56 protein-coding genes and 1 tRNA gene (2 of these 57 running past the window's edge) are annotated in these 57,671 nt (G+C 34.1%); 33 read left to right on the forward strand and 24 right to left on the reverse strand.

Annotation, left to right across the window (positions count from 1 at the left end; genetic code table 11):
- A protein-coding gene (purB, locus tag AAYQ19_RS08660) for an adenylosuccinate lyase (protein WP_343535840.1) crosses the window boundary here: on the forward strand, positions 1–380 show its final stretch. 967 nt of this gene lie to the left of the window's left edge; the window shows 380 of its 1,347 coding nt (coding positions 968–1,347); its start codon lies off the left edge, out of view; it ends in the stop codon at positions 378–380.
- 183 nt (positions 381–563) lie between these two features.
- The gene (locus AAYQ19_RS08665; RefSeq protein WP_343535841.1) at positions 564–2,798 is read left to right on the forward strand and encodes a cation:proton antiporter domain-containing protein; all 2,235 of its coding nucleotides are present in this window, start codon (positions 564–566) and stop codon (positions 2,796–2,798) included.
- A gap of 155 nt (positions 2,799–2,953) precedes the next feature.
- Here AAYQ19_RS08665 and AAYQ19_RS08670 read toward each other — a convergent pair whose 3' ends face one another.
- The gene (locus AAYQ19_RS08670) at positions 2,954–3,592 is read right to left on the reverse strand and encodes a peroxiredoxin (protein WP_343535842.1); all 639 of its coding nucleotides are present in this window, start codon (positions 3,590–3,592) and stop codon (positions 2,954–2,956) included.
- Positions 3,593–3,704: 112 nt separating this feature from the next.
- Positions 3,705–4,616 carry an AEC family transporter gene (locus AAYQ19_RS08675; protein ID WP_343535843.1) on the reverse strand — a complete coding sequence of 304 codons (912 nt, stop codon included), beginning with the start codon at positions 4,614–4,616 and terminating at the stop codon, positions 3,705–3,707.
- Positions 4,617–4,842: 226 nt separating this feature from the next.
- Here AAYQ19_RS08675 and AAYQ19_RS08680 point away from each other — a divergent pair, with 226 nt between their 5' ends.
- The 3 genes from AAYQ19_RS08680 (at position 4,843) to meaB (ending at position 7,244) form a co-directional block, all read left to right on the forward strand.
- Complete coding sequence (locus tag AAYQ19_RS08680) at positions 4,843–5,250, forward strand: Rrf2 family transcriptional regulator (RefSeq protein WP_343535844.1); 408 nt, start codon at positions 4,843–4,845, stop codon at positions 5,248–5,250.
- Positions 5,251–5,307: 57 nt separating this feature from the next.
- Positions 5,308–5,949: an NAD(P)-dependent oxidoreductase gene (locus AAYQ19_RS08685; protein ID WP_343535845.1), complete on the forward strand. Its 642-nt coding sequence runs from the start codon at positions 5,308–5,310 to the stop codon at positions 5,947–5,949.
- 197 nt (positions 5,950–6,146) lie between these two features.
- The gene (gene meaB / locus AAYQ19_RS08690) at positions 6,147–7,244 is read left to right on the forward strand and encodes a methylmalonyl Co-A mutase-associated GTPase MeaB (RefSeq protein WP_343535846.1); all 1,098 of its coding nucleotides are present in this window, start codon (positions 6,147–6,149) and stop codon (positions 7,242–7,244) included.
- 244 nt (positions 7,245–7,488) lie between these two features.
- Here the strand turns inward: meaB and AAYQ19_RS08695 are convergent, their stop codons facing one another.
- From AAYQ19_RS08695 to AAYQ19_RS08705, 3 genes are all read right to left on the reverse strand, one after another.
- A complete protein-coding gene (locus AAYQ19_RS08695) occupies positions 7,489–9,270 on the reverse strand; it encodes an LTA synthase family protein (protein ID WP_343535847.1) in 1,782 nt (593 codons plus the stop codon).
- A 216-nt stretch (positions 9,271–9,486) separates the two neighbouring features.
- Positions 9,487–9,714 carry a DUF8828 family protein gene (locus tag AAYQ19_RS08700; protein ID WP_026727980.1) on the reverse strand — a complete coding sequence of 76 codons (228 nt, stop codon included), beginning with the start codon at positions 9,712–9,714 and terminating at the stop codon, positions 9,487–9,489.
- A gap of 93 nt (positions 9,715–9,807) precedes the next feature.
- Complete coding sequence (locus tag AAYQ19_RS08705; protein WP_343535848.1) at positions 9,808–11,193, reverse strand: MATE family efflux transporter; 1,386 nt, start codon at positions 11,191–11,193, stop codon at positions 9,808–9,810.
- A gap of 189 nt (positions 11,194–11,382) precedes the next feature.
- Here AAYQ19_RS08705 and AAYQ19_RS08710 point away from each other — a divergent pair, with 189 nt between their 5' ends.
- Entirely contained in the window at positions 11,383–11,901 is a 519-nt protein-coding gene (locus tag AAYQ19_RS08710) for a hypothetical protein (RefSeq protein ID WP_343535849.1), read from the forward strand.
- A gap of 127 nt (positions 11,902–12,028) precedes the next feature.
- Here the strand turns inward: AAYQ19_RS08710 and AAYQ19_RS08715 are convergent, their stop codons facing one another.
- Together AAYQ19_RS08715 and AAYQ19_RS08720 are read right to left on the reverse strand one after the other, a co-directional pair.
- The gene (locus AAYQ19_RS08715) at positions 12,029–13,804 is read right to left on the reverse strand and encodes a cytochrome-c peroxidase (protein WP_343535850.1); all 1,776 of its coding nucleotides are present in this window, start codon (positions 13,802–13,804) and stop codon (positions 12,029–12,031) included.
- A 97-nt stretch (positions 13,805–13,901) separates the two neighbouring features.
- A complete protein-coding gene (locus AAYQ19_RS08720) occupies positions 13,902–15,353 on the reverse strand; it encodes a PhoX family protein (protein ID WP_343535851.1) in 1,452 nt (483 codons plus the stop codon).
- Positions 15,354–15,806: 453 nt separating this feature from the next.
- On the opposite strand from AAYQ19_RS08720, the gene AAYQ19_RS08725 reads away from it, so the two are divergent.
- From AAYQ19_RS08725 to AAYQ19_RS08780, 12 genes are all read left to right on the forward strand, one after another.
- Positions 15,807–16,466, forward strand: a complete 660-nt coding sequence (locus AAYQ19_RS08725) for a hypothetical protein (RefSeq protein WP_343535852.1) — start codon at positions 15,807–15,809, stop codon at positions 16,464–16,466.
- A 25-nt stretch (positions 16,467–16,491) separates the two neighbouring features.
- Positions 16,492–17,328, forward strand: coding sequence for a DUF6929 family protein (locus AAYQ19_RS08730; protein ID WP_343535853.1), 837 nt, complete (start codon positions 16,492–16,494; stop codon positions 17,326–17,328).
- 209 nt (positions 17,329–17,537) lie between these two features.
- A complete protein-coding gene (locus AAYQ19_RS08735; protein WP_343535854.1) occupies positions 17,538–17,810 on the forward strand; it encodes a hypothetical protein in 273 nt (90 codons plus the stop codon).
- Positions 17,811–17,877: 67 nt separating this feature from the next.
- The gene (locus AAYQ19_RS08740) at positions 17,878–20,034 is read left to right on the forward strand and encodes a prolyl oligopeptidase family serine peptidase (protein WP_343535855.1); all 2,157 of its coding nucleotides are present in this window, start codon (positions 17,878–17,880) and stop codon (positions 20,032–20,034) included.
- Positions 20,035–20,088: 54 nt separating this feature from the next.
- Positions 20,089–20,769, forward strand: a complete 681-nt coding sequence (locus tag AAYQ19_RS08745; RefSeq protein ID WP_343535856.1) for a CPBP family intramembrane glutamic endopeptidase — start codon at positions 20,089–20,091, stop codon at positions 20,767–20,769.
- Between the two features lie 157 nt (positions 20,770–20,926).
- Complete coding sequence (locus AAYQ19_RS08750) at positions 20,927–21,427, forward strand: RNA polymerase sigma factor (protein WP_132989634.1); 501 nt, start codon at positions 20,927–20,929, stop codon at positions 21,425–21,427.
- A 2-nt stretch (positions 21,428–21,429) separates the two neighbouring features.
- On the forward strand, positions 21,430–22,386 hold the full coding sequence (locus tag AAYQ19_RS08755; RefSeq protein ID WP_343535857.1) for a hypothetical protein: 957 nt from the start codon (positions 21,430–21,432) through the stop codon (positions 22,384–22,386).
- Between the two features lie 79 nt (positions 22,387–22,465).
- A complete protein-coding gene (locus tag AAYQ19_RS08760; RefSeq protein ID WP_343535858.1) occupies positions 22,466–24,649 on the forward strand; it encodes a YfbK domain-containing protein in 2,184 nt (727 codons plus the stop codon).
- An 8-nt stretch (positions 24,650–24,657) separates the two neighbouring features.
- Entirely contained in the window at positions 24,658–25,014 is a 357-nt protein-coding gene (locus AAYQ19_RS08765; RefSeq protein WP_343535859.1) for a hypothetical protein, read from the forward strand.
- A gap of 86 nt (positions 25,015–25,100) precedes the next feature.
- Positions 25,101–25,568 carry an LURP-one-related family protein gene (locus AAYQ19_RS08770; protein ID WP_343535860.1) on the forward strand — a complete coding sequence of 156 codons (468 nt, stop codon included), beginning with the start codon at positions 25,101–25,103 and terminating at the stop codon, positions 25,566–25,568.
- Between the two features lie 234 nt (positions 25,569–25,802).
- Positions 25,803–26,519, forward strand: coding sequence for a 3-ketoacyl-ACP reductase (locus AAYQ19_RS08775; protein ID WP_343535861.1), 717 nt, complete (start codon positions 25,803–25,805; stop codon positions 26,517–26,519).
- 120 nt (positions 26,520–26,639) lie between these two features.
- Positions 26,640–27,149, forward strand: coding sequence for a hypothetical protein (locus tag AAYQ19_RS08780; protein WP_343535862.1), 510 nt, complete (start codon positions 26,640–26,642; stop codon positions 27,147–27,149).
- A 94-nt stretch (positions 27,150–27,243) separates the two neighbouring features.
- Here the strand turns inward: AAYQ19_RS08780 and mtaB are convergent, their stop codons facing one another.
- Positions 27,244–28,578: a tRNA (N(6)-L-threonylcarbamoyladenosine(37)-C(2))-methylthiotransferase MtaB gene (gene mtaB / locus AAYQ19_RS08785; RefSeq protein WP_343535863.1), complete on the reverse strand. Its 1,335-nt coding sequence runs from the start codon at positions 28,576–28,578 to the stop codon at positions 27,244–27,246.
- Between the two features lie 485 nt (positions 28,579–29,063).
- Between mtaB and AAYQ19_RS08790 the strand changes: the two genes are divergently transcribed.
- On the forward strand, positions 29,064–29,582 hold the full coding sequence (locus tag AAYQ19_RS08790; protein WP_320568488.1) for a hypothetical protein: 519 nt from the start codon (positions 29,064–29,066) through the stop codon (positions 29,580–29,582).
- Between the two features lie 76 nt (positions 29,583–29,658).
- Here AAYQ19_RS08790 and AAYQ19_RS08795 read toward each other — a convergent pair whose 3' ends face one another.
- From AAYQ19_RS08795 to hisS, 12 genes are all read right to left on the reverse strand, one after another.
- Complete coding sequence (locus tag AAYQ19_RS08795; protein WP_343535864.1) at positions 29,659–30,186, reverse strand: GNAT family N-acetyltransferase; 528 nt, start codon at positions 30,184–30,186, stop codon at positions 29,659–29,661.
- Between the two features lie 5 nt (positions 30,187–30,191).
- A complete protein-coding gene (locus AAYQ19_RS08800; protein WP_343535865.1) occupies positions 30,192–30,983 on the reverse strand; it encodes a Cof-type HAD-IIB family hydrolase in 792 nt (263 codons plus the stop codon).
- A gap of 79 nt (positions 30,984–31,062) precedes the next feature.
- Positions 31,063–31,878 carry an alpha/beta hydrolase gene (locus AAYQ19_RS08805; RefSeq protein WP_343535866.1) on the reverse strand — a complete coding sequence of 272 codons (816 nt, stop codon included), beginning with the start codon at positions 31,876–31,878 and terminating at the stop codon, positions 31,063–31,065.
- Between the two features lie 63 nt (positions 31,879–31,941).
- Positions 31,942–32,160 carry a putative signal transducing protein gene (locus AAYQ19_RS08810; protein ID WP_343535867.1) on the reverse strand — a complete coding sequence of 73 codons (219 nt, stop codon included), beginning with the start codon at positions 32,158–32,160 and terminating at the stop codon, positions 31,942–31,944.
- Positions 32,161–32,293: 133 nt separating this feature from the next.
- Positions 32,294–32,980 carry a DEAD/DEAH box helicase gene (locus AAYQ19_RS08815; protein ID WP_343535868.1) on the reverse strand — a complete coding sequence of 229 codons (687 nt, stop codon included), beginning with the start codon at positions 32,978–32,980 and terminating at the stop codon, positions 32,294–32,296.
- Between the two features lie 102 nt (positions 32,981–33,082).
- Positions 33,083–34,246, reverse strand: coding sequence for a sigma-54-dependent transcriptional regulator (locus AAYQ19_RS08820; RefSeq protein ID WP_343535869.1), 1,164 nt, complete (start codon positions 34,244–34,246; stop codon positions 33,083–33,085).
- Positions 34,247–34,348: 102 nt separating this feature from the next.
- Positions 34,349–35,665, reverse strand: a complete 1,317-nt coding sequence (locus AAYQ19_RS08825; protein ID WP_343535870.1) for an ABC transporter permease — start codon at positions 35,663–35,665, stop codon at positions 34,349–34,351.
- A gap of 70 nt (positions 35,666–35,735) precedes the next feature.
- Complete coding sequence (locus AAYQ19_RS08830) at positions 35,736–36,680, reverse strand: ABC transporter ATP-binding protein (protein ID WP_343535871.1); 945 nt, start codon at positions 36,678–36,680, stop codon at positions 35,736–35,738.
- 162 nt (positions 36,681–36,842) lie between these two features.
- Positions 36,843–37,949 carry a molecular chaperone DnaJ gene (gene dnaJ, locus AAYQ19_RS08835; RefSeq protein WP_343535872.1) on the reverse strand — a complete coding sequence of 369 codons (1,107 nt, stop codon included), beginning with the start codon at positions 37,947–37,949 and terminating at the stop codon, positions 36,843–36,845.
- 71 nt (positions 37,950–38,020) lie between these two features.
- Positions 38,021–38,599 carry a nucleotide exchange factor GrpE gene (locus AAYQ19_RS08840; protein WP_343535873.1) on the reverse strand — a complete coding sequence of 193 codons (579 nt, stop codon included), beginning with the start codon at positions 38,597–38,599 and terminating at the stop codon, positions 38,021–38,023.
- Between the two features lie 308 nt (positions 38,600–38,907).
- Positions 38,908–38,978, reverse strand: a tRNA-Trp gene (locus tag AAYQ19_RS08845).
- 324 nt (positions 38,979–39,302) lie between these two features.
- Entirely contained in the window at positions 39,303–40,727 is a 1,425-nt protein-coding gene (gene hisS / locus AAYQ19_RS08850; RefSeq protein ID WP_343535874.1) for a histidine--tRNA ligase, read from the reverse strand.
- Between the two features lie 245 nt (positions 40,728–40,972).
- Here hisS and AAYQ19_RS08855 point away from each other — a divergent pair, with 245 nt between their 5' ends.
- Positions 40,973–42,217: an ABC transporter permease gene (locus AAYQ19_RS08855; RefSeq protein ID WP_343535875.1), complete on the forward strand. Its 1,245-nt coding sequence runs from the start codon at positions 40,973–40,975 to the stop codon at positions 42,215–42,217.
- A 244-nt stretch (positions 42,218–42,461) separates the two neighbouring features.
- Here AAYQ19_RS08855 and prmC read toward each other — a convergent pair whose 3' ends face one another.
- Complete coding sequence (gene prmC / locus AAYQ19_RS08860) at positions 42,462–43,322, reverse strand: peptide chain release factor N(5)-glutamine methyltransferase (protein ID WP_343535876.1); 861 nt, start codon at positions 43,320–43,322, stop codon at positions 42,462–42,464.
- A gap of 78 nt (positions 43,323–43,400) precedes the next feature.
- The gene (locus tag AAYQ19_RS08865) at positions 43,401–43,886 is read right to left on the reverse strand and encodes a GNAT family N-acetyltransferase (protein WP_343535877.1); all 486 of its coding nucleotides are present in this window, start codon (positions 43,884–43,886) and stop codon (positions 43,401–43,403) included.
- Between the two features lie 110 nt (positions 43,887–43,996).
- Between AAYQ19_RS08865 and ribD the strand changes: the two genes are divergently transcribed.
- The 3 genes from ribD (at position 43,997) to AAYQ19_RS08880 (ending at position 46,377) form a co-directional block, all read left to right on the forward strand.
- Positions 43,997–45,046 carry a bifunctional diaminohydroxyphosphoribosylaminopyrimidine deaminase/5-amino-6-(5-phosphoribosylamino)uracil reductase RibD gene (ribD, locus tag AAYQ19_RS08870; RefSeq protein ID WP_343535878.1) on the forward strand — a complete coding sequence of 350 codons (1,050 nt, stop codon included), beginning with the start codon at positions 43,997–43,999 and terminating at the stop codon, positions 45,044–45,046.
- Positions 45,039–45,641, forward strand: coding sequence for an HAD family hydrolase (locus AAYQ19_RS08875; RefSeq protein ID WP_343535879.1), 603 nt, complete (start codon positions 45,039–45,041; stop codon positions 45,639–45,641). Before ribD ends, AAYQ19_RS08875 begins: the two co-directional genes overlap by 8 nt.
- A 103-nt stretch (positions 45,642–45,744) precedes the next feature.
- The gene (locus tag AAYQ19_RS08880; RefSeq protein WP_343535880.1) at positions 45,745–46,377 is read left to right on the forward strand and encodes an IMPACT family protein; all 633 of its coding nucleotides are present in this window, start codon (positions 45,745–45,747) and stop codon (positions 46,375–46,377) included.
- A gap of 31 nt (positions 46,378–46,408) precedes the next feature.
- Here AAYQ19_RS08880 and AAYQ19_RS08885 read toward each other — a convergent pair whose 3' ends face one another.
- Positions 46,409–46,813, reverse strand: a complete 405-nt coding sequence (locus tag AAYQ19_RS08885) for an acyl-CoA thioesterase (RefSeq protein ID WP_026727949.1) — start codon at positions 46,811–46,813, stop codon at positions 46,409–46,411.
- A 186-nt stretch (positions 46,814–46,999) separates the two neighbouring features.
- Between AAYQ19_RS08885 and dnaA the strand changes: the two genes are divergently transcribed.
- The 10 genes from dnaA (at position 47,000) to scpA (ending at position 57,333) form a co-directional block, all read left to right on the forward strand.
- Positions 47,000–48,427, forward strand: a complete 1,428-nt coding sequence (gene dnaA, locus AAYQ19_RS08890; protein WP_026727948.1) for a chromosomal replication initiator protein DnaA — start codon at positions 47,000–47,002, stop codon at positions 48,425–48,427.
- Between the two features lie 8 nt (positions 48,428–48,435).
- Entirely contained in the window at positions 48,436–48,903 is a 468-nt protein-coding gene (locus AAYQ19_RS08895) for a low molecular weight protein-tyrosine-phosphatase (RefSeq protein ID WP_343535881.1), read from the forward strand.
- A gap of 55 nt (positions 48,904–48,958) precedes the next feature.
- Entirely contained in the window at positions 48,959–49,672 is a 714-nt protein-coding gene (locus tag AAYQ19_RS08900) for an SAM-dependent methyltransferase (RefSeq protein ID WP_343535882.1), read from the forward strand.
- A gap of 19 nt (positions 49,673–49,691) precedes the next feature.
- Positions 49,692–50,189 (forward strand): energy transducer TonB, encoded by a 498-nt coding sequence (locus AAYQ19_RS08905; protein WP_343535883.1) that lies wholly within the window; start codon positions 49,692–49,694, stop codon positions 50,187–50,189.
- 54 nt (positions 50,190–50,243) lie between these two features.
- Entirely contained in the window at positions 50,244–51,371 is a 1,128-nt protein-coding gene (locus tag AAYQ19_RS08910; RefSeq protein ID WP_343535884.1) for a methionine aminotransferase, read from the forward strand.
- Positions 51,372–51,445: 74 nt separating this feature from the next.
- Positions 51,446–52,327 (forward strand): SDR family oxidoreductase, encoded by an 882-nt coding sequence (locus AAYQ19_RS08915; RefSeq protein WP_026727944.1) that lies wholly within the window; start codon positions 51,446–51,448, stop codon positions 52,325–52,327.
- A 374-nt stretch (positions 52,328–52,701) separates the two neighbouring features.
- Positions 52,702–53,310: a uridine kinase gene (udk, locus tag AAYQ19_RS08920; protein ID WP_343535885.1), complete on the forward strand. Its 609-nt coding sequence runs from the start codon at positions 52,702–52,704 to the stop codon at positions 53,308–53,310.
- Between the two features lie 149 nt (positions 53,311–53,459).
- Positions 53,460–53,792, forward strand: coding sequence for an FtsB family cell division protein (locus AAYQ19_RS08925; RefSeq protein WP_343535886.1), 333 nt, complete (start codon positions 53,460–53,462; stop codon positions 53,790–53,792).
- A gap of 11 nt (positions 53,793–53,803) precedes the next feature.
- Positions 53,804–55,168: a methylmalonyl-CoA mutase subunit beta gene (locus AAYQ19_RS08930; RefSeq protein WP_343535887.1), complete on the forward strand. Its 1,365-nt coding sequence runs from the start codon at positions 53,804–53,806 to the stop codon at positions 55,166–55,168.
- A gap of 38 nt (positions 55,169–55,206) precedes the next feature.
- Entirely contained in the window at positions 55,207–57,333 is a 2,127-nt protein-coding gene (gene scpA, locus AAYQ19_RS08935; RefSeq protein ID WP_343535888.1) for a methylmalonyl-CoA mutase, read from the forward strand.
- A 49-nt stretch (positions 57,334–57,382) separates the two neighbouring features.
- Here scpA and AAYQ19_RS08940 read toward each other — a convergent pair whose 3' ends face one another.
- On the reverse strand, positions 57,383–57,671 hold the 3' end of the coding sequence (locus AAYQ19_RS08940) for a peptidoglycan-binding protein LysM (RefSeq protein ID WP_343535889.1). 353 nt of this gene lie beyond the right edge of the window; only the last 289 of its 642 coding nucleotides appear in the window; its start codon lies beyond the right edge, outside the window — the gene reads right to left on this strand; it ends in the stop codon at positions 57,383–57,385.

A 57,671-nucleotide genomic window follows, 5' to 3' on the forward strand; every position in this document is an offset into this window, starting at 1 on the left:
ATTTGGCAGCTAAATTGCCAATTTCAAGATTACAGCGTGATTTGACTGACAGTACCGTTTTAAGAAATGTTGGAGTTCCTGTTGGACATACTATTATTGCATTTGAAGCTACTTTGAAAGGTTTAAACAAATTGCTTTTGAACGAAAGCAAATTTGCTGAAGATTTAGAGAAAAACTGGGCAGTTGTTGCTGAAGCAATTCAGACGATTTTACGTCGTGAGGCATATCCAAATCCGTATGAAGCTTTGAAAGGTTTGACAAGAACTAATGAAGCAATTGACAAAAACGCAATTCATAATTTTATTGCGACTTTAGAGGTTTCTGATTCAGTTAGAGCAGAATTATTAGCGATAACTCCTAGTAATTACACAGGTATTTAAGAAAAACCTAAAATATTTTCCCAAAAAAAGCTATCTTTATCGAGATAGCTTTTTTTATTTAACTCGGAGTTCATAGCCCAGATTGAAATGGAAAGCCTTTTGCTCAAAAAACTATATTTTTTTGAGCAAAAGCTTGAAATGGAAAGCTGGAAATAGCTCCTGAAAAAAAATACCACACTTTATATGATCGCCTTAAACGCCGCTGCAGAAACTACACACCACTTACAACCTTTAATCAGCGACTTGGGATTAATCTTAATGACCGCCGGAATTGCTGTGCTTTTATTTAAAAAAATGAAACAGCCATTGGTTTTAGGATATTTGATTGCGGGTTTTTTGGCGGGAAATCATTTTGACTTTTTCCCATCTATTACTGATATGAAAAGCGTTGAAGTTTGGGCCGAAATTGGGGTCATCTTTTTGCTTTTTAGTCTAGGTCTCGAATTTAGCTTTAAAAAACTAATGAAAGTTGGAGGTACTTCTTCCATAACCGCCATAACCCAGATTATATTCATGACTTTGATTGGCTATTTAGTTGGTCAATGGATGGGTTGGGGAAAAATGGATAGTATTTTTCTTGGCGCAACACTCTCGATTTCTTCCACAACTATCATTATTCGGGCATTTGACGAATTAGGAGTCAAAGGAAAAAAGTTCGTTGGGATTGTATTTGGTGCCTTGATAGTCGAGGATATCGTCGCGATTTTAATGCTCGTTTTACTGTCGACAATTGCAGTGAGTGATCAAGTTTCTGGAACCGCATTATTGCAATCGGTTTTAAAATTGATTTTCTTTTTAATTATTTGGTTTCTAGGCGGTATTTTCATTATTCCGACTATCTTGAAAAAGGCAAAACATTTGTTAAGCGACGAAATGCTTTTGATCATTTCACTTGCCTTGTGTTTAATGATGGTAATGTTTGCTGCCAATGTTGGTTTTTCTCCTGCATTAGGCGCTTTTATAATGGGTTCAATTATTGCTGAAACCACTCAAGCCGAAAAAATCGAGCATTTGATTCAGCCCGTAAAAGATTTATTTGGAGCTGTTTTCTTTGTATCAGTAGGAATGTTGATCAATCCGGTAACTTTGGTTGATTTTGCGCTTCCGGTTTTGATTATCACTTTGGTAACTATTTTTGGAAAATCCCTAAGTTCAGCATTTGGCGCATTATTGTCTGGACAACCTTTAAAACAATCGGTACAAACCGGAATGAGTTTGGCACAAATTGGGGAGTTCTCTTTTATTATCGCGACACTCGGAATGTCATTGAAAGTAACAAGTGATTTCTTGTATCCAATAATTGTCGCGGTTTCGGCAGTTACAACATTCACAACACCTTTTTTAATTAAATATTCTGAATCGTTTGCCTTGTTTTTGGAATCCAAAATGCCAAAAAAATGGGTCAAAAATATTAATCGCTACAGTATGAATGCTCAGGCGATAAAATCTGTCAGTACTTGGCAAATTGTTTTAAGAGCTTCTGTGACTCAAATTATTCTTCATACCATTATTATTACGGCAATCATATTGTTGTCCTCAAAATTCGTCGCGCCTTTGGTGGCAGATACACGATTTGGAAACACGCTAGCTGCTTTAATTACTTTGGTCATTATTGCGCCATTTTTATGGGCACTTTCATTGCGAAGAGTAAAAGTAGATGAAGTCGAAACTTTATGGGCAGAACGAAAATATCGTGGCGCACTTTTAATGCTGATTTTGATCAGAATGAGTCTTGGTTTATTTTTCGTCGGCTTTTTATTGAATATCTTCTTCTCACCTTTAGTCGCTTTTGTGGCCTTGATAATTGCTATTGGAGCTTATCAAATTTTTCCTAAAAAATTAAACGAGCAATATCATAAAATTGAAAATCATTTTCTAAAAAACCTCAACGACCGCGAGAACAAAAAAATCGACAGACGTTATGCCAATTTAATTCCTTGGGATGGCCACATGTCGTTTTTTGAAATTAAAAAAGAATCTAATTTAGTTGGACAAACTTTACAGGAACTGAAAATTCGCGAACAACTCGGAATTAATATCGCATACATCAAACGTGGTGAAGTTATGATACCGATACCGACTAAAACAGAACGTTTATTTCCAGGAGATGAAATTTGTGTCATTGGTACCGATGCTCAAATTGCTGAATTCACTAAATTTCTAACTCAAAATGAAATTGAAGCCCCAACAAAAGTTGAAGAAACCGACATTGTTTTGCGCCAGCTTGAAGTTTCGCAAGACGAATTCATTAAAAAAAGTGTCGGACAATTTAGAGCCAAAACCGACGGAATGGTAGTTGGAATCGAAAGAAATGGAAATCGTATCTTAAATCCAGAATCAAGTTTGATTTTAGAGAAAAATGATATTCTCTGGGTGGTAGGTGATAAAAAGAGAATGACAGCTTTATTGGCTAGATAAGATGCTAAGGGACTGAGGTACTAAGTTACTAAGATGCTAAGGTGCTAAGGTGCTAAGGTTTTATATAGGAAACGCTGATTTTTTTCTAATTGAAAAAAATCAGCGTTATTATTTTTCTGCTAAAGCAAAAAACTTAGAACCTTAGAACCTCAAAACTATTTATTCGGCTGTGGCGTCAAGCGCAAATACGGTTTGATTGGCGTGTGTCCTTTTGGGAATTTTGCCGGAATATCGCTGTCTGGAATTGCTGGCGCAATTACCACATCTTCACCATCTTTCCAGTTTGCAGGAGTCGCTACGCTGTAATTTGCAGTTAATTGTAAACTATCAATAACGCGAAGCAATTCGTCAAAATTTCTTCCTGTTGAAGCCGGATAGGTCAAAGTCAATTTGATTTTTTTATCAGCACCGATTACAAAAACCGAACGAACTGTAAATTTATCACTTGCATTTGGGTGAAGCATATCATATAAATTCGCTACTTTTTTATCCTCATCAGCAATAATCGGGAAATTTACTTCTGTGTTTTGAGTCTCGTTAATATCTTTAATCCACTCTAAATGTGATTGCAAACCATCTACACTCAAAGCGATAACTTTAGTATTTCTTTTTTTGAATTCAGGAACATAATTCGCTACAGTTCCTAATTCAGTAGTACAAACCGGAGTAAAATCTGCCGGATGCGAAAATAAAACTCCCCAAGAATCTCCTAACCATTCATGAAAACTGATTGGTCCTTGTGTGGTTTCTGCCTGAAAATCTGGAGCTATATCGCCTAATCTTAATGTTGACATAATTTATATTTTTTAGTTCCAATAAAATTAACCAAAAAATACATTAACAAAACATTCAAAAGGTAAAAAAAAGTTAAAATTCTACTTTGTCGATATAATTAGTATTTTACTCTTAAATAAAACTAAGAATGAAGTACCAAAAAGCAAGGGTTACAAAGGAAATTGGAATTCCGAAACCAATCATCATACTGCTTAATTTTGGTTTTAATCCGTATGTTGAGGCTAAGATTGCGCCAGTAATCATGGGCGCCATTGCGGTTTCCATCAATGTAATTTTTATGACTTCAGAATGCTGATTAAAAACAAACACATACAGCACAAAAATGATGAAGGGAACTAAAAGCAATTTAAAGAAAAGTCCGAGTCGTAAAAATTTCCAATGCTGGCTTTTTCGATCAAAAGTCAATTGCAAACCAACAGAAAGCAAAGCTAATGGCGTTACCAAACTTCCAATTTTCAGCAATACCGATTGAATATTTTCATTTAAATTATAATCAAAAACGTTCATCAAACATGCCAAAACAAACATTAAAAAGGGCGGAAACAAAATGATCTTTTTGAAAATTCCCAACGCATTTGGGCTTCCTTTAGAATAAAAAGCTGCCGTAAAAACACCAAGTGTTGAAACCACAACAAAAGTTCCCGGCTGATCTACCAAAACAGCAGTTTCTAAACCTTTTTTTCCAAATAAAGCTTCAATAATTGGATATCCAAGAAAAGAACTATTGCTTAATCCTGCTGTCAAAATTAAACAGCCGATCAATTTATTAGACCAACCATTTCTTCTTCCTAAAAAATGAAAAAAGATAAAAGCCAAAATATAAGTAATCCACCCCGCTCCTATTGGAAACAACAATTCACTGCTCCATTTTATCTTCGGAATATGATATAAAGTAATGGCAGGAAGGCAAAAATAAATGACAATCTTATTAAGTGTCTTATAAATATGAGTAGGAAATTGCTTTACATGTTGCAAAACTAAGCCCAGCGAAAGAAATAAAAATATTAGAATAAAGTTGTTCATATCATAAGATCGAGACAAAAATAGTTATTTATATTTTAGTGATTAGTGAAAAGTGATTCCTAATTAGCTTTTTCACAAATAGCAACTACTTATTTTCTTTTGTTAAACTTATAACATCCCAATAAAAGCTAATCACATTTTACATTTCACTAATAACCAAAAACTTAGTTAAAATTTCCTTTCGTATTAAAAAACTCATTACATTTGTAACATATTTTATTACAGTATGCTTTCAGGTAAATTTGCAATAACGATTCACATTCTTACTTTGCTCAATAAATTCCCAAACGATTTTTTATCGTCGGAATATATTGCGGGAAGTATGAACCTCAACCCTGTTTTGGTCAGAAAAGAGATTGCAAACCTAAAAGCACATCATATTGTAGAAAGTAAAGAGGGAAAAAATGGCGGTACAAAATTGGCTGTAGATTCTTCCAAACTGACTTTAAAAGAAATATTTGAAATGACTTTTGAGACTATTGGTTTAGGTTACGCCAAAAATCAGCCAAATCCTGATTGCCCTGTCGGGAAAAAAATCAATCAGAATCTGGATGCTTTATATGCCGAAATGAATCAGAAAGTTAGTGCCCAATTAGAAAATATTTCGTTGGAAGATTTTTCAAACCAATTTTGAAACTATTTTTTTGACTAAAACTGTAACATTTTTTATTACTAAATAAATTTATATATTATGAAAATCGCACTTATTGGAGCTACAGGATTTGTAGGCTCAGCAATTTTAAACGAATTAGCAGACAGAAAACACGAGATTACGGCAATTGCAAGAACTCCAAAAGATACTGACAATGCAAAATGGGTTGCTGCAGATATTTTTAATGTTGATGCTTTGGCAGAAATTTTAAAAGGACATGATACGGTTATTAACGCTTATAATCCAGGTTGGACGAATCCAAATATTTACGATGATTTTTTAGCAGGTTCGAAAGCAATTCAAGAAGCGGTAAAAAAATCTGGTGTTAAACGTTTTATCACTATCGGAGGTGCAGGAAGTTTATTTGTTGCTCCAGATTTGCAAGCGGTAGATACACCTGATTTTCCAAAAGAAATTTTCCCTGGCGCAAACGCAGCGAGACATTATTTGAAAATTATTAAAGAAGAAAAAGATTTGGATTGGGCATTTTTTAGTCCGGCTTTTGAAATGCATGCTGGAACAAAGACGGGAAGAACTGGAAAATACCGTTTGGGATTAGAAAACCCGGTTTTCAACGACGAACAAAGAAGCATTTTATCTGTAGAAGATTTAGCTGTTGTAATTGCTGACGAAACAGAAAATCCAAAACATCACCATGTAAGATTTACGGCTGGATATTAATTTAAGTTGCTAAGATACTAAGGTTCTGAGATTCTAAGCTACTAAGTTTTTTTTGCCACGAACTACACGAATTCACACTAATTATTTTTTACTCATTTCTGAGAATAACAAATTCGTGTGAATTCGTGTAATTCGTGGCTAACTTACTTTTTGAAACTGTTTTTGTTTTCTGTACTTTTACATTAAAAATTAGCGTTTTGTCAGATTTTCACAAACAAACTAGCAGTTTAACTGAAAAAGCTGGAATTTCAGCTCCTGAAATCACCAGTGCGTCGGCTATAAATCAAATTAAAAAAAAACGCCGACAACAACCTTCTGCTTCTGAATTAATATCTGGAATTCTTTCTGGAAACCGAACTGCTCTCAGCAGAGCAATTACGCTTGTTGAAAGCACCAATCCTGAACATACTGAAAAAGCTACCGAAATTATAAACGGTTGTCTGGCTCATGCCAATAAGTCAATCCGAATTGGAATTACTGGCGTTCCCGGAGTTGGAAAAAGTACTTTTATTGAAGCTTTTGGAACCTTTCTGACTAGCATTAGCAAAAAAGTTGCTGTTTTAGCTGTTGATCCAAGCAGTTCTATTTCGCATGGAAGCATTCTGGGTGACAAAACCCGAATGGAAGAATTGGTAAAAGACGAAAATGCTTTTATTCGTCCAAGCGCTTCTGGAGATACTCTTGGCGGTGTGGCGCGAAAAACTCGTGAATCTATTATTTTATGCGAAGCCGCAGGGTTTGACACTATAATTATCGAAACTGTTGGTGTTGGTCAAAGTGAAACTGCAGTTCACAGCATGGTTGATTTTTTTCTTTTACTAAAAATTTCTGGTGCTGGCGACGAGCTTCAAGGCATTAAACGCGGTATTATGGAAATGGCAGATTCTATAGTAATCAATAAAGCCGATGGTGATAATGTAAAAAAAGCCAATCAAGCGAAATTAGAATTCAATAGAGCTTTGCATTTATTCCCGCCAAAAACATCAAACTGGCAACCAAAGGTGACAACTTGCAGTGCCATTACAAAAGATGGCATTTCAGAAATCTGGAATACCATTTCTGATTATTTTGAAATGACTAAACAATCCGGTTTTTTTCAAGAAAAAAGAAATGAGCAAAATCAGTTTTGGATGATGGAAACGATTAACGAACAGTTGAAACAAAATTTCTACAATCAACCGGAAATCATTTCGTTATTGGAACAAAATAAAAAAGCAGTCCAAAATGATGAGATTTCACCATTTGAAGCTGCTTCTGAGTTATTAAAATTTTATTTTGATAAAGTTACAAAGTGACAAAGTTACAAAGGTGCAAAGTTCTTCTATTTGCCTATTTTATCTTAATAATATAAGCTCAATCTTGTCATTCCAACGAAGGAGGAATCTCCACAAGCAGCGCAATAAAGTATATCAATCTTTGTCGATCCAGCAACGAAGATTCCTCCTTCGTCGGAATGACAGAACTGTACAATAACTATCTTAAAAACAACAAAGGCTCAAAGTAAAAACTTTGCACCTTTGTCACTTTGTTACTTTGTAACTATTTTTTACGCAATTTGTACTTACTCTCCTTGTAAAGATTTCCTGCTGTTATAACATGTGCCAAAGCATCTTTTGCTAAATCTTCATTTAATTTTACAGGAATTAAAGTGGTGTCATTTTTGATTTCGAATTGAAGCGGTTTCAAATTTGGTTGCATGATAACCACTTGATTTTCCACTCTAAAGGCGTTGATATCATTAAACTGCATGATTGATCTTCCTTGGATTTTTGGATCTAATTTTGTTAGATTTCTCCCTACCATTGGCGTTTCAAACGGAAGTCCTAAATACCCTAATAATGTTGGTGGAATATCAATTTGGCTTGCTAATCGATCATACACTGCCCCTTTCGCAACTCCAGGCCCCATAATGAATGCTGGAATATGGAATTTATTAATCGGAACTAGATTTTTACCGTATGTTCTGGTATTATGATCCGCGATTACGATGAAAATAGTGTTTTTGAAATACGCTTCTTTTTTAGCCATTTCGAAGAATTTGCCAATTGAAAAATCGGCATATTTCATGGCATTATTTACCGTTGCCGGTTTTTTATCATACGGTTTGATTCTTCCTGCAGGATATTCAAAAGGCTCGTGATTTGAAGTTGAGAACATCAAAGAGAAAAATGGTTTATTTCCTTTTGATTTGAAATATTGATTCGCTTTGGTAACCAAATCTTCATCAGAATACCCCCAAGTTCCTTTGAAGGCATATTTATTCCCATCGGATTCAAAATCGGTTTGATCTACAATATCACTGAAGCCATTTCCGTTGAAAAATGACGCCATATTGTCAAAATTTGCCATTCCACCATAAATAAAACTTGTATCGTATCCTTTTTGTTTAAGAGCATCAGCAAGTGTAAAAAAGCCTTGTTGCGAATTTCCAAGTCTCACGACGCTTTCAGACGGTGAAGGCAAGAATCCTGTCACAACAGCTTCGATTCCGCGCACGCTTCGTGTCCCTGTACAATACAAATTGGTAAACAAAGTTCCTTCTTTTGATAGTTTATCAAACTCTGGCGTTAACGGTTTTCCACCTAAAATTCCAACATATTCTGCTCCTAAACTTTCTTGCAGAAAAATCACCAAATTGTATGGTTTTGCAATAGCTGAATCTGGTTGCTGCACGTGAAGAAACGGAATTTCAGGATCTGTAAAATCTTTTGGTCCAGCAATCATGTATTTTTTTACACGAGCAATTGCTTCGGCTTCCTCCATTTTGCCGTACATCTTTGTGTTTGCTTCGTTCTTGATAGAATAAGCAGCAAAAGCAACAGTGTAAAAAGAATTTAAACCTAACGTATTTGTCAACTGATCTGTAGAAAAAACAGCATTACTTGCATTAATTGGTCGTTTTGAAGTCAAGCTTGAACGCGCGCCAAAGAATAACAAAAAAGCCAATAATGGAAAAACCATCAACTTAAATTTGTAATCTGCTGATGCGGTATGAAAATATTTTTTCCCTTTTTTTAAAGCCAAATAAAGAACAGCTCCCAAAATTAGAAATGCTACAATAATTGAAATCAGATAACTTTTTAAAAGCATTCCGACTACTTCTTTTGGATAAATTAGATAATCCAAGAAAATCTTATTTGGGCGTGTATCGTATTGTTTTACAAAATCTGGTGACGCGATTTCTACAAAAAGAATCAAAAACAGAAATAAGAAACTGTACGTTACCAGAAATTTATTCGTGAATTTAATTGATTTGTTTGGCAGAAAAGTAATTAATACCGCTGGCAGAAAGGACAAATAACAAAGTAATATCATATCCATTCGAAGCCCGATTGGAAAAATATACCAGAAATTTGGTGTTTCGACTACCCTTTCCTTAAAAAGAAAAAATAAAAACAGACGGCTTAAAGTTGTAATCAGCAACCCAAATAATATAAAATTAAAAATGGGTTTTAGGTAACTTAATTTTTTCATTGAATGATTTGGCATTTTTTTCTATTTAAGACGCACTGCAGTGCGTCTCTACTAAGCGCATCTTTACTCCTCGTAACGGTTTATTTCTCTGTCGTAAAAATCATTTGCTTTTTCAATCAAACTTTCCATTTCAGCATTTAATTCTGCTTCATCAAGATCTTCCGCTTCTTCTAAAAATTCAACCTCATCATCTTTTAAATTGATAATGAATCGAGGATAATCAAGGTGAATGATGAAAATATCATCTGGAAAATCAGTATTGTCTCCAAGTAAAAATTTAGGTAATTCCATTTTTTTTATTGTTTAAAATTATTATTAGCCACAGATTTCACAGATTAAAAAGGATTTTTTCTTGCGAAATTCAAGCTTGTTTTATTCTCAAATTTAATTATTTGAATCTGAATTAATGATTAATCTTTTTGTTAAGTAATGAAAACGAATGTACAGAAAAACCGCTGCAGCTGTTAATCCTGCCAAAAGTCCGATCCAGACTCCTTCAGCTTTTAGTTCAGTATGTTCTCCTAAGTAATATGAAATTGGGAAACCAATAACCCAATACGCAATGAAGGTAATGTACATTGGAATTTTCACATCTTGTAAACCTCTTAATGCACCCAAAACCACAACCTGAATTCCGTCTGAAATTTGAAAAACAGCTGCAATTAAAAGCAATTTTGATGCAATACTTATTACTTCGGTATTATCTAAAACCTGACCGCCGTTTTCCATATTTAAGAAAATATAGGGTAGATAGTCATGGAAAGCAACAAAGAAAATCGCAAAAACCGTTTCAAGTATTATGGCAAGAAGAAATATCGAACGTGCCACAACAACCAGTTTTTTATAATCCATCAAACCTCTTTGATTGCTGACTCTGATCATCGATGTTACGCTCAATCCCATTGCAAACATAAAAGTCATTGAAGCCAAACTCAGAGCAATTTGATTTGCTGCCTGACTTGTTTTCCCAATATTTCCGCAAAGCCAGATTGAAGCCGTAAACAAAACCACTTCAAAAAGCATTTGCATGGCTGATGGGAATCCAATACTTACTATTTTTTTGATAGTTTCTTTTTTGATTTCAGAAAAACTGAAATTCTTGAAAAAGCGTTTTAAATCGTCACGTCTTGAAAGCATAATATGCATGAACATGACCAAAAATATTCTAGAAATTACTGTTCCAAGTGCCGCACCGATGATTCCCATTTTTGGAAAAATCCAAATTCCGTAAATCAGCACATAGTTCATACCTACATGCAGTACGTTTGCCATAACCATGGCATACATTGAATATTTTGTCAGCGACATTCCGTCGGCAAATTGTTTGTAACCTTGGTAAACAATTAAAGGAATTAGCGAAAAAGCAACCCAATCCAAATAAGGTTTTGCCAGTTCAATTACCTCAGCCGGCTGTTCCAACATTTCCATTATTGGCTTTGCCAAAACAATAATGCCAAAAAGTGACAATCCTAAAATGGTACATAAAAATAATCCATGATGAAAAGCAGCACGAATTTTAGTGTCATTTTTCTCAGCATCACCTTCCGCAACAATTGGCGTGATTGCCGTTGAAAAACCAATTCCAAGTGACATGGCGATAAAAATCATGCTGTTTCCTAATGAAACGGCGGCCAACTCAGTGCTTCCTAATTTTCCAACCATAATATTGTCGACAATACCAATTAAAGTATGTCCGACCATTCCTAAAATTACAGGATATGCTAGTTTTAAATTATATGAAAACTCCTTTGTGTACTGCTTTAAATTCACTTCTCATTTATTTTGTCGGCAAAGATAATCAGAAGCTCGGAATTCTGTCCTATCAATAAAAAGATATCCCATTTTTAAGGCAAAATTAAGCACACCCTAATATTATGTAACGATTTTTAAAAATTATATAACAAGCTCCAAAGCCCTTGATTATACTTTTACAATATTAATAATTCAAATATATAAGCCATGAGAAAAGTACAGATGATATGCCTAGCTGCTTTTGCATTTTTATTCGCCAACACTGCTTTCGCTCAAGAAAGCGAAACAAAAAATTACGATCAGGGATTTAGATTAGGTTTCGGTATCAACGGAGGTATTCCAACAGATAACGATTATGACTGGTCACTTGGCGGAGATGTTCGTTTACAATATGATTTGTCGAAAAAAACATCATTGACCTTGACAACGGGATTTACCAATTTGTTTATGGGAAAAGATGAACTTGGAAATGACGTAAAAGACCTTGGATTTATTCCTGCAAAAGCTGGTTTTAAAGCTTTTGTTTTGAAAGATCAGTTTTATGTTTTAGGTGAAGTTGGTGCCGGTTTTGCAGTAACAAACGGTTATGACAAAACGACTTTTTTATGGGCGCCAGGAATTGGATACGCAAACAAATACATTGATTTGAGCGTACGTTACGAAGATTATCACGATTTCAAAACCAACCAAGTAGCATTGCGCGTTGCTTATGGTTTTGACTTATAAAAGTTAAGGTTTAATTTATTTTTTTGTTTTTGGTATGAACCCGGCAGATCGCACAGTCTGCCGGGTTTGGTTTTTTATACAATGGATAATTCAGAATTGATAATTGACAATTATCAATTATCAATTATCAATTATTATAATATTTTTTATCCGTAAGTGTTTTCATAAAAGCAATCAATTGTTTTTTCTCTTGATCAGATAAATTCAGTTTGTCTTCGGGAAGCGTTTGATTTGGAACATCAAAACCTTTTCCTAAACCGCCTCCTTCGTTATAAAAATCGATAACCTCTTCGAGCGTTTTATAAACTCCATTATGCATGTATGGCGCTGTAAGTTCAATATTTCTGATTGTTGGTGTCTTAAATGAATTTTTATGAATTGTGGCTTGAGTTATCACAAACTTTCCTAAATCGCCGTCGAGTTTTTTATTTCGATCTGGAACGCCCAAAATCTCACTTTCGGAACGGTCGAAATTTGGTGGCACTGTACCATTTGTCAGTGGAATAAAATGGCAAGTCGCACATTTCGCTTTTCCGGCAAATAAATTAAAACCCGCTTTTTCATCTGCTGTAAAAGCAGTTTTATTTTGCATATAACCATCAAATTTAGAATCGTAGTGACTCAACGAGCGAATGTATGACGCCAATGCATTTTTGATTGCAAATTCGTTTATTTCTCCTTTCGGAAAAGCTTTCTTAAAAGACTTTACGTATTCGGCATTCTTCTGAATTTCTATAGCAGATTTTTCCAATGAACCGTGCATTTCGTTTTCATTTTTAATAACCGCGATGGCTTGATCTTCAAGATAACTCACTCTTGAATCGGCGAAAAAGACACGCTGAAATGCAATATTTGAAAGTGTTGGTGTATTGCGTTGCAACATCGATTTACCGTCTAATGAAACCGCTCTTTCTAATCCGTCAGTAAAAGCTTTTTCCGCATGATGACATGACGCACACGAACGTGTATTGTTTCCTGATAAAATGGGATCATTGAATAACTTTTTGCCTAATGCGATTTTTTCAGGTGTGGTTTTATAATCGGGAAAACCTGAAAAAGCTTCGGGATCAAAGGCGTCTTTATCAAATAAAGTCTGAGCCGTAACTTTTAAGCCACGCTGTTCTTTCATTAAAGAAATTCCCAATTCAGACTGCGTTTTAAAAAGCCCTTTGCTTAGCGGATTCAAAATTTCTTTGATAAAATAAGCGCGATCAAAAGCATTAAAATTGGTATTTGATTTTAGATAATTTTTCCCTTTTTCCAAAGTTTGAAGTACTTCTTTCGAATTTGAAACCGACTGATCTTGCAGATAAACTTGATAATATTTTTCAATCGTTTCTAAAGACACCAATGCTTCCGGAAGCGAATTCAAAACCACCGGCGAATCAAAACCTGTAATTCCGAGTGTGATAATTCGGTATACTTCTAATCGCATAGCGTCGAAAACATGAGCATCGGTCAATTCATTCGAACTTGAAACTTTTTCCAATCGAGTCAAATTTGCTTCTAAAACTCCCAATTCCTGAACTAATTCTCTTTTGTTCTTTTTGCTGTATTTCGGAAAAACCAATTCTTCAACAACCTGAAATCCTTCGGGTGGCACAGTTACTTTATCATTTTCTTCAAACTCACTAATTGCTGGCCCGTTGATGGCTTTCGAAACCGCAGGTGAATAATATTCACTTATCATTTCAACTTTCTTATACGCTTGATGCGCTTCCAGAAATTGCCTCTGAATTTGAACTTCTGTCGAATCTTCTTCAACAGAATATTTCAGTTTGGCCACTTTTTCAATAAGCGAACTAATATCTTTTTGGAACAATTCATTTACTTCCTGATGTTTGCTTTTTTTCTGACAGCCAATTAATGCCGTCAAGAACAACAAACAATATATTTTTTTCATGATTTTATGACAATTAAAAAGAGGGATATTCAGAAAAACAGAAACCACTACCTCAAAATTGAGATAGTGGGTAACTGTTTTGTAAGCACTTAATTTTTTATCTCGCCAAACCTTGAATCACTACGATTTGACTTGCTTGTTCTTCTTTAGGACGATTTGTTCCTCCGTCAGGGCTTCTATATTTTTCGCCAGTCCAAGTGTGTGGCTGTACACTCAGCATGAAAGTATCAGCAATACCAACTTGCTCCGAAACATCGATTAAAGCTCCATATTCCCATGTACCAAATTTAGAAGTTCCACCTACGTTGTATTTTGCAGCATCTGCAGCAGTACGACGGTGATCTAATTCTACTACAACTTTTAAAGCTTTTGTAGCAATGTTATATTGATAGATATAAGCATCATGAGTTTCGTCTCCATAACCGTTTGCATCTTCTTGAACATAAACATAATTTTTAGTCACACAAATGTTATCTGGATTTTGGAATTTAGCAGCAACACCACTTCTGTTGTCACCATCAAGAATCACTTCCAAAGTTCCTTTTAACGGATCAGCTGCATCAAGATTTAATCTGTAAACTCTTCCGTATTTTGTTCTTGATCCATCTGCATTTGTTCCTGTAATATCCTGCCCCGTCACGTTAAAGTACAATTCACGATCTGCTGCATCTCCACCTTTGCGGTAATCCAAATCTTCAACACGTCCAAATTTGATTGCTTTCAACGTATTTACTGCCGCATTAATTTGCGCACCAGTCATTGTAGTATGATTGTCGATTTTCACAAAAGTAACAGGATATGTTTTGCTAACTTCCATATCTTTTTCTCTTTGATTGTCGTCATTTCTTTTTAGCATGTATAAAGATCCACCTGTCAAATCGCCAACAGAATTAGAAACATACATAAAAACTTGACCTCCATAAGTTCCAGAATCGTCATCGCCAATTACTACAACCGTTTTTCCTTTGTATGCAGAAGAACGCAATGGCAAAGCATTTTCAGCACTTAAACGGCCAAATCCTGCTAATTCTTTAGATACAGATGCTCCACCAGCGCTTGCATAAGGATCTAAAGCGTGCGTACGAGATTCTTCACCTGATTCTCCACAAGTCAAATAAACTGGACCAAAACCATTTTCTGCTTGTGTAGCCATTGTAGCACCACACAATCTCCAAGTTCCTCCACTTGAATTCAATAAATATTCTCCTTTTGTAGGTTTGAATGTTTTATCTAATGTAATTCTTGAAACTGCAAAGTTATCTTCGTTGTTTACTAAAAATGTAAATGTTCCGTCGGTATTTTTCAATAAACCTGAACCATCTGCAGAACCTCCAAAAACAAAACTTGGACTATCTGGAAAAACATCATCTGAGCTAAAAAGAGAGTAGATTTTTAAATTTTCAAAACCTGTCTGCGCTTTCAATAAACTTGGCGTTACAGATTGGTCTTTCAAAACAACGCTTGTGGCAGGCGTGTCATCTTTAGAATCGTTGTTACAAGAAGTAAGCACCGACCCAATAATCATTAGAGGTAGAATAATTCGTTTCATAAGCTAAAAGTTGGTTTTATTTTTTTACAAAGTAAATCCGAGCGTTTTAACTTAAAATCACTTCTATATTACCAAAAAAACAAGACTTTTACCACAAACAATCCCTATTCAAGAAAAATTTAACAATAAATTAGTAATACAAAATACACATAAACTTCTAGTAACATTAGTGTCGATAAAAGAAACGAATTTTAGGACTTGACCTACAATTCTTCTCAAATCTGCATTATTTTCATTTTTTTATCCTAATAAATAGTCTAATTTTACGAAGCATATTCTTGCTATTTATTGCGATACTTTTCAATAAATTACTTTTTTCCAAAGCCATACAAGAGCTTCCGCTGGTCGCTTTGTTCTGTCAGGAAAAAATGCAATTTCTTTTTAAAGTATTTTCATTACTATCGGGGCTACGCATTGGTTTTCAAAAGAAGTATTCAAATATTTTAGCCTTTAATGTCAAAAAGAATTCTATTTTTATTTCTGTTTTATATAGTATCAATTACAAATGCACAAACAAATACTCAAGCTTCAATTGACAGTTTAGTTGCAAATTATATTAAAGAACTTCAATCTCGAAAGATCGATACTATTTGTCTTTATGAAGATTATTGTGTCGGTTGCGTAGACACATATGATTATACGTCATTTAAAAAAGATCTTTGTTTAGAAAATTTTCCTAATTATCCTATTTATATTTTCTGGAAAGAAAGCGGAAAAACGTATCTTGATAAAATTAGTGTTTGCTTTGAATATTCAAAGATTATTTCTGAAAACGCTTTTTGGGATGTCTATTTTTTAAACGAAAAAGTTATTAAAAATGAAATTGTTAAAGCCTATGAATATGAAACTTTTGAAAACTCAAAAAAAGTAACTAATACACTCAGCGCCGATCATTCTGGACATCAAAACTTTAAATTTATAATAAAAGGTAAAATAATCACAAAAGAATTTGACAGTTTTAATTTGACCAAAGGCGGAGCATATTCATCTGAATCAAACATTAATTATGATCACAACATGAATTTAAAAAGTAAATTAATTGTTGATATTCTTGAAAAGATAGTCTTAGAAGCCGAAAAAAACAATACATTTAAAAAGATAAAGTCAAGATAATTCAAAGACTTAAAAATTAAAATTGATGGAAAAATTCACATTAGAAATATTATTTCAAATCATCGGAATTGGTTCTGCATCCGGGTTATTCTATAACAATGATGCACTTTACGTAATTGGCGACAACAGCGGTTATTTGTATGAATACAACATGCAGAATCAGAAATTAAACCAGCACGCTTTAATTGACAATCCGACGCAAAATATTCCGAAAAATCTAAAACCTGATTTTGAGTCTTTAACGCATCATAACGATACACTTTATGTTTTTGGTTCCGGTTCCACCGAAAACCGAAACAAAATGATTGAATTCGATATCAAATCAAAAAAGGTTTTGCAGAAAAATAATTTAGTCGATTTGTATGCTGTAATGCAGAATTTCAGTTCGATAAAACCAGAAGATTTCAATTTAGAAGGTGCTATTTTTGATGGCGAAAACTGGTATTTATTCAATCGCGGAAACGGCGTTACCAATAAAAACACGATTTTCACCATTCACGCCAAAAATCTCGGAGAAGAATTTGCGCTGATTTCAGTCAATTATAAACTTCCAAAAATAAAAGGTGTTCGTTCCAGTTTTACTGATGCTATCTTGGTCGACGACAAAATCTATTTCCTATCTACCGCCGAAGATACAAAATCAACGTATGATGATGGCGAAATCTTAGGAAGCTTCATTGGTAGAATCGACGTTAAAACCATGAAAATTGATTTTACTCAAAAAATAACTTCAACCAATAAATTTGAAGGTTTGACTTTCTACAAAAAAGAAAACAACAAAATCGAGTTTTTGCTTTGTGAAGATAATGATACTGAAGTTTTGGAAACTAAGATTTATAAATTGACTTTGCCCTTTAAATAAACGTAAAAAATTATGAAGAAAATAATTCTTTCATTATTAATCCTTTCTATAGTTTTAGTAGGCTCATATTGGTTTTATGATTTAAAAAAAAATGATGCAAAGAGCGAATATTATAAACCCTTATCTCCAAAAGATTTTGATCCAGAATCATTTTTATTTCACTTCTAAAAGAAAAATACAACAAAGACTCGGAATTAAATTTTGTAGTAATGTATGGTGAATTTCCAAACAAATGGGTTAAACCTAATGACGTAGAATATTTAATTTCAATTATCGATTCTAAAGAAAAATGTTGTGGATATATGAATACTTTTTCTTCTCATATCTCAAGTGAAAATGGAGAAGTTGGAGGCTTTGCTATAATTTTCCTAGATTCTTATATTTCTAAAACAAAAATCAATTTAGGCGCAAATTGCAATCCTAAAACCAATAATGAATCCATTATAAGAATCAAAAATTGGTATAAAAATTCTAAAGACTAAGAGTTATGGTATAATATCCTTCCAATAAAATATCAATGAACTAATAATCAAAAACCAAAATATAATAATGATCAGAAAAACCACTTTCACTCTTCTAGTTTTTATTACAAGTCAAATTTCACAAGCCCAGTATAAATATCCTTCAACACCTGAACGTCCTGTTACCAACGACTATTTTGGAACAAAAATAACAGACTCTTATCAATGGATTGAAGATATGAAAAATCCCGAAGTCCAAAAATGGTTTAAAGATCAAGCAAATTACACTGATTCGTTTATCCAAAAAATTCCCGGACGTGATGCTTTTTTAAAGCGAGCAAAAGAAATTCAGAATTACTCAGGAGATATTTATGGGTATGTACGACAATTTGGCAACAATTATTATTATAGCAAAACTAAAAAAGGAGAAAAAAAAGATAAACTATGCTACCGAGAAGGTTTAGACGGAAATGACGTAGTGTTATTCGATCCCGAAACAATAAAACATGGAACTAATTTTGTAGACTTTGTGGTAAGTCCTGATCAAAAAAAAATTGCAATCTCACTATCCGAAGGCGGTTCTGAAATTTGTGATCTTAAAATTTTAGACATTGCTACCAAAACATTTTTGCCAGATAATTTAGGGCCGGTTTGGAGTGAATTTAATTTCGAATTCACTCCAGATAGCAAAGCGGTTATTTACACGAAAATGAGTACCTCCGACAATAATAGCGATGAGCTTTTAAAAAATATGAAATCACTGCTTCACGTTATTGGTACAGATCCTGCAACTGATAAAATTCTGGCATCAAAAGCAAACAATCCGGATTTAAATCTTCTGGAAGAACAATTCCCACATTTTTACTTTTCTGATGATAATTCATATTTGGTTTTATCAATAGGATCTACAAAATCCACGTACTTAACTTTTTATGCCCCGTTCGCTGAGCTTAATAAAGAAAAAATAAATTGGAAGCCACTTATTAAATACGATGATGAAATAACAAATTTTGACATAATTAATAATAAGCTGTTTTTTATTTCACATAAAAATGCCCCGAATTCTAAACTAGGCTTTATGGATATGAAAAATCCAGATTTTGACAAGGCAACCATTGTAGTTCCAGAAACTGACAAAGTTTTACGCAGGATGCAAAAAACCAAAGATTTCATTTTCTATTCTTTGAGCGATGGGATAAATCAAGATAAATATCAAATTAATGCCAAAACATTAGAGATTAAAAAAATTCCTTTACCAAAAGGTACAAACGGAGGATATCCTTTTAGCCCTCGCGAAAACAATGAAATGATTCTTGCCAACAGTGGCTGGATTACTCCTGCTACGCGTTACTTTTACAATGGCTCAACTGGTCGCTTAGAAAAAGGCAAACATTTTACGTCAAGCAAGGATCATCCCGATTACTTACAAAAATATACGGTCAAAGAAGTAGAAGTTGCTAGTCATGATGGCGTGATGGTTCCTTTATCGATTATCTATCCTAAAAACATGAAAATGGATGCTTCTACACCTTGTTACATTTACGGATATGGCGCTTATGGAAGCAGCGAAATTCCAATTTTTATTGGTCCTGCCTTAATGGCATTATTAGAGCAAAACACTGTAATTGCATATGCACATGTAAGAGGTGGCGGTGAAAAAGGTGCTCAATGGCACAAGAATGGTATGAAAGCAAACAAACCAAATACATGGAAAGATTTTATTGCTTGTACAGAATATTTGATAAAGGAAAAATATACTTCATCAGATAAACTTATTGGGCATGGTATCAGTATGGGAGGTGTATTGATTGGAAGAGCACTAACATCTCGTCCTGATCTTTTTAAAGTTGGACTTGTCGAAGTTGGTGACACCAATATAGTACGTTCTGAAATATCACCGAATGGGATGAATCAAATACCTGAAATTGGTTCTATAAAAAATGAAGAAGAGGCAAAATCTATTTTAGAAATGGATTCGCAAAGCAAAGTGAAAAAAGGCGAAAAATATCCGGCTGTATACATCCATACCGGAATTAACGATTCAAGAGTCGATGCTTGGATGCCAGGAAAATTTGCCGCTATTTTACAAAATTACAATAGCTCAAACAATCCAACTTTATTGCATGTTAATTATAGTAGTGGTCATTTTGCAAGTGATTCAAATTCACAACTAGAAAATGACACTGATATGTTTTCATTTGCATTATGGCAAGTGGGCAATCCAAATTTCCAAATAAAACAATAAAACGCAAAGACGCACTGCGGTGCGTCTTTTCAACAAAAAAGCTACTCCAACCAAATGCTCAATACTCCAATCGCAACCAAAAGACCAGTTTTAATTATTGGAATTATACTTTCAGTTCTTCTGCCTTTTTTGGCAATGTATTTTTCGTTGTTAGTCAAAAAACTCGGCATTGACAATGAAACTCAATTTTACATTTCAAGATTTGCAATATGGATTTCAGTATTAGTGTTGTTTTTATATTCCATAAAAATAGAAAAACAGCCTCTTTTGATTTGGGGAGAAACAGAATATTCTATTACAGCTTTCGCGAAAGCGATATTCATCACTTTCGTAAAATTATTTATAGCAGTTTACATTTCTTCTCTTCTGATCATGTTGCTCAAAATAAATACGGGAGAAAGTGCTGTCTTAAGCAAGGCTTTGGCGCTTTTTAAAAAGAATCACTTTTTGCTTTTCTTTACATGCATAACAGCAGGAATTACAGAAGAGTTAATTTTCAGAGGTTATCTATTACCACGCTTAGAATTGGTTTTGAAAAACAAAAATCTCGCAATTGTACTTTCTAGTATTTTGTTTGGATTTCTTCATATTGGCTACGGAACCCTTTTAAATGTTATTGGTCCTATAGTCATCGGATTTGTATTTGCAATTCAATACGACAAATATCGCAACATCAAAATCCTTATGTTTTGTCATTTTGCATGGGATTTATTATTGCTGATGGCAAAAATATAGAAACCATATTCCAAACAAAATCTACGAAAACAACATCTTATAAAACTTTTTTAAATTATTTTTATACTTCGTCCCAACCTTTTTATCTTTTTAGTTCTCTTTATACTTAAAGACCATACTTGTGATAAACGAAACTTTAATTTCTGGCTGCAAAAAAATGAACCGAGATGCTCAGCGTCAGGTTTATGAGCATATGGCTCCAAAATTGTATCGCGTTTGCAAACGATACCTCAAGAAAGAAGAAGAGATTGAAGAAGCTCTCGCCGATGCTTTCTATACTATTTTTACAAAATTAGACCAGCTCAAAGAAGAAAAAGCTTTTGAGGCTTGGGCCAGAAAAATTGCCGTTAATTACTGTTTGGCTACCATCAAGAAAAACACCAATTTCAATATGTATCTTGATGATGTAAAAGTGCTCTCACAGCCTTTTACTGAAGAAATGAGCGCATTAGAAGAAGAAGATTTACTCAATTTATTAAACCACATTCCAGATGGCTGTAAAACCGTTTTCAATCTTTTTGTGATTGAAGGTTTCGGGCACAAGGAAATCGCAGCAATGCTCAACATTTCTGAAGGCACTTCAAAATCACAATTGAATGCCGCCAAAACCAAACTGAAAGACTTGGTCAATAAATTGTATTATCAAAAAGCAAAATAGTCATGGACAATCAAGATAAAATATTCGACAAATTTAAAGAAGCAGCTGAAAATGCTCCGATAAAAGATTTTCCGGGAATGGAAAAAGTCTGGTCAAAAGTTGAAAACAAACTTGACAAAAAAGAAGATAAAAAAACTATTACTCTTTGGAAAAAAATTGCCGTTGCAGCTTCCCTTTTATTAGTAATTTCTTTAGGTTATCAATTCCTAAAAACAGATAAAAATTCAACTTTAGAAAACACTAACAAAGTAGTTACAAGCGATACAAAAAAAGAGACTAATAACAATATGTCTACCGAAGAAAGCACAACAATTGTTTCATCTGATTCGCAATTAGTTCCAAAAACAGAAGCCATTAAAATTCTAGAAAAACAAACCAAAAATAAAGAAAGTGTTGCCATACAGGAATCATCAGGCAATAATGCAGTCAATGCTTTGCTTGCTCCTGTAGCACCTCCTCCATCAATGGCCGAAGCATCAACAACACAAAGTTCTGAAGAAGAAGCTGAAATTGCAGAGAAAAAAGAAGAATCTCTTCAAAAAGAATATGCAACAAAATATAAAGAAGAATCTGCTAAAGTTGCTTTTGCTGAAAAACAAGCCATGAGCGCAAAAAAGAGTGCACCATTAATTATCATGAATGGAAATGCAATGGCACACAGCAACGATACAAAAAGAGATAAGATGATGCAGGACCAGCTTCCGAATGTACAGCCTGAAAATGTAGAATCATTAGTAATTCTAGACGAACCTCTTTACATTATTGATGGCATTTACTATTCTGAAAATGATTTATTCGGTAAAGACCCAACGAGTCCTTATGCACCATTAAATCAACAGGATATCAAAACCATAACGATTCTGCAAGATCTTGAAGCGACCGAAAAATACGGTGAGAAAGGCAAAAAAGGTGTCGTTATCATTACAACAAAAACCGGAAAACCAACTCCGAAGAAATAACAAAAACACCAAACAACTTTGTCAAAGTTCGAAGCTTTGACAAAGTTAAATCACAAAATTAATCTTAAAACTCACTATCATGAAAAGTCTAAAACTTATTTCATCAGCCATTGCTATGCTTATATGTTTCGTATCCATGGCACAAGAAAGAACGATTACTGGAATTGTTTCAGATAAATCCAAACAAGCAATTCCTGGCGTAAATATTTACAATCAGACATCGAAAGTCACTGCTGCAACTGATTTCGACGGAAAATATAGTATTCAGGCAAAAACGGGAGATATGTTAGTTTTCAGTTTTATTGGTTTTGAGACACAAAGACAAAAGGTTCAAAACTCAAACACAATTAACATACAGCTTCAAGAATATAATCAAACTTTAAGCGAAGTTGTTGTTGTAGGCTATGGCGAAAGTAAAAGCACTTCAGATTATAGCGCAAGAAGTTATGAACGAGCAGAGAGACGAAAAGAAAAAAAAGATGCTAAGCAAGCAGCAACTTCTGTTGCTTTACAAGGAAGAGCTGCAGGGCTCCAAATTCAAAGCAATACTGGATATGTTGCAAATTCAAAGTTTCAAATGCCACGAGAATCTCCATCAATTTCTCCAAAAAACGAACCAATGTATATTGTGGATGGAGTTCCGATGAAAGCGAACCAAATGGCAAAAATAAATCCGAATGATATTAATGATCTAAAAGTACTGAAAGATGTTGCAGCAACGTCGATATACGGAAGCAAAGCTTCAAACGGCGTAGTGGTGATTTCGACTAAAAATGAGATCTATAAAAATCTTTCTGAAAAAGAATTGGACAAAAAATTAAATATAACGCCAATTCCAGTGGAACCAACACAAGAAGATTATGACTCATTTGTAGAAAATGCTTTTGAGAGTCCAAAAACGGCACCGCTTTCAACTTTTTCAATTGACGTTGACAATGCTTCTTACACTAATATCAGACGTTTTTTAAACAACGGACAGCAAGTTCCAAAAGATGCTGTTCGCATAGAAGAAATGGTTAATTTTTTCAAATACACGTATCCGCAACCAAAAAATGAACATCCTTTTTCTATCAACACCGAATTGAGCGATTCGCCTTGGAATTCGAAAAACCAAATTTTAAAAATCGGCTTACAAGGAAAAAACATTCCGACAGAAGATTTACCAGCTTCAAATCTCGTTTTCTTGATTGACGTTTCGGGTTCAATGTCAGATATGAACAAGTTGCCTTTATTAAAACAATCCATGAAAATTTTGGTGAATGAGTTGAGACCAAAAGACAAAGTAGCAATTGTAGTGTATGCCGGCGCAGCTGGATTAGTCTTGCCTCCGACTTCTGGCGACGAGAAAAAAACAATTATCAAGGCATTAGATAATTTGCAAGCTGGGGGAAGTACTGCTGGTGGTGCAGGAATTGAATTGGCTTATAAAATCGCTTCGGAAAATTTCATCAAAAGTGGCAATAATCGCGTAATTATGGCAACAGATGGCGATTTCAACGTTGGAAGTGCTTCTAATTCGGATATGGAAAAATTGATTGAAGAGAAAAGAAAAACAGGCGTTTTCTTGACTTGTTTGGGCTACGGAATGGGAAATTACAAAGACAGTAAAATGGAAATCCTTGCCGACAAAGGAAACGGAAATTATGCTTATATCGATAACATCCAGGAAGCAAATCGTTTTTTAGGAAAAGAGTTCAAAGGCTCTATGTTTGCTATCGCCAAAGATGTAAAAATCCAAATTGAATTTAATCCGAAACAAGTTCAAGCCTATCGTTTGATTGGATACGAAAACAGAAAATTGCGTCCCGAAGATTTTAAAAATGATGCGATTGATGCAGGTGAATTGGGAAGCAATCATACCGTTACGGCTTTATATGAAATTATTCCAGCTGGCGTAAAAAGCGATTATTTGGCTGAACAACCTGATGATTTAAAATATACTAAAACAGAGTCAAATGCAGCAAATTACAGCAACGAATTGGCAACTGTAAAATTCCGTTATAAAAAACCTGACGGAGAAAAAAGTATCGAAATGGTTCAGGTAATTGAAAACAAATCGGTTGCTATGGAAAAAGCGAGTGAGGATATGAAATTCAGTTCGGCTGTGGCTTGGTTCGGATTAAAATTAAGAGACTCCAAATTGATTGCCAACAAATCTTCTGAAGAAATCATTAAGCTGGCGAAAGAAGGAAATTCAAACGATGACGAAGGTTATAAAGCTGAGTTTATACGTTTGGTTAAAGGTGAAAAACAATTTAACTAATCACTAAAATGAGAACGCTAAAACTTCTTTTATTCTTTTTTTCGATGTTGCTTGGTTGTCGAGCGATAGCACAAGATAAATCAGTTTCTAGAGAACGAAAAGACAGCATTCAAGAAACTAAAAGTGCTCCAATTGCTAAGGCACAAGAAACTCAACCTCAGAAAATAATGATATGTGCTCCCTCGCGAGCTTCAGCAATCGAACCGTTATATATTTTAGATGGAAAAATAACAGATTCCAAAATATTATCTAAAATCAAAGCTGAGGATGTAGCAAATATAAAAATTATTAAAGGAGACGAAGCTAAATCACTTTATGGAGATAAGGGTGTAAATGGCGTTATTGTGATCACAAGCAAAAAATAATTAAAAGTTAAAACTATTTCATTTCTTTCATTTAACAAACGTTTTATTACATTTTCGCCTCATTTTTAAATTAATTATATCCCTATATGAACCCAATTTTAAGCCAAAATCTATTTTTAGTAAAAGAACATGTCGGAATGTTCAAAGCCTCAAACAATTACGATATCTACAACCCAGAAACGAATCAAATCATTATGAATTGCCGTGAAAATAATTTAGGTTTTTTCACTAAAATGTTGCGTTTCACAGATTATAAAAGAGCGACGCCTTTTAACGTTGAAATCACAACTGCTTCTGGCGAAAAATTAATTACCGTAAAAAGAGGAATTGCAATATTCAGATCAACTGTAGAAGTTTTGGACGAAAAAGATCGTTTGATTGGAACTTTCAAACAAAAATTCTTCTCGATTGGAGGAAGATTTGAAATTTTGGACAAAAACGAAAAACTAGTTGCAACGCTTCAAGGAAAATGGACAGGCTGGGATTTTAAATTTTCTCACGAAAACAAGCAATTGGCTCAAGTAAGCAAAAAATGGGCAGGAATTGGAAAATAGTTTTTTACCACTGCTGACAATTATATACTTCAAATTGAAGATAACGTTGCTGCCGACAGTCCGTTGAGACAATTAATTTTAGGAGCCGTAATGTGTATTGACATGGTTTTGAAAGAATAACAAAAACCTGTTAAACTTAGATTAAGAAAACATCTTAAAGCATCATTTTAGTTTGCAAAAGCTTATTTTTGTAAGACTTATAATGATGCTTTTTGCATTTCTAAATATACAATCATGACCGACTTAAAAAATAAAACTGCCTTTATTACTGGTGCAGGAAAAGGAATAGGAAAAGCTGTGGCAATTGCTTTAGCCAAAGAAGGCGTAAACCTAATTTTAGTTTCTAGAACTCAAAAAGATGTTGAACAATTGGCTGATGAAGCGTCGAATTTAGGAGTAAAAGCTTTGGCTCTGACTGCTGACGTTTCTGATATGAATTCGATTAATGCGGCTGCAGAGAAGGCTTTAGCTGAATTCAAACATATTGACATTTTGATTAATAGTGCCGGAATTGCTTCTTTTGGAAAATTCTTAGAATTGGAACCAGAAGCTTGGGAAAGAATTATTCAAGTGAATTTAATGGGAACGTATTACACAACTCGTGCTATTATTCCAAATATGATCGAAAGACAAACTGGTGATATTATCAATATTTCATCAACTGCTGGATTGAATGGAAATGCTTTGACAAGTGCTTACAGTGCGTCAAAATTTGCTGTTTTAGGTTTGACCGATTCTTTGATGCAGGAAATGAGAAAACACAACATTCGTGTTACTGCTCTTACTCCAAGTACAGTTGCAACTGATATGGCCAAAGATTTAAACTTAACAGATGGAAATCCTGAGAAAGTAATGCAGTCTGAAGATATGGCCGAATTGATCATTTCACAACTAAAATTGAACAGAAGAGTTTTTGTGAAAAACAGCAGTATTTGGTCAACTAATCCTTAAAAAATAAATTCCAAATTTTTTAAATTCCAAATTCCAATCTCGCTTGACCTTGGAATTTGGACACGAGCGCTAGCGAACTGGCGAAGCAATTAAAATATTGGATTTTTTAAATTTATTATGATGGAACAATATTTAAGACAATTGGTCGAAATAGAATTTGTAGATAAAAAACAGATTTTTACTGGATTCCTTATTGATTATTCTGATGATTGGATTTTGCTTCGAAATAATCCCGTTGATTTTATTTTGGATGGATTTGTGATTTTAAAAAACAAAAACATCTTGGCTGTCAACAGAGATCATGATTTGGCTTTTACTGAAAAAGTGATTCGTTTGAAAGGCTTACAAATCAATTCTGAAGATATTATCCCAATTCGAGATTTAGAATCGATTTTGACATACATAAGCAATAAATATGGCATTTTTCAAATCGCTAAGAAATCTGCAAAATCAGCTTATTTAGGAAAATTGCTTTCACTAAATGAAGAAGAACTTTTGATTGATTTTCTGGATACCAGAGGTCAATTTGGCGGAGAACTCAATTTTATTCCTGAAAAAATCAGAGTGATCGAATTTGATACCGATTATATAAATTCTTTGAAATTGGTGATTCCTGAAGAACAGAAATAGTTATAAAAAAAGCCTCTAAAAAAGAGGCTTTTTTGTTATTTGTCAACTTTCTCAAAATTTGAAACTTTGACAAAGGTTCTAAAAATCTAAACTTTTAAGCTTCAGCCAATTTATTTACAAACTCCATACGAACACTTCCGTCTTCGTCGATTTTTGTTAAATTGATTTCTTGCAGTGTATTTACCAATTCAGGATTCCATGGCGTTTTTACTTTTACATAATTTTCTGTAAATCCGTGAATGTAGCCTTCTTTGTTTTCACCTTCAAAAAGAACTGTTCTTCTAGTTCCTAATTGGCTTTCGTAAAAAGCACGGCGTTTTTTAACTGATAATCCACGCAACATTTTGCTTCGTTTTGCACGAACATTTGCCGGAACAACTCCATCCATTTCAGCAGCTTCTGTATTATCTCTTTCAGAATAGGTGAAAACGTGTAAATATGAAATATCCAATTCATTCAAGAAATGATACGTTTCTAAGAAATGCTCATCAGTTTCTCCAGGAAAACCAACAATTACATCGACACCAATACAAGCGTGTGGCATTACTTCGCGAATTTTATTGACACGATCAATATAAACTTCACGCAAATAACGACGTTTCATTAATTTCAGAATATCATTGCTTCCAGATTGCAACGGAATATGAAAATGCGGTACAAAAGTGCGGCTTTTAGAAACGAATTCGATTGTTTCATTTTTCAGCAAATTCGGTTCAATTGACGAAATTCTTAAACGCTCAATTCCTTCAACTTGATCTAAAGCCTGAACTAAATCCAAAAAAGTATGTTCGTGTTTTTTGTTTCCGAACTCCCCTTTTCCGTAATCCCCAATATTTACACCTGTTAAAACAATCTCACGAATATTTTGAGCCGAGATTTCTTTGGCATTTTTCAGTACATTTTCTAAAGCATCACTTCTAGAAATCCCTCTTGCTAGCGGAATCGTACAATATGTACATTTATAATCGCAGCCGTCTTGAACTTTTAAAAATGCTCTTGTACGATCTCCAATAGAATAACTTCCAACATAGAAATCGGCTTCGGCAATTTCGCATGAGTGAACCTCACCCATATCATTCTTGCTTAAATCATGAATATAATCGGTAATTTTAAACTTTTCGGTAGCACCTAAAACCAAATCCACACCATCAACCGCAGCTAATTCTTCTGGTTTTAATTGTGCATAACAACCAACTGCGGCAACAAAAGCTTTATCATTTAGCTTCATGGCTTTTTTCACCACTTGCTTAAACTGCTTATCAGCATTTTCTGTTACAGAGCAAGTATTGATCACATAAATATCGGCTATTTCTTCAAAATCGACGCGGTCAAAACCTTCGTCATTGAAATTTCTGGCGATTGTAGAAGTCTCTGAAAAATTCAGTTTACAACCCAGCGTATAAAAGGCAACTTTTTTTCTATTTTCCATAATTCTCTTAAATTAATGAAATCGTTGTCAAAAAATTTAAGGCTGCAAATTTACAAACAATATTTGTAAAAGAAAATCAATAATCGACTTCGTTTCAACAATTTGCATTAAAACTGATTTTAACGAAAATAAAATCGACTTAATGAAGGTAAAAATTTTGAAAAACAATATTTTTTACGAACTTTACGTTATACAATTCAATAAGAATAAAATGACAAAAATATCGATAAAGTGCAAATTTCATCGATTAAATACATTTTTTTGCAATTTAAATTCAAAAAATCTTACATTTACTAGAGTTAAATTCTCTTGTAGAATTTATTCCGATTTTAAAATTATCGAACGTGTTAATTAATTTAATAATAAATCGGACATAACAATTTTGATTTTCAATCGTTATGTTGTTGTTTTGTGTAACAAAATGAAATGGGAAAGCCGAAAACCAAAGAGAGTAGGCAAAAATAAAAATACAAATACCACACTTTATGAAAGCATTTTTACCCACAATCTGCTTGATGTTCTTAACCGTTTTTAGTTCGCAAGCGCAAACTAATGCTCCAGCCGCAAATCCATTTCCATCAATTAGTACTTTAACGGCTTGGGCAAGTTTGAACTCTCAACAACAATTTGATGTTGCAATTCGTGCCGTTGGTTTTAAATTTGAGGTAAAAGAACCAGGTGCAGAATCTACTGCCTACACTTATATTCGTAAAGTAACTGTAAATGAAGTAAACTATACTGACAGAATTGTTTACAGAATTACGAATAATAATTCTGCAAGTATCATTTCTTTGGTTACAGCTTCTACAGATTTAGTTAGCTTGTACACACCGCAATTAGCAACTTTCAAAAACAACAATTGCAAAACTGAAATGTCTAAAGACAAAAACACAACTTGCAGCTGTTACGAAAGTGCTGCTTTTGCAATCGATCTTTGCGACGAGCGTGTAAAATTAACAATGGGTGATGGAAACAAATATTTTGTTTCTGTAGCTAAAAAATAATCATTTAAGAAATTACGTTTTCCAAATCTTTGCAAACTGCCTTAAAGCTTACAAAGATTTGGAACGCATTTCTTATTTATAAGTTTGGATTTTTCATTTCGTACCAGACTTCAGTTTCTCCTTCATATTCAAAAGAGTTTACATAGTGTAAGCCTAGTTTTTCGAGAATTTTTCTTGAGTTTTCATTCCCTGCATCAGCATACGCGTATAGTGCGTCTACTTTCATTTCATTAAAAGCATAATCTACAAAAGCTTTTCCGGCTTCTGTCGCATATCCTTTTCCCCAATATTTTTCTATGAAACGATAACCAATTTCATAAAAGTTTTTATGTCCGTTAATTTCATCTGTAATGAACTTTATCCCGGACCAACCCAAAAATTCATTCGTTTCTTTAAGAATAACGGCCCAACGCCCTATTCCGAAATCTTTGTACTGTTTTTGAACAAAATGAATGTATTCAATACTCTCTTCAAGCTTTTTTATTGGATTGTTGCCTAAAAAAAGATGAACTTTTGGATTTGAATCCAATTCAAACATTCCGTCCGCATCCGAAAGAAGTAATTCTCTCAATAGTAGTCGCTCTGTTTCAATTGGATTTTTCATCATATTTAATTTAAGATATATTTTTGCACTACTTCTGCCACTCCATCATTATTGTTTGAAGCTACAATCAAATCGGCTTTATCACGCAATTCTGGAGTCACGTTATCAACCCAAACACCAAGTCCAGCATATTCAATCATCGTTAAATCGTTTCCAGCGTTTCCAACGGCGATTATTTCACTTTGATGAATTCCGAGCTTATCTGCCAAAATTTTCAAACTAGCAGCCTTATCTATGCCTTGTTGCGCCGCTTCCAAGAAAAATGGTTTCGACATCGACACACTCAAATGAGGCATTGCCGTTTTCAAATCATTTTCTAATGTTTTTAAATAAGCAGGCTCTTGCAATAAAATACATTTTACGGCGGGTCTATCCACATAATCTTTAAAACTCGAAACTTTAAGATGCGCCATTCCTGTAATTTCTTTTTCTACTTCAATAAATTCAGAATCGGTTTCACTTATAATTTCGTCATCTAAATAGGTGATGATATGCGTATTCATTTTCACGCTATAATCATATAGATCGTGAATTTGCTCGACTGTCAATTTTTGTTCAAACAACACCAAATCATCTTTTGCTTGGCTGATTATGGCACCATTAAATGAAATGATATACGAATCATTCAAGTCCATTTCAAGCTCTTTTGCATAAGCGGTCATTGCCGAAGTTGGACGGCCAGAGGCCAAAACCACATAAACTCCTTTTGCTTGCGCCTCTAATAATACTTTTTTGTTTAAATCTGAAATTCTATGATCATCTGTCAACAAGGTATCATCCATGTCGAGCACTAACATTTTATATTGCATTTTTATATTTAGTTTTCCGCCTCATTTTTAGTTTTCAGTGCTGAAAACTGAAAGTGAGACTTGTAATTTATTCTAATATTATTTTTAACTGTTTTTGAAATTCTTCATTTTCATTTACGCCAATATGCTCTTGATTTTTCAGCGGATAAAAATGAGCATTTGATTTCAGCAACTTTTTTAATCGGATCGAATTATCAATAGGAATCAATTGATCGTCAGTTCCGTGAAAAATATAAATTGGGCTTTTAATTTTCGGAAGATAAAGATTAGTTTCTAGACTAAACTTCTTCAAGAAATCAGGAAAAAATGGGGCTTTTGAACTCGACAATTCCAAAAAATTATAATACGGCGCTTGAAGAATCAAAGTTTTAGGATTATTTTCTAAAGCCAATTTAGCAGCAAAACCAGAGCCTATGGAATATCCCGCAATTATAATTTTGTTTTCAGCATATTTTTCAGCTAACTTTTTATAAGCAACCGAAATATCTTTGCTTACTTGTTCTTCATTTTCAATTTCACCCTCGCTTTTACCGAAACTTCTGTAGTCTAAAATGAAAATATCATACCCCAACGAAGTATATATTTTGGCTATTTTGCCCCAAGTTTCAAGCGTCCCTGCGTTTCCGTGAAGATAAAAAACAAGCCCTTTTGAATTTTCAGCTCTAAATAATAAGCCGTGAAGATTATTTCCGTCAAAAGACGAAATATTTATCTCTTCAAATTTTTGCTGATAATCAAACTTGTAATCTTTCGGCAGTTTAGAGCTGTGAAAAACCAAATCAACTTGATTGAAATAAAAATAGGAAATCATCAAAATATAAATAATCAGGAAAAAGCACAAAAGCACCAATACCAAAAATTTAATTGTTTTTAAAATCTCCATACTTTACTTGGTCTTCCATTTTCAGTCACAGTTTTCAGGTTTTACTGCAACTGAGAACTCTCTTTAAAGGCTCATTCTAAATTTCTCTATAACTGGATTTGCTTTCGCAAAATCAGTCTCTTGAATAAAAACTTCAACTGCTAAATCTGTTCCGCCAAAACCTCCCAAACGTGCAGATTGAATATTGTCTTTTTTTACTGTTTCCACACCAGCTTCTTCTAATCTTTCTTGTATAGCAAGTGCCAAAACTTCACTTCCAGAAAACACCTTCATTAATCCCATGATAATCTATTTTGTTATTAAGTTTTCAGTCTCAGTCAGAGTTCTCAATTAAACCGCGTACTAAAACTATTTATAAAAAATCCCGCTTTCCAGTCACTGATACTGAAAACCGGGATTGTAATTTTACATTAATTTATTCCTCTTCTTTGTCATCTTCCTCTTCATCAAGCTCCTCATCTTCTTCTTCATCAAATTCTTCGTCGTCTTCCTCTTCCATATCAAACAAATACGGCTCAATCATTATTTTGTCTGCCAAAATCTCGATTCTTTCTGTCAAATCCTCAGCAAAGATAATTCGTTGCACTTTGGCAATACTATTAGAAATACGAGTAATTTTTGGATCATGACGCAATTTCAAAATCGGATCTGCATCATCTAGAATAAACATTTTAAGACGATTTACATTGTAACCTGCCGTACTGAACATGTCATTCAACTTGGTTGGTGTTCCAATCAAAACATCAATTCCAGTAGAAACATAATTTTTATCATAATCCATATCGCCTTTGTCGTGAACTCCGTACACTTCAAGATTGGTATATTTATTATACTTATCAAAAAGTTCTTCCATTGCCAAAACCTTTTCTTTGTCTTCAACAATAATCAAAGCTCTAGGCGATTCTTCATTTTTACCAGCCAATTGCTGAATTACATTCAAGACAATGGTTGTGGTTTTTCCCGTTCCTTTTGGCGAAACAATTAAACAATCTGCACCACTTTTAATGGTTGAAAAAGTTTCCTGTTGCAAAGCATTAGCTTCTGTCAAACCATTTTCAATTAGGGCATCTTGTAATTTCTCGTTTATTTTTTTTAGTTTCATTTTTTTTAGCTTTAAGCTTTAAGCTATACGCTACAAGCAAAAATTATTTAGTTTTTATAAAAGCTTAAAGCCTAGAGCTTATAGCCTAAAGCGCGAAGCAACTTATTTGCTTGCGAACATTTTCACGTCGCTTTCCGAGATTTCATTTCCTCCTAAAATGATCAATCTCTCCACGACATTTCGAAGTTCACGAATATTTCCTGTCCAATCGTATTCTTGCAATAATTTTATGGCTTGCGCCGAAAATCCTTTAACTGCATTTCCTTGTTCTGAGGCAATTTTTTCCGAAAAATGTGCAATCAAAGCTGGAATATCATCTCGTCTCTCATTCAAAGGTGGCACTTTAATTAAAATTACTGCCAAGCGATGGTACAAATCTTCACGAAAACGACCTTCAGCAATTTCCTTTTTTAAGTCTTTATTCGTTGCCGCAACAACACGAACATCTACCTTAATATCTTTATCAGCTCCAACTCTGGTAATCATGCTTTCTTGCAATGCACGCAAAACTTTGGCTTGCGCCGAAAGACTCATATCACCAATTTCATCCAAGAAAATAGTTCCTTTGTCTGCTGCTTCAAACTTTCCTGCACGATCCTTAACTGCTGATGTAAAAGCGCCTTTTACGTGTCCAAACAATTCACTTTCGATCAATTCACTCGGAATTGCCGCACAGTTTACTTCAATTAAAGGAAAATTCGAGCGTTCGCTTTTTTCGTGCAATTGATGTGCTACTAATTCTTTTCCAGTTCCATTTGGCCCAGTAATCAAAACTCTCGCTTCAGTTTGCGCCACTTTGTCAATCATCACTTTGATATGATTAATTGATTCACTGTCGCCAATCATTTCGTAGTTTTTGCTGACTTTTTTCTTTAAGATTTTATTCTCAACTACTAATTGTTTTTTATCCAAAGCATTACGAACCGTATTTAACAAACGATTCAAATCTGGTGGTTTTGAGATATAATCAAAAGCCCCCAAACGCATCGTTTGAATTGCTGTTTCCATATCTCCGTGACCCGAAATCATGACCATTGGAATCTCAGGTTTTACTTTTTTCACTTCTTCTAAAACCTCAACACCGTCCATTTTTGGCATTTTGATATCGCACAAAACCAAATCGTAATCGTTGTTTTTTATTTTTTCAAGTCCCGCAACTCCATCTTCCGCTTCATCAACTTGATACGAATCATTTTCTTCTGATAATATTTTTACCAAAACTCTTCTGATCGCTGCTTCGTCTTCGATAATTAGTATTTTACTCATTTTTTTAAGGTTCTGAGTTTCTAAGGCGCTAAGGTTCTGAGGTTTTTATTAAGCAAGAAAACTTAGCATCTTAGCACCTCAGAACCTTAGCCCCTTCAAAAATTAATATTTAAGCCACTTATACAATTCTTTCCAAGTCGGTTTTTTGCCGTACATCAAAATACCTACGCGGTAAATTTTTGCAGCGAACCATACCACAAGGAAAAATGAAGCAAACAATAATGATACCGAAATTGCGATTTGCCACCACGGCACTCCAAATGGAATACGCATTAGCATCACAATTGGTGACGTTAGCGGAATCATTGAGAATGCAACTGCAACTGTTCCGTGTGGATCATTTACAACTGTAAAAAATCCAATATAAACGCTCAAAATCAGAGGCATTAGGATTGGTAACAAAAATTGCTGCGAATCAGTTTGATTGTCAACTGCAGCTCCAATTGCCGCATAAAATGAGCTATATAAAAAATATCCTCCTATGAAATAAACTACAAATCCGATTATGATGCTTGCAATCGGTAAATTCCATAATTCTGCGATATACATTTGTGCTGAACCTGACAATTGATGTTGAGCAGACTGCATTAATTCAGGCGAAATTCTCGCAGCTGGACCTACATTTACTCCAAAAAATGCCGAAGCGGCAAACATCAAACTCAAACCAATAACGGCCCAAATCATAAATTGTAGAATTCCTGCCAATGAAGTTCCAACAATTTTTCCGATCATCAACTGAAATGGTTTTACTGATGAAATGATAATTTCAATAATTCGGTTTGTTTTTTCTTCGATTACGCTTCTCATCACCATATTCCCGTAAATAATAATGAACATCATAATCAGATAACCAAATGCACCTCCAATCGCAATTTTAATTTCATTCAGACCTTTCAAACTTTCCTCTCCGGAAGCTTTCACCAAATGAATATTTACTTTTGACTGCGCTTTCTGAATTGATAAAGTATCTAATTTTGCTTCTTCCAAATTCAATTTTGTAATTTTTGAAGCAATAACATCTTGCGTCTTTTCAACGAAAGAAATACTTGGACTATTATTTGAAATAAACTCGATTTTACTTTCTAAATCTCTTTTATTATTTGTTTTCGGAATAACAATCAACCCACTGAAATTTTCTTTTGTAATGCTATCTTTTAAAGCATTGACATCAATTTCAGATAAATTCAAATATTTAAATTCAGCTCCCTTTTTATTTTCTTTTAAAAAGTCAGACGCAAAAAGTCCGGTTTCATCATGAATCGCAATACGTTTTGTTTCGGCTTTCATCGAACTCAAATAGCCAATAAAAACAGCTATTGCCACAAACAAAAGCGGACTCAAAAAAGTCATGACAACAAAAGATTTATTGCGCACTTTGGCAATAAATTCTCTTTTTACAATCAACGAGATAATACTCATAAATATTTCTAAATTTCAAATCTCAACTTCCAACTTCCAACTTCAACGTCAAAAATTTGGAATTTGGAATTTAATTACTGGAATTTAATTTTTTGTTTTCAGTTACAGTTTGAATGAAAATATCGTGTACACTTGGAATTTTCTCCACAAAATGTGTCACTTGCCCACGTTGCGTAAGCACATGCAATAATTCATTTGGCGAAGCATTTCCTATTTGAATATTTAATTTCAAATCATCATTTAAAGATTTAAAGCTTGCCGGCGAAACCGTAAATTTTTGTGTAATATCGTACATTAAACCTTCAACATTGCTGGTCAAGATTCCCACTTCAAAACTATTAGTTCTAAACTGACGTTTTACATCGCCAATTTTACCTTCGATCAATTTATTTGATTTATGAATCAAAGCAATATTTTCGCAAAGTTCTTCAACGCTTTCCATTCTATGTGTTGAAAAAATAATAGTAGAACCTTGTTCCTTTAAAGCTAAAATTTCATCTTTAATAACATTAGCATTTACAGGATCAAATCCTGAGAACGGTTCATCTAAAATCAGCAATTTTGGTTTATGCAAAACACAAACGACAAACTGAATTTTCTGCGCCATTCCTTTAGAAAGCTCTTGGATTTTTTTGTTCCACCAACCTTGAATTCCCAAACGGTCAAACCAATAATCTAGTTGTTTTTTGGCTTCAGCCTTAGAAAGACCTTTCATTTGTGCCAAATACAAACATTGCTCCCCTACTTTCATCGAGCTATACAAACCTCTTTCTTCTGGAAGATATCCAATAGTTTGTACGTGTTTTGGCTGTAATCTTTCTCCATCCAAAATTATCTCTCCACTATCTGGCAATGTAATTTGGTTTATGATTCTGATTAGGGAGGTTTTTCCAGCTCCATTCGGACCTAAAAGTCCATATATACTGCCTTTCGGCACATTTAATGAAACTTCGTTAAGCGCTACATAATCGCCATATTGTTTTACGACTTTATGTACTTCGAGTAAGTTGCTCATGCTGTTTTTGAGATTTTCTGCGTTGCTTATGCCATTATGGCTAAGCGACTGTAAAAGTAAATAATTAGTAGCGAATCTGCGTAATATTCAGCAAAAAACCCATCCTAAATTTATGTTAGAATGGGTTTTTGATTATTTATAATCTTTTAAAAAAGTTTCGATTTATGAAAACATATCTTTTACTTTCTCAAAAAATGATTTCTCTGATTTCTCTGGACTTGGAGCAAAGTGCTCGTCATTTAAAGCATTTTCAAAGAATTGTTTTTGTTCTTTATTTAAAGTTTTTGGAGTCCAAACATTTACGTGAACTAGTAAATCACCGCTTCCGTAACCATTTAAACTCGGAATTCCTTTTCCTTTTAATCTTAAGATTTTTCCAGACTGAATTCCTTCTTCCAATTTAATACGCACTTTTCCGTTGATTGCTTCAATATCTTTCGAAGCTCCCAAAACTGCTTCAGGGAAACTGATATATAAATCGAAATGAATGTTTTCACCTTCACGCTTCAAGAATTCGTGCTCAACCTCTTCAATCGCTACAATTAAATCTCCTGGAATACTGTTTCCTGGAGCATCGTTACCTTTATTAGCAACTTTTAACTGCATTCCGTCAACAACTCCAGCAGGAATTTTGATTGATACTGTCTCGTCTTCTTGAACCATCCCTTGAGCATCTGCCTCAGAAGGTTTTTTATCTAAAATCTGACCAGAACCACCACAAGTAGGACAAGTAGATGCAGATTGCATTCTTCCTAAAATGGTATTGGTTACACGCATTACTTGACCTTGACCATTACAAGTCGTACAAGTTTTATACGTTACGCCTTTTGCCTGAACTTTACGTTTTACTTTTACTTTTTTCTCAACTCCATTTGCAATTTCTTCTAAAGTCAATTTTACTTTAATTCGAAGATTGCTTCCTTTAGCACGACGTGGGCCTCCGCCTCCGCCGCCAAATCCGCCAAATCCGCCACCAAAAATATCACCAAACTGGCTGAAAATGTCATCCATATTCATACCGCCGTGACCGCCAAATCCGCCAGAACCATCAAATGCTTGATGTCCGTATTGATCGTATTTCGCTTTTTTCTGCGGATCGCTTAAAACTTCATAAGCTTCTGCCGCCAATTTGAAGTTTTCTTCTGCCTCTTTGTCGCCTGGATTTTTATCAGGGTGATATTTTAAAGCACTTTTTCTGTACGCTTTTTTAATTTCGGCAGCATCAGCATTTTTTGAAATGCCAAGTATTTCGTAAAAATCTTTTTTCATAATTGAATCAAATTCCAAATCTTAAAATTCCAAAATCCAAAAAATGCATTTGAAATTCTTAATTGCATCTTTTAGTTTCCTACAACAACTTTAGGGAAACGAATAATTTTGTCTCCTAATTTGTATCCTTTTTCAATAACATCAACAATTTTCCCTTTTAATTTGTCAGACGGAGCTGGAATTTGAGTAATTGCTTCAGCGATATCAGCGTTGAAAGCATCTCCTGCTTGAATTTCAACTTGCTCTAAACCTTTAGAAACCAAAGTGTTTTTAAATTTATCATGAATCAACTCAACACCTTTTTTCAAGTTTTCGTCATCTGACTTGTTGATTTCTACTGCCGCTCTGTCAAAATCGTCTAAAACTGGAAGCATAGCCAACAAAACTTCTTGGTTTGCTGTTTTAAACAATTCAAGACGTTCTTTTGAAGTTCTTTTTTTGTAATTTTCAAATTCAGCAAATAATCTCAAAAACTTATCTTTTTCGTGAGCCAAGTCTTTAGCTAATTGCTCCTCAACACTTAATTCTTCAACAATTAACTGCTCTCCGTTGGCATTGTTCTCTAACGTTACATCGTCTAATTCCTGATCGAATTCTGTATTTTCCGTAGTCATATTACTTTTATTTTTAAAAATATTCTTAAACTTCATTTTTATTTCTTTTTGTTGGATTGCAAAAGTACTGCCAAAATTTCTAAAATGTCAAATTGTCACTTTATTAAAACTGAGCGCTTTAAAAACCAAATTTGCCTCAAAAAAATTTAGTATAATTTTAAGACTATTACGTTATAGTTTATTTTATCTTTGAGATGTAAATAAAGACAAAATCTATTATCTATCAAAATTGAATTTAAGGGTTGGCTATAGCCTAATAAATAATTATTAATTCAAATTTACCTTATATTAAAAAAAGCTTCGCCTATAGAGACGAAGCTTTTTTTTATGTTTGAGCTTTTTTGCACGGGCGGAGGGATTCGAACCCCCATCAACGGTTTTGGAGACCGCTATTCTACCCTTGAACTACGCCCGTAACTTGAGGTCGCAAATTAAGAGTATTTTTTCTTGCCCCGCAACTATTTCAAGCAGATTTTAAAAGGCTTTCAACAGATTCAAACAGATTTTTATTCAATTAAAACCCGATAAAATCTCATAAGCTTCTCATAATCTGGCTAAAAGAAAACCATTTTTATTGAAAATTCTACACAAAAAAAAACACATTTTTTTTGCCAAATTATTTCACGCAGATTTAAAAAGGATTTAAGCAGATATACACAGATTTTTAAAAATTAAAATCATTTGCAATCTGCTTAACTCTGCAAAAATCTGCGTGAAATATTTTTTAATCCAATGCCCCTTAGATCAATGCGTTTTTCAATCCATCAAAATCAACAGAAACTTGCTCACCTGTTACTAAATTTTTAAGCGCAAACGTATTTGACGCAATTTCCTGATCGCCAGCGATTACCGCAAACGGAATCAAACGTTTGTCCGCATATTGAAATTGCTTTCCAACTTTTACATTGTCAGGATACAATTCTACTTTTATATTTTCTTTTCTCAATTTCTGAATCGCTTTTGAAGCATACAAAGCTTCTTTGTCTCCATAATTGATAAACATTGCTTTTGATGTTGCCGAAACTGTTTCTGGAAATAATTGTAATTCTTCAAGCACTAAATAGATTCTGTCAAGTCCAAAAGAAATTCCAACTCCACTCATATTTTTCAAACCAAAAATACCAGTCAAATCATCATATCTTCCGCCACCTCCAATAGAACCCATAGCAACGGTTTTTGGAGCTGCAACTTCAAAAATAGCTCCTGTATAATAATTTAAGCCACGTGCCAAAGTCACATCTAGATCTAAAATTGCAGTTGACAAACCTAAATCGGCCACATTGTCGCAAATAAATTTCAATTCTTCCACACCTTTCATTCCTTCTTCCGATGAAGACAACATTTCAGAAAGCTGTGCAATTTTGTCTGCAAAAGTTCCAGAGAAACTGAAAAGCGGTTGTACTTTTACTAAAGCTTCTTCAGAGATTCCTTTTTCAACCATTTCTTTCTTTACACCATCTTCTCCAATTTTATCCAATTTGTCTAGCGCAACTGTAAAATCGATTAATTTATCTGAAGCACCAATTACCTCAGCAATTCCTGACAAAATTTTTCTGTTGTTGATTTTGATTGTAACACCTTCTAAACCTAAAGAAGTAAAAACAGTATCGTACAATTGCACCAATTCTACTTCTTGCCAAAGTGATTTTGAACCTACGACATCAGCATCGCATTGAAAAAATTCTCTAAAACGTCCTTTTTGTGGATTATCAGCTCTCCAAACGGGTTGGATTTGGTATCTTTTAAAAGGAAATTCAATTTCGCTTTGGTGTTGTACCACGTATCTTGCAAACGGAACTGTCAAATCGTAACGCAAAGCTTTTTCAGAAATTTTTCCTGTGAATTTATTCAATTCAATTCTTTGCTCTAAACTGATTTTTTCAGCAGAATTCAACTGTAATTCCTCAATTGATTCTGGCAATTCAATTTTACTTTTATTGTAGAAAAAGTTTCCAGAGTTTAAGATTTTAAAAATAAGACGATCTCCTTCTTCGCCATATTTTCCCATCAAAGTATCTGAATTTTCAAACGAAGGCGTTTCGATTGGTTGGAAACCAAATTTCTCGAAATTCGCTTTTATAGTTTGAATAATATATTGACGTTTTGACACCTCTGCAGGTGAAAAATCTCTGGTTCCTTTTGGGATACTTGGTTTTGAAGCCATCTTCTTTTATTTTAGATTTCTGATTTTAGATTTTAGATTGTTCCAATCTTTATCTAAAAATCTTATAGTATTAATTTATTTCTAGATTTTTTTCAGGCTGTTAGTTCTTTTGGCTTTCGACATTAAAACTTTCCAACTTTCGACTTAATTTAAAATCGACTGCAAATATCTTACTTTTTAAAATAAATAATAACACTTGGAAAACAAACTTGTAACAAAAACCGTATTTTCGTGTCAAATTGGTCATGATGCTAAAATTATTTAAAGAAAATATCCGAATTGCTTTTGGTTCCATCAAAACTCAAATTCTGAGAACCATTCTTACCGTATTAATTATTGCTATCGGAATTACGGCCTTGGTTGGAATCTTGACCGTTGTTACGGCTTTGGAAAATACCGTTTCGACCAATTTCGCCTCAATGGGCGCCAACACGTTCAACATCAACCAATACGAAAACAATCTTAAAAACCGTGGCGGAAAAGAACGAGAAATCATAAACCCGATTATTTCCTATCCTGAAGCTGTTGCTTTTAAAAACAAATACAAATATCCATTTACAGAAACTTCTCTTTCATTTACTGCAACTTCAAAAGCTGAAGTCAAATTTTTAGGCGAAAAAACAGATCCTGAAATCACCATTTTGGGCGTCGATGAACATTTCATTTCGAATTCTGGTCTGGAAACCACTTCTGGCCGTTCTTTCAATCAATTTGACATCGACAACAACACGTATTCTTGCATTGTTGGTTCTGATTTTGAGAAAGGCTTATTGAAAGATGTCAACCCAATCGACAAAATTATTTCAATCAGAGGTGCACGTTTCAAAGTAATTGGCGTATTAAAAGAAAAAGGTTCTACGTTTGGACACAGTCAAGATTTGCGTGTGTTGATTCCAATTCAAGTGGCGCGTTCTTTATTCACAGCACCAAATATAAACTACACCATTAGTGTCATGGTTTCTAAAAAAGAACTTTTAGATCCCGCGATCGACAATGCAACTAGTGTAATGCGAAGAGTTCGCAAATTAAATCCTGTTCGAGACAATAATTTCGGAATGGGCCGAAGCGATGATTTGATAAATCGTATTCTAGGAATCACACAATATTTAGGTTGGGCTTCATGGATTATCAGTATTATTACAATTCTTGGATCATCAATTGCCTTAATGAATATCATGATTGTTTCGGTTACAGAACGAACTCGAGAAATTGGAGTTCGAAAAGCTTTGGGCGCCACAAAAACAACTATTTCTACTCAATTTTTTATTGAAACCATGCTCATTGGCCAAATTGGCGGATTGGTCGGAATCATCATTGGGATTCTGCTTGGTTTTGCCATTGCCACAGCAATGAAGTTTGCTTTTGTCATTCCGTGGGGTGCTATTTTTGCCGCTTTTGCGACAAGCTTCACCGTTGCAATAGTTTCCGGATTATATCCTGCAATTAAGGCTTCTAAATTAGATCCAATTGAAGCTTTGCGATATGAATAATTTTCTTTTGAAGCAGAAATAAAGTTTCCAAAACAAGACCCGTCCCGCTATCCGTTTCAATCTTTTATGCCGAACCCCGGCATAAAAGGATTTCCACTTCTATCGGGGCTAAATTAGAAGTCTCATTTTTTTCGAGAAACATCCAAAATAATTCTACAAACGTTCCTGCAAGGTTTTCAAAACCTTGTAGGTTTAAATTAGTTAGAGATGATCTATTTGCAGGTTTAAATAAGTTGACGAATACCTACAAGGTTTTGAAAACCTTGCAGGAAATCATTCTGTCATTATCGTAAATATCCTTTCGGAGTTCGATGTTTTTGAAATTCATCCTTTCAAGCAAATCAATCATTTCTTTCCCAAGATATTGATTGATTTCAAAATACAATTGCCCGTTTTCTAAAAGATTTTTCTGTGCCAGTGCAGCAATTTTTCGGTAAAAAATCAATGCGTCATTATCATCAACAAACAGAGCCAAATGTGGTTCAAAATCTAGAACATTCTTTTTGATTTCGGCTTTTTCTAAATTTCGAACATAAGGTGGATTTGAAACAATAATGTCATAATCGGATTTCAATATTTCCAATTCCAAAATATCTTTCAGCATAAAAGTAACATCGACATTATTGTTTATCGCATTTCTTTTTGCAGTATCCAATGCTTTTTTTGAAACATCAATTGCATAAACCTTCGCCTTTGGAAGATTTTTCGCCAATGAAATAGCAATACAACCGCTGCCTGTTCCAATATCCAAAATTTTGATTTCCTTAGATCTTCCTTTATTTTCATTGACAATCCACTCCACCAATTCTTCGGTTTCAGGCCTTGGAATCAAAACATTTTCGTTTACTTCAAAATCTAAACCATAAAAACTGGTTTTTCCCAGCAAATATTGAATCGGAACTTCATTTTTTAAATCGTCCAATAACGAATCCCAAACTATAAAATCCTTTTCAGAAAAATTTAGTTCATGGTTCAAGGCCAAATCAATCTGCCGCAATTTATGCTTGTCTTCTAATATCAAATAGAAAAAACTCTCCGCTTCATATGCATCATACAAAGGCGATAATTCTTTTATAAATTGAGTCCTATATTGTTTAATTTTCATTTCTGGTTTCTACTTTTTTCAGCAAAAGCTGATTTTTCTTTCAAATAAGTATTGAAAAATCTGATTTGTTACAAGATTTCACAAAACTTTCAACATCCAAACCGGACAAGAACTATGCCCCGTACACCCCAAAGGAGCGTCTAAATATTCAAAACCTGATTTTTTGTATAATTTCTGAGCGGCATGCATAAATGGCATAGTTTCGATATAACATTTTTCAAAACCAAAATTCCTTGCTTCGTTTAGGCATTTCTCCATCATTTGGCTTCCAATTCCTAAACCTCTTGTTTTAGGCAAAAAATACATTTTCTGCAATTCACAAATTTCTGGAGCACCATTTTCTAAAGGCGCAATACCGCAACATCCCACAATTTCACCTTCATTTTCAACTACAAAATAAACAGATTTTGGTTTGTTATATTCTTCAAACATTAAATCAAGATAAGGATCTGCATATGCTGTTCCTACTTTTGGAATTTCCATTTCATCAAAAACAGATCGTATTAATTGTGCAACTGCCTTATTGTCTTCTTTTTTAATCGCTCGGATTATGCAATTTTCCATGATTCTTTATTCGTGTACTATAACTACAAAAGTAAAAATACTTTTTTGATAGTTGCTCAACTATACTGTTAACTATCGGGATTAAAATCAAAAATCACTATTTTTGCAACGTGAATACACATGAAAAATACATAAAACGCTGCATTGAACTTGCTCAAAACGGTTTTGGAACTACTTATCCAAATCCGATGGTGGGAAGCGTAATTGTTCACGAAGGCAAAATAATTGGCGAAGGATGGCACAAAAAATCCGGCGAACCACATGCTGAAGTCAATGCTGTAAATTCCGTAAAGGATAAATCCCTTTTAAAAAAAGCTACCATTTATGTGAGTTTGGAACCTTGCAGTCATTTTGGAAAAACGCCTCCTTGTTGTGATTTAATTATCGCAAATAAAATTCCGAATGTAGTTGTTGGAACTGTTGACCCGAATGAAAAAGTAGCTGGACGAGGAATCAAAAAATTAATCGAAGCTGGTGCGACTGTAACGGTTGGAATTTTAGAAGATGAATGCAACGAGCTCAACAAACGCTTTTTTACCTTTCATCAAAAAAAGAGACCTTATATAATATTGAAATGGGCCGAAAGCCAAGACGGATTTTTAGCGCCCGAAAAAGAAACCAATCAAGAACGCAAACCTGTTTGGATTACCAACCAATATTCAAGACAATTGGTCCATAAATGGCGAAGCGAAGAACAAGCAATTTTGGCTGGAACAAAAACCGTTATTGACGATAATCCGAAATTAAATACCCGAGATTGGTCAGGAAATAATCCCGTTCGAGTGGTTTTGGATCAGAATAACCGAATCTCAAAAGACAGTTTTGTTTTTGATGATAGTGTAAAAACAATTGTATTTTCAAAATCAGAGAACAATATTTCTACCGAAAACACCATTTTTGAGAAAGTTGATTTCAATGAAAATTTAGTCTCTCAGATTTTAGATGTTTTATATCAACATCAAATTCAGTCCGTAATTATCGAAGGCGGAAGACAAACCTTGCAATCTTTTATCGATTCAGATTTGTGGGACGAAGCCCGAGTTTTCATCGGAACAAATACTTTTGAAAAAGGAACAAAAGCGCCAATTATTCAGAAAAAGAACACTCAAAAAACAACTATACAAAACGACGAATTACTATATATAAGAAACCATGATTGATACGATAATTTTTGACTTTGGCGATATTTTCATCAATTTAGACAAACAAGGAACTATTTCAGGACTGAAAAATTTAGGAATGACCGAATGGAATTCAGAAATGGATCGTTTGAATTTATTGTTTGAAACTGGAGATATCTCTCACGATGATTTTATTGGCGGATTTCAAAAAGAACTCCCAAATGCGTCTATTGAAGAAATCATGGAAGCTTGGAACGCCGTTTTAGCCGATTTCCCTTCGTACCGATTAGAGTTCTTAAAAGAACTTTCAAAAAAATACCGTCTGTTCCTATTAAGTAATACAGATGCAATTCATATTACTACTTTTCAAAACAGAGTTGGCGTTGATTTTTACACCGATTTTTACAACTGTTTTGAAAAAGTCCATTTTTCGTATGAGATTGGCAAAAGAAAACCAAACGCCAATTCTTACCAACACTTAATCGACGAACATAATTTAATTCCTGAACAAACCTTATTTGTTGACGACAAAAAAGAAAACACCGACGCAGCGGCGGCACTAGGCTTGAAAGTTTGGAATTTGCAGGTTGGAAAGGAAGATGTGATTCAATTATTTGACAAAGGATTATTATAAAAACATAAGCCACAGATTAAAAGGATTAACGCTGATTTCCCTTCAAAAGAAATCTTTTTAAATCCTTTTAGTCTGTGGCTAAAAAAAATACAGAACTTCAATTTTGGAATACAACGATACTTATCAAACCATCGCATTTGAATCTGAGGAAGTGCTTTTTAAGGAAAAAGGAAGCAAATTCTTTGGGTATGCTTTTCCTATTGAAAGCGAAGACGAAGTAAAACCGATTATTGAAGATTTAAAAAAAGCGCATCCGCATGCTGTTCATTATTGTTATGCTTATCAACTAGGAACAGCGCCAAAAATATCGTATCGAGCAAATGACGATGGCGAACCCAGCAATACTGCGGGCGCCCCCATTTATGGACAGATTCAATCTTTTGGCTTGACCAATATTCTTGTGGTCGTGGTTCGTATTTTCGGTGGAGTAAAATTAGGCGCTGGCGGTTTGATCACAGCCTATCGAACAACCGCACAAATGGCGCTGGAAGTTTGTGAAATTGTTGAAAAGACAATTGACGTACATTTTTTGATCTCTTTTGATTACAAAAACATGAATAAAGTAATGCGTGTCATCAAAGAAAAAAAACTTGAAATTACATCTCAAGAAATGGAAATTGATGAAAATTCCGGATTGCCAATTGGCAAAATTGGGACAAAAACACGCAAAAAAAATGCCGAATCTATATTCGACATTTTTGATTTAATGTTTGAAATCGATATTAAAATTGTGTGATTTATTATAAAAACACACCTCATTTTAACAATTATTCTAATGTTTTAAACAATTCTAAAATGTAATCTGGAGGGGCAGTTGGGCGGCCCGTTTTTAACGAAATAAATACTAAAATAAACACTGCTGTTGTTAATAACTCATTTGCCTCATTATAGATCGCGCAGTCGAATTCAATCTTTACAGATGACTGACTTTTGAAGGTAGTATGAATTGTTAAAAGTTCATCATAGCGCGCTGATTTTTTATAATTAATTTGCATCGAAACAATCGGGAGTCCAATACCGCTTTCTTCCATGCTAGCATACGAAATCCCTTTATTTCTAAGCCATTCCACGCGTCCAATCTCAAAATATGGCACATAATTTCCGTGATAAACAACTCCCATTTGGTCAGTTTCTGAGTAACGAACACGCACTTGCGTTTGATGATTTTTCATTATTTATAGATTAAAAAAAATTAAATTCCTCCAGTTCCTTTACAACTTTTTTTTTATAAAATTCGACCCAAAATATTTTTTTTTACAGAAATTTGTTCACATATTTGTTATCCCGAAATACGGAAAAATTTTGCTCCATTTTTATTAGGAGAATCTTTATCAATAATAAAAAACTTATCTGAATCTATGACTAAAACTGCTCAATCGGTATGGGAAAACTGTTTGTCCTTTATAAAAGACAATATTCAAGATCAAGCCTATAAAACTTGGTTCGAACCAATCAAATCAGTTGAGCTAACCGACAACGCATTATACATTCAGGTACCAAGTAAATTCTTCTACGAATGGTTAGAGGAACACTATGTTAAATTATTGAAAGTTGCGCTTACCAAAGAACTAGGAAAAAACGCAAAGTTACTCTATAAAATCAAAATGGAAAACACTTATGGAAATAAACAGCCGTTTACCGAGCAGCTGCCAAGTTCCAATAGAGTGCCTATGAAACCGCAAGAGGTTGACGCTCCGTTTAAAAACTTAAATCCTGAGCTAAAAAATCCTTTTGTAATTCCGGGAATCAGAAACCTAAAAATTGAATCGCAACTAAACCCAAACTATAGTTTTGACAATTTCCTTGAAGGAGATTCAAACCGTTTGGCTCGTTCTGCAGGTATGGCTGTTGCCAATAAACCTGGAGGAACTTCATTCAATCCATTATTAATTTTTGGAGGAGTTGGTTTAGGGAAAACACACTTGGCGCACGCTATTGGTGTTGAAGTAAAAGACAAATATCCTGAAAAAACGGTTTTATATATTTCTGCCGAAATTTTCACACAACAATATATTGACTCTGTAAAAAAGAATAATCGTAATGATTTTATTCACTTTTATCAGTTAATCGACGTTTTAATTATTGACGACGTTCAGTTTTTATCTGGAAAATCAGGAACTCAGGACGTTTTCTTCCACATTTTCAATTACTTGCACCAAAACGGAAAACAAGTAATTTTAACTTCAGACAAAGCGCCTGTTGACATGCAAGATATCGAGCAACGTTTGTTGTCTCGTTTCAAATGGGGGTTATCTGCAGAATTGCATCAACCAGATTACGAAACTCGTATTTCAATCTTAAAAAACATTTTGTATCGTGACGGTGTTGATATGCCAGAAGATATTTTAGAATATGTTGCAAGAAACATCAAAACTAACGTTCGTGAGCTTGAAGGAGCAATTATCTCGCTAATCGCTCAGTCTTCTTTCAATAAAAAAGAAGTTACAATTGAACTGGCGAAAAGCGTAGTTGAGAAATTTGTTAAAAACGTAAAGAGAGAAATCTCCATCGATTATATCCAAAAAATTGTTTCTGATTATTTCCAATTAGATATTGAAACACTTCAATCTAAAACCAGAAAGAGGCATGTGGTGCAAGCAAGACAATTAGCTATGTTCTTTGCAAAAAAATTCACTAAAGCTTCTTTGGCAAACATTGGTTCACAAATTGGAGATCGCGATCACGCTACCGTTTTGCACGCTTGCAAAACTGTTGACAATTTAGTTTCTACAGACAAACAATTCAAAAAGTTTGTCGAAGATATCAACAAAAAACTAACGCTATAACGCGCACCATGCCAGTAAAAATCTTGATGGTTTGTTTGGGGAACATTTGTAGATCCCCATTAGCAGAAGGTATTTTGGCTTCAAAATTACCTCAAGACAAATTCTTTGTAGATTCTGCTGGAACAGGTTCTTGGCATATTGGACATTGTCCAGACAAACGCTCCATCGAGGTTGCCTTAAAAAACGGAATCAACATCAGTGCGCAAAAAGGAAGACAAATTCAAGTTTCTGATTTTGAAGATTTCGATTATATTTATGTAATGGATAATTCAAATTTTCGAGATGTTGTACATTTAGCAAAAACTCCAGAACACAAAAACAAAGTTCGTTTGATTCTAAACGAAATATTTCCAGGCGAAAATGTAGATGTTCCAGATCCATATTATGGTTCTGCAAATGGTTTTGACAACGTTTATCAAATGCTGGATGAAGCAACAGACCTAATTGCTGACCAACTTCTAAAAAAACACTCCTAATTCAATTGTTTCTAAAATAGAGATAATTGAATTTTTTAATTTTAAATAAATACACATGAAACTTCTAGGAAAACTTTATTTAATTCCAACTACAATGGGCGAAAGCGATCCGATGGATGTTTTACCTCAAACGGTTAGAAGAACAATAGAAGTTATTGACCATTATATTGTTGAAAACGACAAAACTGCCAGAAAATCTATAAAAGCAGTTTACCCAGAAAAAAAACAATCAGAATTAGTTCTTTTCACCTTAAACAAAAGAACCGAAACCAGCGAGCATTTAGATTTCATCAAACCTTTATTAGAAGGAACAAACATGGGATTAATGAGCGAAGCCGGATGTCCGGGCGTTGCTGATCCGGGCGCTGCGATTGTAAAATTGGCACATGAAAAAGGAATTCAGGTTGTGCCTTTAGTTGGGCCTTCTTCTATCCTATTGGCGATGATGGCTTCCGGAATGAACGGCCAAAGTTTTACATTTAATGGTTATTTGCCAATTGACAAAGACGAGAAAAAATCGGCAATTCGTCATTTTGAGAAATTATCTTATGATAAAAACCAATCGCAACTGTTTATTGAAACGCCATACAGAAACAACAAACTGATTGAAGATCTTTTGCAAATTTTGAATCCGTCAACACATCTTTGTATTGCAGCAGATATTACCTTGCCAACAGAATTCATCAAAACCATGAAAGTTTCTGATTGGAAAAAATTAAAAATTGATATTGACAAACGTCCTGCGATTTTTATTATTCATAAAATGTAAACTAACTAACCAAACCACTATGAAAAAGATTTTATTACTAATTTTAATTTGTTCGGCACAAAATATATTTTCACAAAGCAATACACAGAACTCTAAAACAAAAAGTTCAGAACCAGCCGTTAAAACCCAAAACGGTACAGCTGATGCAATAATAACGATAGACGAACCTGTATATTCATCTTCAACCAATACAAATGAAGACAATGTCGTTTATAATGCAGCAGGTATCGATGTAAAACCTGATTTTCCTGGAGGAATGGATAAGTTTTATCAATTTGTAGACAGCAATTTTAAAACACCCGAAGGAGCAAAAAACATAACAGGAAAGAAAATCTACATAACATTTGTCGTTGAAAAAGACGGTTCGTTAACTGACATAAAAATTCTTAGAGACGCTGGTTATAATACAGGAGCCGAAGCAATTCGTGTCTTAAAAAGTTGCCCAAAATGGAATCCTGGAGAACATAATGGTAAAAAAATAAGAGTTTTATATTCTCTGCCAATAATCATGAAATAATCTTTTAGATTCTTCTATATTCACTCACAAGTTTCCCCCAAATCAAACTTTATCATGAGTAAACTTCCAAACATAACCACAAGCATTTTTACGGTAATGTCAAAAATGGCAACCGAATATAATGCTATAAATCTTTCGCAGGGATTTCCAAATTTTCCTGTCGATGAAAAACTTACGGATATTGTTGCCCGACTATCAAAAGAAAATGTTCATCAATATACACCAATGGCCGGTTATCCGCCTTTGATGAATAAAATTGCGAAATTAACCCTAAGTTCTCATAATAGAACAATCAATCCAGACACAGAACTTTTAGTTACCGCCGGAGCTACACAAGGAATTTTTACTACTATTTTGGCTTTGGTAAGAGAAAATGATGAAGTAGTTATTCTCGATCCGAGTTATGATTCTTATGAATCTCCCGTTTTGCTTTGCAAGGCAAAACCTGTTCGAGTAGCTTTAAACGACGATTATACTCCAAATTGGGAAAGAATTGAAAAAGCTTGTTCTGCTAAAACCAGAATGATGATTATCAATAATCCACATAATCCTACTGGTAAGATTTTGACCGAAAATGATTTTGTTCAGCTAAAAAATCTTCTTGAAAAATATCCTGAGATTATTATTTTATCTGACGAAGTCTACGAATACATCACTTTTGAAGAAAAACATATTTCGGCACATACGAAAGACTTTCTTTTAGATCGCTGCGTAATGGTTTCTTCTTTTGGAAAATCGTTTCATATTACTGGTTGGAAAATTGGCTACACCATTGCGCCGGAACATTTAATGAAAGAAATCAAAAAAGTGCATCAGTTTTTGGTTTTCAGCGTAAATAGCATTTCTCAATTTGCGATCAGCGAATATTTAGATGTTGTAGATGTGAATCTTCTTGGGAAATTCTACCAAGAAAAAAGAGATTACTTTCAGAAACTACTTCAAAACAGTCGTTTTGAATTAAAACCTTGCGAAGGAACTTATTTTCAAGTAGCATCGTATGCCGATATTTCAAATGAAGATGATGTAACTTTCTGCAAAAACCTCATTATCAATCATGGTGTTGCCGCCATTCCAATTTCGACTTTTTATTCTGATCACAAAGATCAAAAATTAATACGTTTTTGTTTTGCCAAAGACAATTTCACTTTAGAAGCTGCCGCAAAAAAACTGTGCGAAATATAAAGTTTATCAAAATTTTATAACAATATTATGCGTGCATCCTATTTTTTTAATTAATATTGTAAAAAAAGAAAAGTATGAGCTATACAGATAAAATGTTGCGCGATGATGCCTTGAAAGGCAAAGTCATTGTAGTTACTGGGGGCGGAAGCGGTTTAGGAAAAGCAATGACAAAATATTTCTTAGAATTAGGCGCTCAGGTAGCGATTACTTCAAGAGATTTAGAAAAATTAAAAACAACGGCTTCAGAATTAGAAAGCGAAACGGGCGGAAAATGTTTACCGCTTCAATGCGATGTTCGCCATTATGAAGAAGTAGAAAATATGCTTCAGGAAACTTTAAAAGTTTTCGGAAAAGTGGATGTTCTTTTAAACAATGCGGCTGGAAATTTCATTTCGCCAACAGAGCGTTTATCTGCCAATGCATTTGATACAGTTATCGATATCGTATTAAAAGGTTCTAAAAACTGTACACTAGCTTTTGGAAAACACTGGATCGACACCAAACAAACATCAGCAACGATTTTGAATATTGTTACCACTTATGCTTGGACAGGATCGGCTTATGTTGTCCCTAGTGCTACAGCAAAAGCAGGAGTTTTGGCTATGACAAGAAGTCTTGCTGTAGAATGGGCAAAATACGGAATCCGCTCAAACGCCATTGCTCCGGGCCCATTCCCGACAAAAGGAGCTTGGGACAGATTATTACCTGGAGATCTTTCAGAGAAATTTGACATGGCTAAAAAAGTACCTTTAAAACGCGTTGGTGATCATCAAGAATTGGCCAATTTAGCAGCTTACTTAGTTTCTGATTTTTCAGCTTACGTGAACGGAGATGTAATTACAATTGACGGAGGCGAATGGCTAAAAGGTGCTGGACAATTCAACTTATTAGAAGCAATTCCAGAAGAACTTTGGGATCAGCTTGAAATGATGATAAAAGCAAAAAAGAATAAATAATTACAAGTGCTTACTAAATTCAGAATATTTTTTTAAACTATACTGATTGCACGAAATCCCGAAGGTTTGCTTTCGGGATTTTTTTGTTTTTAAACTATATAAGTACATCTAAGAGATTATAAGTTTTGCGAAACCTTTTTAAATGAACTTATATTACTTATATGGTTTAAAATTATTCTATTTCATGTTTTAAATAGAGAATATTTTTCATCGATTTCATCATATAAGCAATATAAATTCAGTTAAGTACCATTTTGTTTAAATATTTTCTAGCTTAAATTTACTTATATTACTTATATGGTTAAATGACATTAAATGTTTAGCGATTCAGTTAAATTATTATTTTTGCGAAACAAATTATAACAAACAATTTTATGCTCATTATTGGACTTGCAGGAGGAACAGGAAGTGGAAAAACAACAGTAGTACACCAAATCATGAACGAATTACCAGACACAGAAGTTGGCGTAATTTCTCAGGATTCGTACTATAAACAAACTGATAATTTGTCATTTGACGAAAGAGCATTAATCAATTTTGATCACCCGCGTGCAATTGATTTTGAATTATTGGTAAAACATTTGAAAGCTTTAAAAGCGGGCGAAACTATTGACCAACCAGTTTATTCTTTCATTCAACATAACAGAACTGACGATACCGTTTCGACACATCCAAGAAAAGTAATGATCGTGGAAGGAATCTTGATTTTAACAAATCCTGAACTTCGTGATATGTTTGACATCAAAATCTTTGTTCACGCTGATTCTGACGAAAGATTAATTCGTCGTTTAAAAAGAGATATTTCAGAAAGAGGACGTGATATTGACGAAGTTTTAAATCGTTACCAAAACACTTTAAAACCTATGCATGAGCAATTTATCGAGCCATCAAAAGCTTTTGCAGATATTATTATTCCAAACGACAAATACAATACAGTAGCAATTGATGTAGTTCGCGCCGTAATTAATCAGCGAATTTCATAATTTTTATTGTAAATTTAGTCCATAAAAATTAGGAGCTTTTTCCCGCTCTCGCCTTTATCTTTTTTATGGCAGAAAAAGCCATAAAAAAGGATATCGGCTCCATCGGGGCTAGAGACAAGAATCAAATTCAACAGAAATATTCGTTTAAAATGAAATTTAAAAATCCATACAAAGACAAAAAATGGTTCAAATACCTTGGAAACAAATACGTTTGGGTCTTGCTGTTTTTCATTGTATGGATGTTGTTTTTAGACAATTACTCTTATTTTGACCATCGTTTTCTTGATGAACAAATCAACGAATTGAAAGACAATAAAAAATATTATCAGGACGAAATAAAAAAAGATCAGGAACAGATCAAGCAACTTAAAAATCCTGAACAAATAGAAAAATATGCTCGCGAAAAGTACTTTATGAAAAAAGACAGCGAAGATATTTACATCATCCACTTTGAAGGAGATACCATTCAAGAACAAGAATAATCAGAAAAATAATGACCACTAACCTATTCGACGATTTTAATCCGATTTCATCCAAACAATGGAAACAAAAAATTCAGTTTGAATTAGATGGAGCAGATTATAACGGAACTGTAATTTGGAATTCTCCAGAAGATATTCAGGTGAAGCCTTTTTACCATATCGATGAGTTTACAAAATCGGCCTCGGTTGAAACTCATGCTTCTGATTTTAAAATCTGCCAAAATATTTTTGTTCACGATATTGAAAAATCAATTAAAAGAGCAAATAATACGCTTGAAAGAGGAGCAGAAAGTTTACGTTTTACCATTCAAAACGAAAATATCGACATCAAAACTTTATTGGAAAATCTTCCTTTAGAGAACAAAATCGTTTACTTTAATTTGACTTTTCTCTCAATCGATTTCGTAAAACAATTAGACAAAATTGCGGTTGCTAAAAAAGCTATTTTTTATTGCAATTTAGACCCAATTGGCCATTTAGCAAGAGAAGGAAACTGGTTTGCAACTTCGGATAAAACTAATTTTGAAACAATTGAAAAGATTTCAAAAGAAGCAACAAATCTTTCACTTATAAGTATTGATGCTGGTTTATACCAAAATGCCGGAGCCAATATCACACAGCAAATTGCCTATAGTTTAGCGCATGCAAACGAATATTTAAACCGTTTTCCGAGTTTAACCAAACCAATAGTTTTTCAAATATCAGTTGGAACCAATTACTTTTTTGAAATTGCAAAATTGCGTGCTTTGCGAATGCTTTTCAAATTAATTGCTCAAGAATATAATCCAGATTTAGATTGTCATTTAGTAGTAACGCCAACCAAGCGAAACAAAACCATTTACGATTATAATGTCAATATGCTTAGAACTACGACAGAATGTATGTCGGCAATTTTAGGCGGTGCTGATGCAGTTGCTAATTTGCCTTATGATGCATTATATCATAAAGACAATGAATTCGGTGATCGAATTGCCCGCAATCAATTATTGGTTTTAAAACACGAAAGCTATTTCGATAAAGTGGATAATCCTGCTGATGGAAGTTATTATATCGAAAGTTTGACAATGCAATTGGCTGAAAAAAGCTTAGCACTTTTTAAAGATATTGAAGCCAATGGAGGATTCTTAAAACTTTTGAACGACGGAACAATCAAAAAGAAAATTCAGGAAAGCGCGACAAAAGAGCAAGACTTATTTGATGCTAAAAAAGAAATTTTACTCGGAACTAATAAATATCCAAACAAAGAAGACAAAATGAAACACGATTTAGAATTGTTTCCTTTTGTAAAAATCAAGCCAAGAAAAACATTAATTACGCCTATAATTGAAAAAAGATTAGCAGAGAAATTGGAACAGGAAAGACTGGAATTAGAATAGTTTTCAATTGTAATTAATTAAAAAAAGAAAAAGTGTCTATGATAAGAAAAGACCTTAAACATATAAAGTTAGACGTAAAAAGTGAGAAGTTAGATGTTGATTCTAATTTTGAGTTTTTTACAACTGCCGAGGGAATTCAAGTCAAAAAAAGATATTCTGAAAAAGATATTGAAGATTTAGAATTTCTTGATTTCGGAGCAGGTTTTGCACCAAATTTGCGTGGGCCTTATGCAACAATGTACGTAAGACGTCCTTGGACCATTCGTCAATATGCAGGATTTTCGACCGCAGAAGAAAGTAACGCTTTTTACAGAAGAAATCTTGCTGCGGGACAAAAAGGGCTTTCAATTGCTTTTGATTTGCCAACACACCGTGGTTATGATTCAGATCACGAGCGCGTAGTGGGCGATGTTGGAAAAGCGGGAGTTGCCATTGATTCTGTCGAAGATATGAAAGTATTATTTGACCAAATTCCATTAGATGAAATGTCAGTGTCAATGACCATGAACGGTGCCGTTTTACCAATTATGGCTTTTTACATTGTTGCCGCTGAAGAACAAGGTGTCGCTCTAAATAAATTATCAGGAACTATTCAGAATGATATTTTGAAGGAATTTATGGTGCGTAATACTTATATTTATCCACCAACTCCTTCGATGAAAATTATCGCTGATATTTTTGAATTTACGAGCAAAAAAATGCCAAAATTCAATTCCATATCAATTTCTGGATACCATATGCAAGAAGCCGGAGCAACTGCCGATATTGAATTGGCTTATACTCTAGCAGATGGTTTAGAATATATCAGAACAGGATTATCAACTGGAATGACAATTGACGACTTTGCTCCTCGCCTTTCTTTCTTTTGGGCAATAGGAATGAATCATTTTATGGAAATCGCCAAAATGAGAGCTGGCCGAATGATTTGGGCAAAATTACTACAACAATTTAACCCAAAAAGCGACAAATCATTAGCACTTAGAACACATTGCCAAACCAGTGGTTGGAGTTTAACAGAACAGGATCCTTTCAACAATGTTGCAAGAACTTGTATTGAAGCGACTGCCGCAGCTTTTGGAGGAACGCAATCTTTGCATACCAATGCATTAGATGAAGCAATTGCACTTCCAACAGATTTTTCAGCTAGAATTGCACGTAATACACAAATCTTTCTACAGGAAGAAACAAAAATTACCAAAACGGTCGATCCTTGGGCAGGAAGTTATTACGTTGAAAGCTTGACCAATGAAATTCTGGAAAGTACTTGGAAACTAATTCAGGAAGTTGAAGAATTAGGCGGAATGACAAAAGCGATTGAAGCTGGAATACCAAAACTCAGAATTGAAGAAGCTGCTGCAAGAAAACAAGCCCGAATAGACAGCGGACAAGACATTATTGTAGGCGTAAACAAATTTAGATTAGAAAAAGAAGATCCGTTACATATATTGGATGTTGACAACCAAATGGTTCGTAAACAGCAAATTGACAGACTTACAGAAATAAAAGCAAAACGAAATACTGAAAAAGTAAATCAATCACTGGAAAAATTAATTCTTTGTGCCAAAACTGGCGAAGGAAACTTGTTAGAAATCGCAATTGAAGCCGCTCGTGAAAGAGCAACATTAGGCGAAATCAGCGATGCTCTGGAAAGTGTCTTTGGCAGATTTAAGGCGCAAATTAAATCCTTTAGCGGTGTGTATAGTGCAGCAATAAAAAACGACGAGAATTTTGAAAAAGCAAAACAATTAGCTGATGCTTTTGCAAAACAAGAAGGAAGACGTCCTAGAATTATGATTGCAAAAATGGGACAAGATGGTCACGACCGCGGTGCAAAAGTTGTGGCAACTGGTTATGCCGATGTTGGTTTTGATGTTGATATAGGTCCGCTTTTTCAAACACCTGCTGAAGCTGCAAAACAAGCCGTTGAAAATGATGTTCATATTTTGGGAGTTTCTTCATTAGCTGCGGGACATAAAACATTAGTTCCCCAAGTTATTGAAGAATTGAAAAAACACGGACGCGAAGATATAATGGTGATTGTAGGCGGTGTAATTCCGGTGCAGGACTATCAATATTTATTTGACGCTGGTGCTGTAGCAATTTTTGGGCCTGGAACCAAAATCAGTGAAGCTGCAATTCAAATTCTAGAAATTTTAATTGACTAAAAAGCATAAAAAATCCCGAATTGAATTCGGGATTTTTTATGCTTTTTTCTTAGATCTTCTGTATTGTTGCATTACTGTCTGCCACAATATAAGAAAGATCATAACCTGCAAAGTCTTTCATATAACTTTTTAATGAAGTACCGTAAGCATCTCTAAAATGCCTATTTCCTTTATTCTTAAAAAAGTTTTTTACTGAACCAGCACCACCAAGATGGGCTGCTGCTAAAATTCCGGATTCCGTAATTTCAATTCCGTTAATCACTTTACCTTCATACTTTTCGATTTCATAACGCAAAATCCATTTGTTTTTGGATAATAACGCGATAAAAGCTTTTTCT

This window comes from Flavobacterium mesophilum (assembly GCF_039581405.1).
In the GTDB taxonomy this organism is placed as follows: domain Bacteria; phylum Bacteroidota; class Bacteroidia; order Flavobacteriales; family Flavobacteriaceae; genus Flavobacterium.

What these genes read in the sequence shown, in the direction of transcription:
- AAYQ19_RS08665 (WP_343535841.1), top strand. Translation starts at nt 564, where the DNA reads ATGATCGCCTTAAACGCCGCTGCAGAAACTACACACCACTTACAACCT.
- AAYQ19_RS08670 (WP_343535842.1), bottom strand. Translation starts at nt 3,592, where the DNA reads ATGTCAACATTAAGATTAGGCGATATAGCTCCAGATTTTCAGGCAGAA.
- AAYQ19_RS08675 (WP_343535843.1), bottom strand. Translation starts at nt 4,616, where the DNA reads ATGAACAACTTTATTCTAATATTTTTATTTCTTTCGCTGGGCTTAGTT.
- AAYQ19_RS08680 (WP_343535844.1), top strand. Translation starts at nt 4,843, where the DNA reads ATGCTTTCAGGTAAATTTGCAATAACGATTCACATTCTTACTTTGCTC.
- AAYQ19_RS08685 (WP_343535845.1), top strand. Translation starts at nt 5,308, where the DNA reads ATGAAAATCGCACTTATTGGAGCTACAGGATTTGTAGGCTCAGCAATT.
- AAYQ19_RS08695 (WP_343535847.1), bottom strand. Translation starts at nt 9,270, where the DNA reads ATGGATATGATATTACTTTGTTATTTGTCCTTTCTGCCAGCGGTATTA.
- AAYQ19_RS08700 (WP_026727980.1), bottom strand. Translation starts at nt 9,714, where the DNA reads ATGGAATTACCTAAATTTTTACTTGGAGACAATACTGATTTTCCAGAT.
- AAYQ19_RS08710 (WP_343535849.1), top strand. Translation starts at nt 11,383, where the DNA reads ATGAGAAAAGTACAGATGATATGCCTAGCTGCTTTTGCATTTTTATTC.
- AAYQ19_RS08715 (WP_343535850.1), bottom strand. Translation starts at nt 13,804, where the DNA reads ATGAAAAAAATATATTGTTTGTTGTTCTTGACGGCATTAATTGGCTGT.
- AAYQ19_RS08720 (WP_343535851.1), bottom strand. Translation starts at nt 15,353, where the DNA reads ATGAAACGAATTATTCTACCTCTAATGATTATTGGGTCGGTGCTTACT.
- AAYQ19_RS08725 (WP_343535852.1), top strand. Translation starts at nt 15,807, where the DNA reads ATGTCAAAAAGAATTCTATTTTTATTTCTGTTTTATATAGTATCAATT.
- AAYQ19_RS08730 (WP_343535853.1), top strand. Translation starts at nt 16,492, where the DNA reads ATGGAAAAATTCACATTAGAAATATTATTTCAAATCATCGGAATTGGT.
- AAYQ19_RS08735 (WP_343535854.1), top strand. Translation starts at nt 17,538, where the DNA reads ATGTATGGTGAATTTCCAAACAAATGGGTTAAACCTAATGACGTAGAA.
- AAYQ19_RS08740 (WP_343535855.1), top strand. Translation starts at nt 17,878, where the DNA reads ATGATCAGAAAAACCACTTTCACTCTTCTAGTTTTTATTACAAGTCAA.
- AAYQ19_RS08745 (WP_343535856.1), top strand. Translation starts at nt 20,089, where the DNA reads ATGCTCAATACTCCAATCGCAACCAAAAGACCAGTTTTAATTATTGGA.
- AAYQ19_RS08750 (WP_132989634.1), top strand. Translation starts at nt 20,927, where the DNA reads ATGAACCGAGATGCTCAGCGTCAGGTTTATGAGCATATGGCTCCAAAA.
- AAYQ19_RS08755 (WP_343535857.1), top strand. Translation starts at nt 21,430, where the DNA reads ATGGACAATCAAGATAAAATATTCGACAAATTTAAAGAAGCAGCTGAA.
- AAYQ19_RS08760 (WP_343535858.1), top strand. Translation starts at nt 22,466, where the DNA reads ATGAAAAGTCTAAAACTTATTTCATCAGCCATTGCTATGCTTATATGT.
- AAYQ19_RS08765 (WP_343535859.1), top strand. Translation starts at nt 24,658, where the DNA reads ATGAGAACGCTAAAACTTCTTTTATTCTTTTTTTCGATGTTGCTTGGT.
- AAYQ19_RS08770 (WP_343535860.1), top strand. Translation starts at nt 25,101, where the DNA reads ATGAACCCAATTTTAAGCCAAAATCTATTTTTAGTAAAAGAACATGTC.
- AAYQ19_RS08775 (WP_343535861.1), top strand. Translation starts at nt 25,803, where the DNA reads ATGACCGACTTAAAAAATAAAACTGCCTTTATTACTGGTGCAGGAAAA.
- AAYQ19_RS08780 (WP_343535862.1), top strand. Translation starts at nt 26,640, where the DNA reads ATGGAACAATATTTAAGACAATTGGTCGAAATAGAATTTGTAGATAAA.
- mtaB (WP_343535863.1), bottom strand. Translation starts at nt 28,578, where the DNA reads ATGGAAAATAGAAAAAAAGTTGCCTTTTATACGCTGGGTTGTAAACTG.
- AAYQ19_RS08790 (WP_320568488.1), top strand. Translation starts at nt 29,064, where the DNA reads ATGAAAGCATTTTTACCCACAATCTGCTTGATGTTCTTAACCGTTTTT.
- AAYQ19_RS08795 (WP_343535864.1), bottom strand. Translation starts at nt 30,186, where the DNA reads ATGAAAAATCCAATTGAAACAGAGCGACTACTATTGAGAGAATTACTT.
- AAYQ19_RS08800 (WP_343535865.1), bottom strand. Translation starts at nt 30,983, where the DNA reads ATGTTAGTGCTCGACATGGATGATACCTTGTTGACAGATGATCATAGA.
- AAYQ19_RS08805 (WP_343535866.1), bottom strand. Translation starts at nt 31,878, where the DNA reads ATGGAGATTTTAAAAACAATTAAATTTTTGGTATTGGTGCTTTTGTGC.
- AAYQ19_RS08810 (WP_343535867.1), bottom strand. Translation starts at nt 32,160, where the DNA reads ATGGGATTAATGAAGGTGTTTTCTGGAAGTGAAGTTTTGGCACTTGCT.
- AAYQ19_RS08815 (WP_343535868.1), bottom strand. Translation starts at nt 32,980, where the DNA reads ATGAAACTAAAAAAAATAAACGAGAAATTACAAGATGCCCTAATTGAA.
- AAYQ19_RS08820 (WP_343535869.1), bottom strand. Translation starts at nt 34,246, where the DNA reads ATGAGTAAAATACTAATTATCGAAGACGAAGCAGCGATCAGAAGAGTT.
- AAYQ19_RS08825 (WP_343535870.1), bottom strand. Translation starts at nt 35,665, where the DNA reads ATGAGTATTATCTCGTTGATTGTAAAAAGAGAATTTATTGCCAAAGTG.
- AAYQ19_RS08830 (WP_343535871.1), bottom strand. Translation starts at nt 36,680, where the DNA reads ATGAGCAACTTACTCGAAGTACATAAAGTCGTAAAACAATATGGCGAT.
- dnaJ (WP_343535872.1), bottom strand. Translation starts at nt 37,949, where the DNA reads ATGAAAAAAGATTTTTACGAAATACTTGGCATTTCAAAAAATGCTGAT.
- AAYQ19_RS08840 (WP_343535873.1), bottom strand. Translation starts at nt 38,599, where the DNA reads ATGAAGTTTAAGAATATTTTTAAAAATAAAAGTAATATGACTACGGAA.
- hisS (WP_343535874.1), bottom strand. Translation starts at nt 40,727, where the DNA reads ATGGCTTCAAAACCAAGTATCCCAAAAGGAACCAGAGATTTTTCACCT.
- AAYQ19_RS08855 (WP_343535875.1), top strand. Translation starts at nt 40,973, where the DNA reads ATGATGCTAAAATTATTTAAAGAAAATATCCGAATTGCTTTTGGTTCC.
- prmC (WP_343535876.1), bottom strand. Translation starts at nt 43,322, where the DNA reads ATGAAAATTAAACAATATAGGACTCAATTTATAAAAGAATTATCGCCT.
- AAYQ19_RS08865 (WP_343535877.1), bottom strand. Translation starts at nt 43,886, where the DNA reads ATGGAAAATTGCATAATCCGAGCGATTAAAAAAGAAGACAATAAGGCA.
- AAYQ19_RS08875 (WP_343535879.1), top strand. Translation starts at nt 45,039, where the DNA reads ATGATTGATACGATAATTTTTGACTTTGGCGATATTTTCATCAATTTA.
- AAYQ19_RS08885 (WP_026727949.1), bottom strand. Translation starts at nt 46,813, where the DNA reads ATGAAAAATCATCAAACGCAAGTGCGTGTTCGTTACTCAGAAACTGAC.
- dnaA (WP_026727948.1), top strand. Translation starts at nt 47,000, where the DNA reads ATGACTAAAACTGCTCAATCGGTATGGGAAAACTGTTTGTCCTTTATA.
- AAYQ19_RS08895 (WP_343535881.1), top strand. Translation starts at nt 48,436, where the DNA reads ATGCCAGTAAAAATCTTGATGGTTTGTTTGGGGAACATTTGTAGATCC.
- AAYQ19_RS08900 (WP_343535882.1), top strand. Translation starts at nt 48,959, where the DNA reads ATGAAACTTCTAGGAAAACTTTATTTAATTCCAACTACAATGGGCGAA.
- AAYQ19_RS08905 (WP_343535883.1), top strand. Translation starts at nt 49,692, where the DNA reads ATGAAAAAGATTTTATTACTAATTTTAATTTGTTCGGCACAAAATATA.
- AAYQ19_RS08910 (WP_343535884.1), top strand. Translation starts at nt 50,244, where the DNA reads ATGAGTAAACTTCCAAACATAACCACAAGCATTTTTACGGTAATGTCA.
- AAYQ19_RS08915 (WP_026727944.1), top strand. Translation starts at nt 51,446, where the DNA reads ATGAGCTATACAGATAAAATGTTGCGCGATGATGCCTTGAAAGGCAAA.
- udk (WP_343535885.1), top strand. Translation starts at nt 52,702, where the DNA reads ATGCTCATTATTGGACTTGCAGGAGGAACAGGAAGTGGAAAAACAACA.
- AAYQ19_RS08925 (WP_343535886.1), top strand. Translation starts at nt 53,460, where the DNA reads ATGAAATTTAAAAATCCATACAAAGACAAAAAATGGTTCAAATACCTT.
- AAYQ19_RS08930 (WP_343535887.1), top strand. Translation starts at nt 53,804, where the DNA reads ATGACCACTAACCTATTCGACGATTTTAATCCGATTTCATCCAAACAA.
- scpA (WP_343535888.1), top strand. Translation starts at nt 55,207, where the DNA reads ATGATAAGAAAAGACCTTAAACATATAAAGTTAGACGTAAAAAGTGAG.